Here is a 57,671-nt window from a genome sequence, read left to right as displayed (position 1 = left end):
GACTTTTCGAATGCGACTGAGCTGGCTGATTATTTGGCCGCACAAGGATTGCCGTTCCGCCAAGCCCATCAAGTGGTCGGCAAATTAGTCCACTATGGCATGGACCACGACTTGCCGTTACAAGAAATGAGCCTGGAACAGCTCCAGCAATTTGCACCGGAAATCAAGGCAGATGTGTATGAAGTTTTGGCACCAAAGCAGGCAGTGGCACGCCGGATGTCCTTAGGGGGAACCGGTTTTGAGCAGGTGCGTGAACAAATCAAGCGGGCACAGGCTAAGTTAAATGGAGAACATCGACAGTCTATTTCACGAAATAATATGAGTGATTGACTGAAAAAAGGGCTGACCAAGTTGGAGGTTAGTCCTTTTTGTGTGGGCGATGGGGAGGGTTGTAACAAGATAAAAAGCAGCCAAAAGCTTGTTATAGCAAACTTTTAACTGCTTTTTTATCCGATATTTCTGTCACCGTCAAAACGGTTTTTTTTGAGAAGTTATGTTAGTGCATAGTTTCTTTTCTACGCCTTGATTGTATCATTCTTTGTTAAAGATATCATTGATTAGTTGCCGAAAGATAAGTCTAATTAACCTAATAGGAATTTAAGTGAGAATAAGCTATTCTGAGAGTTATTTCTAACTGTTATTTTCTATTATGGTTAGTTATTTTTCAGCCTTTTTTATCCTTCAAAGTGTTTGTTGATGGTTCTTAACGTGATAAGCCAAGCCATTAGTAGAAATAAGAACCATAGGGCTGTAAGGGCCGGTTTTGTTATTGTTAAAACGGTAAAAATGACTAATAACAATATTAGTGTAAGAACTTGAACAGTTCGTTTTTTAGTGGGTGTCATAAAAATTATTACCTTCCATCTTTGGGTACGATTAACTTAGTTACTATGAATAGAAATGTTTAAATCTATACAGTAACCGTAACAAACTAAAAATATTTTGTAAAATTCTTTGTTTGCGGTAGAAAAAGTTTTGTTCAAATCTAGTTGCGATTCTGGTGATTATTCAGTCAAAATTATAATTTCAAAAGAGTAAGGTGAGCTATGTTGTGAAAGGGCACCTTGTTATTTTTTGTTTACAACTAGAACATTTGTTCGTATAATAGGAATTGAGGTGAGGAGCATGGTATATAAAAAACGCTTGAAATATAATCCAGCTGATTTTAATGAGGCAGAGCTGCAACATTTTTTTGACTACGAATATCAGGACCGGGGAATGCTCAAGTGGCAGGGCTTCTTTTTATCGGATCACACGAGTGCGCTCAAACAAGTTGGCCGCCAGACGCCGCCAGTCCGCCAACCGCAACAAGCTGACGACGAGATCTCTCGCTTGCTGATGCAGGCCTGGCAAACGAAAAAGCCGGTCACTTTGCAATTGGAAGAAGTCGATGATAATTTAGTGCCGGTCGAAGTGAGCGGGATCGTGGCCGGCTACCGTGAAAACGAAGTCGTGCTCCAACATTTGACTGACCAGCAGACGGCGATGGTTTTGTTAGAGTCCATCAGAAATGTCCGGGCAAAAGAAACTCAGTCGGCAAATGAAGCACCGCAGCCGTGGCAGGACTGGGATTAGAAAAAAATTTAAAAAAAGTTGCCAAATAAAAACTAAAATCGCGTTTTTTTGCGTATCTATTCAGTAGGGCACTAAAGCTCAAATGAATGCAGAAGTGAGGTAGATACAATGAGAAAAGCGATCACGGTGGGGACAACTTTGTTACTGTGCGGTTTGTTAGCGGCTTGTTCTTCTGAGAAACAAGCAGACAAGTCCACGTCGACGAGTCCCAAGACGGGGAAAATTTCTGGTCATCGGACGACGGCCAGTGAGAAAGGCACCGATAAAACGGCAGCAACACCGACCAAGAAAAGCAGTGGATCCAGCAAAGTCTTAGAAATTAACTACGAAGACTACCATTTGCAAGAACAAAAGAAGTATCCGGCTAAGATCACGGATACCAGTTGGGTCGGAACGAAAGTCGTCTTAGATGAGGTGGAAGTGGACCAAGTCAAACCGCAAGAATATGAATCCGCGAACGATGGTAAGTTTGACGTCCATGGTTTTGTGCGCTTGCATTTGTCAGTGACACCAACGCGTGACATTAATTTTTATCCTACTCAGGGAACGGCAATCTATAACGATGGTCAGCAACAAGAAGCAACCGGCAGTGAATCGTGGGATGGCGAAATTGCCAAGGATGCCACGAAAGACGGCTGGGTCTCATTTCCAGTCAAGGATTTAGATTCTGTGACAGACCTGACTAGTGTACGCCTGAAGTTTTCGGCTGACTATGATACGGATGATTACGAAGACGATGGAGCGTACCAGGACTATGATCTAACGTTGAATCTGCAATAAAACAGAGCGGAGCAAACTGGGAGGACTCGAGCACTAGCGGAGACCAGGGCTTAAAAAGACCGTAAAGTTTTCACAATTTTTTAAGAGCTAAAAACAGCTTTATATCCGTTTTTTTAGACGTTTCGCAATTCATTTTGCAAAGCGCCTTTTTTATACACTCGGTATGGGTAGTAACTAGGTGATGCGAGTCCGCTATGAGCTATAGTGGTCGATATTAAAAGTCAAAGACAAAGTTGTCTATCGCGAGGCAGAATATGAAGGAAGTTTTAGTCAAAGAATCAAATCGATGAATAAGAAGTGGCTATAAGTTTGAAAATGGTGGGATGAGGGCCAAAGTCCTTAATCACTCGAAACCTTCATAGTAAAGCCAACTTTTCTTTTGGTACGCTTAAATATGAAATTTTGACTAGCATAATATTTTTCTTTTTTAATATATGATAATTTATACGGAATTTTATACGAATGGTATAATTAAGAGATGACATTGGAAATGAAGCAATGTTTAGATTTTTACATCGGATAAAATGATAGTGGGCCAGTGAATTAAAGAAATCCACGATCAGTGCTTATGTTCAAAGCTATACATTAGTACCATCGAGTGTCATCAATCAATTATTCAGTATCAGTGGAGAAATAATGGGGACAGTTTTACTTCGGTAGTATTTCAGATTATTTGTGCTTGAAAGGACAAGGAGTGATTATTCGAAACCATCCGGAAGTAATACAGAGTTCTATACTAGCGAGTTCAAAAAGCCTGGTTGGGAGAATGCAGTTGGCTATCAAAAAGAAAATTTTATTGATAATTTTTTATGAAGTCCAACAAATATTCATCAAATGAAAATTACAGAAGTTTTTAGCCAATGAAATAGATAATTTGTCTTTTGTTGGTGAGTTTGTCGTAGTTGAAGAAGGATGAATCAATCTTAGTAATCGCCACTAACATAATTGAATTCAATGGATGTAGCCGGAGAATCTAATTATGGTGACAAAGATACTATGATAAAATTAGTCAAAGGAGAATTTGTCAGGTTTGATTTTTCTTTGGATAGTATACTTGAAAATCGGTATTTGGTTGGTAAATTGATTAATATAAATTGCGGCCAATCAGAAGATGATTCAGTTGATCAATGAGTTATCCGAAGAATTGACGAATAAATCATTTACGGGGATGTTAGGTGGGAAATTGGTTTGGAAAGTAGGGTTAATGAGTGCTAGTTTCCTATAAGGATTGACAATTAGTTGTATAAACATCAAAATTCAGCAATCTATAATGGAGGAATTCAGTGAACTTATGATAGAAATGAATGATTCGCAACAGAATATATATACTAAAATAATTAATGAGATTGAAGAATTACTGAATGCTCTTAAAAATGGAAATGAAGAAAATGAGTTTGAAGAATATAGTAAAAATGGAAATGAAGAAAATGAGTTTAAAGAATATAGTAAAGAGGCAATAAATAAATTAAGTGATGTTCGGAATGAAATAAATGAGAATATAAAATCCCTTGAAAAAGATTCAGAATGGGAAACTTTTACTATTGCCTTATATGGAGAAACTAACGCTGGTAAATCAACTTTAGTAGAGAGCTTAAGAATATTGCTGAATGAGAGCAGAAAAAATGAAGAACGACAAAACTTTGAACAAACCAAAATTTTGTTAGACAGTGCAGACAAACGTATTGATGAAAATAAAAAAGCAATAAGTAGAATATCTGAGGAACTTGAGCAAAAAATTTTAGTTAGTAAAAAATGTATTAATAATCGAAAAAATAGAATCAGAAAACTTAAAGCGATATCAGATAGCAATATTTTAAAAATTCAAGTTAAAGTGGATGATTTTAATTTAACGATTTCTGAGATAGACGAAGAAATTGCTAAATTAGGAAATGAAAAGAGTAATTTAAATCGAGTTATTTTAGATAAAATGCTTTCCAGCACATGGAGTATGCTGAGAAGTTGGTTTCACAAATTAGAAGAACAAAAGGAAATAAATTCTCTGACATGTGAAGTAGAACAATTAGAAAAAAAAGTGTATGAAACTAAATCTGAAAAAGAATCACTTGTTAATCAAATGGAAAATATGAAAGCTCAGTTAATTAATCAAGTTCAATCAATTACTAACGAGTGTGAGAGCTTTGAAAAAGAAATTAAATCTTACAAAATGAAGACAGCAGATCAGCAAAGTGTCATTAAAAGTGAATTAGATATTAACGAGCGTAAAAAAAATATGATGGTTGATGATTTGAAGAATTTTAGTGATGGAGCTATTGTGGGCGATGGAAAGTCGGATTTTACACAGACTGTTGGTAAATATTATTTTGAAATTAAGGGTAAAAGTTTTACGATACTTGACCTACCTGGTATTGAAGGAAAGGAAGAAGACGTCCAAAAAGCTATTGATAGTGCTGTTAATAAAGCGCACGTTATTTTTTACATAAGTAAGAATCCAACACCACCACAAAAGGGTGACGATGAGAGTCTGGGGACCATTGAAAAGATTTCTCGACAGCTTTCAAAAAATAGTGAAGTTTACTATATATACAACAAACCGATAACTAGCCCACGACCGTTGAAAGAAGGATTAATCAGTGGCGAGGAGTCGAAGAGTCTTAAGGACGTCGATACAGTTCTATCAGATTTATTTGGAGAAAATTATGCTTCACATAAATATTTAAGCGCATATCCAGCATTCATAGCGTTAGGTAATTATTATGGAGGGAAATTTGATAAATCTAAACAAAAATTTCGGGATAGATTTTTAGATTTGTCAAAAGTACTTGATTTGAGTCTAGTACCAAATTTTGCAAGCTGGATGACTGGTCAGCTAATTGTAAATGTAGAGGAGAAAATTGTAAATTCTAATTATAAAAAGATTTCTCTTACCTTGCAGAAAACGATAGAAGAAATTAATGAAATTCATTCTACATTTAAGAGATTACAAAATACATTGAGTGAAAACCTAGGAATCACTTCTGACAAACTTGATATAGCTGGAAGTATCTATGAACAGAGTTTAAAAAACGCCTCGCATCAATCTATTATAGCGATGAAAAATGAAATGCGTAAAAAGATATATGCGGATATTGATAAAGGAATTGATGATAAATCTTTTGAGCAAATTTTAAAGAAGCAAACTAAAGAGGGGGTAGTTTACTTCACTAAAACTTTAAAGTCACACATGGATAAAGCAGGCAAAGAATTTGTTCAAGAAATATCGGATATCGTCGCTACTTTTCAAAAACATGTTAGCGAGCTTGTCGATAAATACTCAAATTCTATGGACTTTAACTTTAAATTTAATCCAGAGATTAATATAAAGCCAAATATAAATGTTAAAGCTACTGTAGTTGGGATAGCTGAAGGTATAGTTGGTTTAGTTATAATTGCGGTAAATATTACTAATCCAATAGGATGGGTGGAGTTGGTTATGTCATCCTTAGCAATGATTTGGGGTGTTTATAAAAAGATTAAGGCTGCACTCAATGAGGATTTTCATAAAGCTCAGCAGCGAAAGAATGCAGATGAAAATATCGACAAAGTTGCAGCAGAAATGGAAAAAGAACTTAAAAAACAACAATCAGATATCAAAGAAGATATGATTGTTGGTATTGGAGAAATCAAAAAAGGACTTAATAAACCACAGATTCACGTAAAGACTATGACAGAAACGTTTCTGAGAGTAAAAAAAGACATTCAAAAACTCTCGTTTCAAATGAATAAAGAGATAGGAGAAAATCATAATGGAAACAATTGAGCAGTTTAAACAAGAACAAGCAAAAACAATTGAAATTTTGGAAAGACTGTTAGAGTTTGTAAAAGAAGGACAAAGATTTGATGTAACAGATAAGGAAGGCCTGCTTACAAAAATTTCAGCTGGTATCAATGATGTAAAGTCTAGTAAACTTAAAGTTGTTTTAGTAGGAGGCTTTTCTGAGGGGAAAACGTCAATTGCTGCTGCTTGGTCTGGTAATTATGATCCTGATACAATGAAAATCGATATCTCTGAGTCAAGTGATGAAGTTCAAGTATACCACCTGAGCGACTTTGACTTGATTGACACTCCAGGGTTATTTGGGTTTAAAGAAACTGAAAATCAGGTTAAATATAAAGAAATTACTCGTAGGTATGTAAGTGAAGCTAACTTGTTATTATATGTAATGAGCCCTAATAATCCAATTAAAAATAGCCATAAAGCTGAATTGAACTGGCTATTCAAGGATCTGAATTTGCTTTCTCGAGTAGTATTTGTTCTTAGTAGATTTGACGAAGAGGTTGATCTGGAAGATAAAGATGAGTATCAAGAACGATTAAAAATAAAGAAAGAAAATATTATGTCCCGACTCCGCGATTTTGGAATCATTAGTGAATCACAAGAAGTACCAATCGTTGCAGTTGCTGCAAATCCTTTCGGCGAAGGATTTGAATATTGGCTTTCAAACATAGAAGAATATAATGAGATATCGCACATCCCCGATCTGCAGATCGCTACGACAAACCAAATTAAAAATTCGGGTGGGGAAAATGCTTTAGTTTTAGCCACGAGTCAAAGTATTATAAAGGATGTAATTCAAAAACAGATGCCCATTGTGCAACAAAAAATGGTGACAGTAGTTGAAGAAATCAATAGATTTAAAGATGCTATGTCTGACATACAGAAAGAACAAAATAAATCGGAAAAAAGTATTAATGCTGCCAGACTTGATTTGAAAGATTACATTACAGAATTATTCACAGATTTGATACTTCAAGTTAAAGGGACAGACATGCAAACGATTGAAGATTTTTTTGAAAAGAATATAGGTGATGAAGGAATTGTACTTGAAACAAACATACAAAATGAATTTGAACGTCAATTAGGGAAAATATCTCATGAAATTTCCAAAACGGAGATTAATTTTGATTCCAGCTTAAGCCACTACAATAGCATGGTTGGTGACTTGACATTGAAAGGAATTAAAGCGGGTGGCGAATTTTTGAAAAATACTAAAGTTTCGAATAATACGGTCTTAGCAGCACGAAAATTCTTAATGCCAAGCTTTAAATTCAAACCTTGGGGGGCGATTAAACTTGCTAGTAACATCTCGAAAGGTGTTAATGTAGTTAGTTCGTTTATCGGAATAGGATTGGAATTGTGGGATAGCTATAGTGAGGTAAAAAAACAAGAAAAATTTAAAGAAATGAAAAATTCTATTAAAGAAAGCTTGAGTGAGCAACGGAAAGATTATATTGAATTTATCAATAATTCTGATCAATTCTTTGACGAATTTTTCCCTGAGTACAACAATTTGCTTAGTAGAATCAATGAGATGGAGATGGAAATGACTGAACGAGAAAGCTTTATAAATGAGTTCAGACATTGGGAACTAGAAGGTAAAAGTATAGAAGCTGATTTTGAGGTAATTTCTTAAAATTCGAAGGAAATCTTATTATAAATAATCTGATAGTAGATAAAATTTTTGCTGGCTATATAGCTTAAATCCAGTGACATTAAAGCTTCCAAGCTAATTCAAAAAACAGGGAGTCGAACCAGGAGTTAACGTGACTTTAACGTTGAATCTTGGATTTGGATGGGCGGAACTTTGTGTTTTATGGAAACTGAAAAGCGAGAGGGACAAACAGTGATTGTTTTAACTCCAATTAAGCCAGAAAATTTAACAGAAAAATACGCGCACTACCAGGGAACACCAGAGAGTTATCAACAGCCGGATGATTTGAAGGGCTGGCAAAGTACTCAGCCAGTGGGAAAAGAATTGTTGTAGCTAGTCATGGTCACATTTGAAACATAAATTATGAGACACTTTTGCTGTCGCTTTTAGGGGACAGGAAAGTGTCTTTTTTTGTGCAGAAATTAATGAATGGTAGTGTTTTCTTTTAACTTATGTGATAAAATTAACAAGTGAATTGGTTCCAAGAAGGAGGAAACCACATGTTAGAAAATCAATTGAAACAGTGGGATGCACAGTATGATGTTGTGGTAGTTGGCTTTGGTGGAGCGGGGGCTACGGCTGCCCGGTTTGCCGCAGATCGTGGGGCTAAAGTTCTGTTAGTTGATTCAGCACCGCAAGGACATGAGGGCGGAAATACCCGCTATTGTGGACAATTGATTATGGCAGGTTCTCAGGCTGATGAAATTAAAAAATATTATTTGGCATTGAACGGTCCAATGAACTTTGAACCAAAAATCACAAATATTTATACAGAAAATTTGGCGCAGATGCGCGAGTATGTTCAAAAGTATTTGGGTGTTGAACCAGTGAGTGTTCGGGAATTAATTAAAAAAGACCCTAGTCAGAAACCGATTTTGGGACCAATGACTCCGGAATATCCAGAACTGCCTGGTGCAGATGATTTTGATTTTCTCCTAGTTAACGAGCAATTTGGCGATGGTGCTTTGTGGAAAAACTTACGGCAACAAGTAGTCGACCGTGCTGACCACATTGATATCTGGTTTAGTACACCAGCTGAACATTTGATCATGGCAAATGATGGTCGTCAGGTTACCGGGGTTCAAGTTGAACGTGCTGGAGAAAAACTGAATATCAAGGCCCAAAATGGGGTTGTTTTAACCCTGGGCGGTTTTGAAAATAACCAAGATAAAGTCCAAAATTACATTGGTGAACCTTCGATCGGACCAATTGGCGGTTTATATAATCAAGGTAAAGGGATTGATTTGGCAATTGAAGCTGGCGCTGATTTATGGCACATGCAAGCCATCTCCGGTTTGTCAACGATGTTACGCGCCAAAGAAGGCGAACGGCCAACAATGGTCATGGGACCAGCCTTAACTAACGGTTCAGTTTTCCGAGTTGGGGATGACGGCAGCCGGTATCAAAATGAAAATGCACCGCAACGCCACGGCTATTTGGCTAATCATGGCTTATGGCGGACACCGTTGACACAAGCTGATCCATGGATGATTTTTGATCAAACTCAACATGAAGAACTGGCTGATAATCAGTTGTATCAAGCAGTTCTAGAAACTGAAGTTAAAGCTGCAACAATTGAAGAGTTAGCGAAATTGATCGACGTTCCAGCTGAAAATTTGGCAGAAGCAGTTGAGCAATTTAATGCAGGTTGTCAAAAAGAAGCTGATGAATTTGACCGTGCACCAGAAACGATGCGGCAGTTGGATCAAGGACCTTATTATGCAGCTCCGCTAGGAAATTATATGTTAAATACCCAAGGTGGGCCACGGAGAAACGAACGTGCCGAAGTACTTGACCCTGAGCACCAACCAATTCCAGGTTTGTACGCAGCCGGAGAATTAGGCTCGATTTGGGGCGGCCAATATCAAGGCGGCGGCGACATTGCTGACTGCTTGATTTTTGGTAAGATTGCCGGAGAAAATGCAGCGGCTGAAAAGAATTATCCAACAGAAGAAATGACGGGCCACTTAGAAGTTAAGCAAATGGAAGTTACTAGTGATATCCAGCAGGAAAAGAATTACTCAGTTGATGAAAACCAGTATCTTGGTAAAAGTAATGCTGGAATGGGTGATGAGGTGGTTGTGCGAGTCACAGTCACACCTGAAGATCATTCTTTACGCAAAGTAGAAATTTTGCAGCAAAGTGAAACTGGTGAAGTTGGAGACGTTGCTTTGGAACGGCTGAGTCAAGAAATGGTCGACCAAAATACTCCTGACGTAGCTGCAATTTCAGGGGCATCTGTCTCAAGTAACGCTATCAAAGAAGCAGTTAAGGATGCCTTGAAACAAATTTAAAAACAGCGCGAAGTGAAACGGGAGAAAGCAGGTTAAGTACAACCTTCTGGGTGAAACAGCTCGATAAAAAAAGAGCAAACCCGTCTGGATCAAAGTCAGAGGAAGTATGCTCCAGAGTGAGGGGGTGGCCCCAAGATTACTGAAGAAGGGGCCAAACGTAAGAGACTGGGTGTAAGTCAGGCAAAGTTCCCCCAGTCGGAGCGCAACTGGGTGTAAGTCAGGTAAAGTTCCCCCCAGTCGGAGCGCAACTGGGTGTAAGTCAGGCGAAGTTCCCCCCAGTCGGGGCCTAACTGGGTGTAAGTCGAGCCCAGACTAAAAATAGCGTCAAAAAAAGAGTTGGTCCTTGAAAAAAATCAGGGCACAGCTCTTTTTTGTTTATTTATTAAATTCTTTCATTGAATCTTGGTAGATCCGAATGGCATCTCTTTCAGTCACTGGGACATAAGCGTTAGTTGCCAAGCGGCCAGATTTAACGGCGGCTTTAGCCATCGCTGCGAAGTTACTGTCATCGGTAATACCAACGTCTGGCAAGGTCATTTCTGGATTAAGTGACTTGAGCCAATCATGGGTCCGGCGAATTGAGTTTTCAGCCAGTTCCATGTCGTCATAGCCGTATTGATCCCAGACACTCCGAGCAAAACGTGCAAAGAGTGGTTTGGTATTGGAATTTAACGCAAATTCCATCCAACGTGGCGTCAAAATTGCGAGGCCAATGCCGTGGGTGATGTCGTAGTAAGCGGAGAGTTCATGTTCTAGCGGATGAACTGTCCAGCTGTTTAACGTCCCAGCACCAACGATCCCGTTTAAGGCCATCGTAGCTGCCCACATTAAGTTAGCCCGAGCTTCATAATTTTCTGGTTCTTTGACAGCGACCGGTCCCCATTTGATAACCGTGCGCATCAAACCTTCGATCATACACTTGGAAACTTCATTATTATTGTTGTCGAAGTATTGTTCGCACAAGTGACTGAAGATATCGCTGGCTCCGGCGGCCGTTTGGCGAGCAGGAACTGTGTAAGTCAAAGTTGGATCCAAGAAAGAAACCGCTGGTGAATTAGGACCGCCAGTCCCTTTCTTTTGCGGAATATCTGGGTTGGAGATCACCGAACCAAAGTTCATTTCTGAACCGGTTGCTGCGAGTGTCAAAATATCCACAACAGGCAGCTGGTCGATGTCAAACCGCAATGAAGGGTGGAGTACTAAATCCCATGGATCACCGTCATAGTAAGCTGCCGAGGCGATCACTTTCGCTGCGTCGATGACGGAACCGCCACCCACTGCCAAGACAACATCGATCTGGTGTTCTTTGGCCAATTGTTGGCCCGCCCGAACTGAGGCGATCTTAGGATTAGGTTCGACCCCCGCTAATTCTGTAACATTAAGTCCTTTGAGCAGACCTAAAACTCGTTCGTATAAGCCGCTTTTTTTAATAGATTTTCCACCGTAAACTAACAGTACGTTTTGACCAAAGTCAGCTAGAACATCGTATAATTCATGGTCGATGTGGTCTTTGCCAAAACGAATGTCGGTGGCATTTTTAAAAGTAAAATCTAACACGTAATTATCCTCCCTTAAAAGAATTGAGGTGCTAATTTAAGCGTTGCCAGAGTACAGTATCAATTATAGGCAATTCGTATGCTAAAATTCAAGCCGTTCCATCAAATATTTTATAGTAACGTAATATTTTTGTAAGTGTTATCATGATGGTGGAAGAGGAAAGTTAGCCAAATAAAGGAGTCAGCAGAATGAAAGCAGTTATTTTTGATATGGATGGAGTACTAGTCGACAGTGAACGATATTTTTATCAGTTGAAAACTGATTTTTTGCGTCAGGCCGGAGAAGAGCCAGGAGTTGATAACATTACGGAGATCGTTGGACTCTCTGCGGATAACGGCTGGGAAAAACTCGTGCCGACTGCAGAGAAACGAGCAGTGTTACGCCCGCAGTTTGAAGACTACCGCCACAGCCATATGATCGACTATGCCGAATATTTAAATGATAATGTCGCGGAATTTTTGGCGGACTTAGTTAATGATGGTCGGCAAGTGGCCCTAGCTTCGGCGGGGTATTTGACCGGGATCAACCAGATGTTGCGCCAGTGTGAACTGGGTCAGTACTTTAACACGGTGATGAGCGGCGACCAGGTTGCCAATAATAAACCAGCACCAGATATTTATCAGGCTAGTTTGCAGCAGTTGGGTTTGACGGCGGCTGACTGTGTGGCAGTGGAGGATAGTCCGGTCGGGATCCAGGCCGCTAAAAGTGCGGGGCTGGAAACGTGGGCGGTCCGCTATCCGTATTATCAATTGGACCAAAGTCAGGCGGACCAGGTTTTGACGGGATTTGGCGAAATCCGAAAATATTACCGGAAGAATCACCGTAAAATGGGCTAATTTGTCAAAATGAAAGTAACTTTAGCCGAAAAAAGCTACTATTCGTTCGCATTTTGATAAAGACTGACTTGACTTAAACGGTCAGTAGTTTAAGATTGTGATAGTTAGTAACCATAATAGGAAGAAGGAATTTTGAATGAACGAAAAAAAGAGTAGTCGTGGACTGTCAGTCCAAGCGGTAGTCGCCACCGGAATTGGGATCGCCATTGTCTTTGTTTTGAAACGTTTTGTGCCCATTCCAACTGGAGTGCCGAACACGACGATTGACCTCGGCGAAGCCTTTTTGACCTTTTTGGCAGCCATCTTTGGCCCCGCAGTGGGCGGTTTGACGGCCTTTTTTGCCCATCTCTTTACTGACTTATCCTGGGGTGACCCGTGGTGGTCATGGATCATTGCCGATGCTTTATTTGGTTTTCTGATCGGGTATTCACGTAATTTATTGAAGATCAAGCAGGAAAAATTAACGACTGGAAAATTGGTGAAGTTTAACGTTTTACAAGTTGTTGCCAATATTTTGTGCTGGGGCGTGCTCGCTCCGTTAGGCGATATCTGGATCTACTCGCAACCGGCCGGCAAGGTCTTTTTGCAGGGTGTGACAGCGACTATTACGAACTCGCTGGCGATCGGGATCGTGGCTACCTTATTATTGATCGCATACGGCAAGACGCAAAATCAGGACCAAAAATTAACGAAGGAATAGCCCATGTCAACTCCAAATATTGTCTTTAAAAATGTTAGTTTTCAGTATCGCAATCAAACTGAGCCGACGCTGAAAAATGTGAACCTTGAAATTATGCCGGGTGAAAAAGTCTTACTGACAGGTCCGTCTGGTTCGGGTAAGTCGACTTTGGACAGTTTGTTAAATGGGGTGATCCCGGCCGAGTTTCCGGGTGAGCTGCACGGCCAGGTCCAAATCAACGGCCGCGAGATCACTGAGTTAGACATCACGGCCTTGTCTTTTGAAGTCGGGACCGTGTTGCAGGATTCGGATGCACAGTTTGTGGCGTTAACGGTGGCTGAAGATGTGGCTTTCGCCCTGGAAAACGACCAGCGACCAGTCCCTGAGTTACACGAGCGCGTCGCGCAATGGGCGGAGATCCTCGATTTACCTGAGCTGTTATCCCATAAACCGCAAGAACTGTCCGGCGGCCAAAAACAGCGGGTCGCCTTGGCAGGAGTGCTGATCGACAATGAACCGATCTTGTTGTTGGACGAACCGTTGGCTAACCTTGATCCAGCGGCTGGCAAAGCTTCGATGGAACTTTTGGCGCGTTTGGCAGACGAACGCGGTTTGACCGTGATCGTGATCGACCACCGGATCGAAGAAGCACTCCAAGTGGCCTTTGACCGCCTGATCATTTTAAAAGACGGTCAGATCATTGCCAACGACACCCCGGCTGAGGTCTTACAAACGGACGTCTTACTGAAAAACGGTTTGCGTGAACCATTATATGTCACGGCCTTAAAAGATGCCGGAATCGACGTGGCTCAACTCAGCGGTTTGGATGACTTGCCGCAACTAGAGCTGCCAGCTCAAATGGGTCAACAGTTGGCAACGTGGCAAGCAAGTTTACCGCAACCGCCAGTCGAAACTAAGCCGCAGCCGTTATTACGCGGGGAGGGCTTGAACTTTGGCTACGCGGGACAGCCGCCGCTCTTTACGAATTTCGACTTCACGATCAATGCGGGGGAAATGGTAGCTTTAGTCGGCCAAAATGGGACCGGCAAAACGACACTGATCAACCTGATCACAGGTTTCTTGACTCCGCGATCTGGTAGTTTAACCTTAGGTTCTCAGCCCCTAGAGCAGTTATCTGTCAAAGAGCGGGCCGAGCGGATCGGCTACGTTTTGCAAGACCCCAACCAGATGTTGTCGCAGACGATGGTGTTTGCGGAAGTTGCCTTAGGCTTGAAGTTACGCCACGTTCCCGCTGACGAACAGCAGACGCGTGTCGCCAAAATTTTAAAAGTTACCGGCTTATATCCATACCGTAATTGGCCACTGTCCGCGTTAAGTTTCGGGCAAAAAAAACGGGTCACGATCGCGGCAGTCTTAGTGTTAGAACCCGAGATCTTGATCTTGGACGAACCGACAGCAGGTCAGGACCTCGCGCATTATGCCCAGATGATGGACTTTTTGGCGGACTTGAACCGCGACCTTGGCGTGACGGTCGTCATGGTGACTCACGACATGAACCTGATGTTAAGTTACGCGGACCGGGCACTCGTCTTGGACCAGGGACGTTTCTTGGCCCAGGCCCCACCGGCAGAAGTTTTGACGGATCAAGCCGTGATCAAACAGGCTCACCTGTCGCATTTGAGCTTACAGACCTTGGCCCAAAAGGCGGGGATCGCCGACGCCATCAGCTTTGCCGAAAAATTTACCGCCTACGAAAGGAGCAAGCAGCATGCCTACCAAGTTGAAAACTGACCCGAAGCCAATCGCCGGGTCGCAGCAGCGGGCTCCGTGGATCAACCGGTTATCCGGGACCACCAAAATCGTGATCTTGTTGGGACTGTCGGCGATCGGGATGGTCAGTTATGACACGCGCTACTTAGTTTTATTGACAGCCTTTGCCTTCATTTTTTACGCTGCAGCCCGGTTGAAGTGGCGGCAGGTGCGCGGTTTAGTCTACGCCATTATTGGGTTTACCTTGTTAAACCTGGTCTTAGTTTATGTGTTCAGCCCACACTACGGCGCCGAAATTTACGGCAGCAGTCACGTCTTATTTGGCAGCGGCTTTTTTGTCGTTACGACTGAAGAATTATTTTATTTGTTAAACATGACGTTGAAATATATTTTTATCGTGCCGCTGATCTTGGCATTTTTGTACACTACGGATCCCTCTGAGCTGGCGGCGGGGATGAACCGCATCAAGATCCCTTACAAGATCTGTTACGCGGTCGAATTGTCGCTGCGCTACATTCCAGACTTTATGCGCGAGTTCAAACAGATCAGTTTGGCGCAACAGGCACGGGGCTTGGAAATTTCAAAGAAGGCAGGCATCTGGCAACGGGTGAAGGGCAGCTCGCAAATTTTATTGCCGCTGGTCTTTTCATCGCTTGACCGGATCGAAGTCACGACGCGGGCCATGCGCTTGCGCCGTTTTGGCACGCAAAAGAAACGGACCTGGTATATGTCACACCCGTTAGCAAAACTGGATTACGGGTTGATCTTTTTCACGGTCGTTTTGATCGTGTTGGGAATTGCGTTATTTCAGGTGAACGGCGGACGCTACTATAATCCGTTTAACTAACCAAGAGAAAAGCAAGGACAAAGTTGGTTAATTGACAGAATTAGCGGGACTACATTTGGCAAAATAGATGAAAAAGAGGCAACGGATGAAAATCATCATTATCGTGAATTCGGACACTGGAAAGAAACATAGTCAGTCATAGCTGGGTTTAAAGCGAAAGTGAGTTGATGTTTATGCGAGCGGGAGATGATGCAGTTTCACGAAAAAAGTTGCGTGAACTGCACGACTTCAAACGCCACACTTTTGTAGCGAATTATTCGTCGGCCACTGCTGAGCAAAAATATCTGATGGTCGAAAATGTCAGACTAAAATTTAAAGGAGAGCTAACTGAAGTGACGGACCATGTTTGGCTCCAAAGATATCCTGCATTTATTGAGGTCTGGCCGTTAGAAGTTGGCGACGAAGTGGAATTTAGTGCGCGGGTCAATGTTTATCGCAGAAATCCTACGCAAACGGGTGTGGTGACGGTGGACTACGGCTTAGAAGATATCCACCAGGTGAGACATTTTGATCCGGTTAAAAACGTAGCAGTTCAGCAAAAAAAGCAGCATGAGCGCACGCAACAAACTAAAATGAGCCTCTTACATGACCAGAAAAAACATCATTTTGTCGCTAATTACGTCCATGTTAGTCATAATAACAAGAAATATGTGGCCGTCGCTCACGTCAAAGCGGACGGCAAAAATGAAGTCGTAGCGGACCAAATTTGGATGGAACGTATTGCCGAGTTTTATCGGCTAGAACCGCTCCAACGTGGAGATGAAGTCGAGTTTGATGCTTTTGTTGCGCCTTATTTACGGGGATACCGCGGCAAACATCAAGATCAACGCGTGACTAATTCACGTGAGAACGTCACTGCCTATGGGTTCGAAAAGATTGCGCATTTGCAATACACTGCGATTCAAGACGCCATTAAGCAGGGGCAAAGAAAGACTTCCCATCCACAATAATTACTTGTGACAGAAAAAACTGTGGGTAAAGAAGTCAGAAATTTTGGAAGAAAAGCAAGGACAAAGTCGGTTAAGTGACCGGCTTTTTTTGTGAAATAAAAAACTTTTTGTAATATTTAGGGCTGAGAGACCGATTTTTGTTATAAAAGAAATCTAGGGCTGCAGACTGTTCTGACTGGATTTGTTAGCTGGATTTGGGCAAATTTATTTAGTAAATATTACTAAATGTTGCAAAATGATAGTTTTTTTGCAAAAACGGCGTAAATGGTAAATAGTTTGGTATTTAAATGTTACATTGATTAGCTATACTAGGTGACGTTGAATCAATTGAAGTTAGTTCGACGAAACTTGTTATCAAAATTTATCGTAATTATAGGAGTGTCCAACAGATCATGAAAAAGAATATCAAACAGACTTTACTTTCACTAACAGCTGCCGCAGGTTTGTTCGCTGCAGGATCAGTTGCTGCCAACGCCGATACAGTTACCGTTAAAGCTGGTGACACAGTTTCGGATATCGCCTTGGCACACCATACAACAGTCGCTGCCATCGAAAAAGCTAACAAATTAGCTGACGTGAACTTTATCTTGCCTGGCCAAAAGCTAGAAATCGACAAGAAAGGGAACGTGAAAGTGGTTGAACAACCACAACAAACACAGGCTGCAGTTCAGCAACAACAAGCACCAGCTGCTGCACAAACTCCAGCGGCTCAACCACAACAACAAGCGCAAGCTCCAGTTGCTCAGGCACAGCCGCAACAACGCGCTGCCCAACCACAACGTTCAACTGCTAACGTTTCTGGTTCAGAAGCAGCTGCTCGCCAATTTATCATGGCGCGCGAATCTAGCGGAGATTACAATGCAAGAAACGGGATCTACATCGGTGCTTACCAATTATCATCTGATAAGTTGAACGGTGATTACTCCCGCGCTAACCAGGACCGTGTTGCTCAGCAATATGTCACTGCTCGTTATGGCTCATGGCAAGCTGCTCAACAGTACTGGAATGCACATCATTCATACTAAGCAAATTTAAAATTAATGAAATTAAAGCAATGAAGCATGGCTCTCAAGTTGGGGGCTGTGCTTTTTTTTGCGTGAAGTAAGAGGGGGGAGTATTTTGGGAGGGGCGTATTTAAAATTTTGAATTAGGTGTGCAAATTGGAGCTGGGTCGGAGCGATGGTGGTAGTTTGGCCCTAAGAATGGGAAAAGAAGGGCCAGACTGAGTATGTTTGGCCCTAAAATCAGTAAAGGAGGGGCTAGACTCAGTACGTTTGGCCCCAAGATTAGCAAAAGGGGGTCCAGACTAAAAGCGTTTGGCCCCAAATTTGCAAAAGTAAGCTCCAGACTGAATCACTCTGGAGCAAAGTCAGGCAAAATATGAGCCAGAGCTTATGACTGGCTAAAAGAATGGCAGATTTGTCACCAGTTGCGTCGAGACTGGTTAAAAGAACAGCAAACTTGTCACCAGTTGGCTGGAGACTGGTTAAAAGAATGACAAACTTGCATCCAGTTGTACCTGGATCGCGCTTCTATTTGATAATCTCTGCAAAATAAAAAGCAACAGGAAAGACTAGCATTACCAGTCTCTCCTGTTGCTTTATAGCAGGTCAGAAATTATTCCGACTATTCTATTTTTTTCCAAATTAATTGAGCATCATTGACGTCCGCATGGATATTTAAGAGACCGTCTTTGTAGGTGGCAAAGCGTTTTTGTGTTTCTCCCAACCAAGTGGGGTTCATGCTAACGTCCATATGATGTTCGAGAGAAACTGTGTTTGTTTCTTTGTCAAAGCCTGTGATGGCAAATTTGCCGGCATAGGCTAAATAGCCCGCAGCAGCTTCAGCCATTTCTTCAGTTGAACCTAAGTGTAAGTTACCGCTTTGATAACTAGAGCGGCCTTGCTTCATCATTTGTGCGGAAACAAAACCGTCAGTAGTGTACATCAAAAATCCTTTAGGGTTGGGTCCTAGCGGTTCTGGATTGCCAGCTTCACTAAATTTGTAATCAACTAATTCCCAAGTTCCAATTAAATATTTCTCTAAATCCATGGTGATCCTCCTTAAAGTCATAAAATTATCTACTATTTTACAACTTTTTTGGAAGCGTTAATATAGGAAAATAGCGTCATTGAGCAGGAAGAAGCCCATAGTTTGTTGATGAACTGTGTGTAAGTCGGGGAAAGTAAGCCCCAGTTAACGTTCAACTGTGTGTAAGTCAGAGAGAGTAACCCCCAGTTAATGCTCAACTGTGTGTAAGTCAGGCAAAGTAACCCTCAGTTTTCCAGCAAAGCCGCCTCACTTAGATGGATTTATTTCTGATGCGGAAACCTACTGTAGATCCTAACAAAAATAATCAGAAATGCTTAAAGTTTAGCGAGTCACATTGTATAATTAAAGTAAAACAGAGTGGAGTGAAACGGGAAAAAGCGAGCATAATCGGCACTTTCTGTTTCATGGAGCTCGACTAGTTAAAACAAAGCGAGGTGAAGGCGATGGTTAACGCACAGCTGAAGGAAAAAATCATTCAGGCTAGCCAAGAAATTGGAATCGATCAAATCGGCTTTACGACGGCAGAAAATTTTGAACACTTGCGCCCGAGTTTGTTGGCCCAAAAAGCTGCCGGACATACTTCAGGGTTCGAGCACCAAAACTTGGACGAACGACTTAATCCTGATTTGATTTTTGACCAGCCGCGTTCGATTATTGCCATTGCGTTGGCGTATCCGACTAAGATGCGGACCCGCCCGCCGCGAACGAAACAAAAGCGGGGACACTTTGCCCGAGCCTCATGGGGAGCTGATTACCACCAGATCTTGCGGGACAAAATGACGCAGCTGATCGAGCAGATCACCGCGCTGGCAGATGAGTCCGTGACTTTTAAGCCGATGGTCGATACCGGCGAGCTCGTGGATGTAGCCGTGGCGCAACGGGCTGGCCTAGGTTTCATCGGCAAAAACGGTTTGCTGATCACGGAGAAATTTGGGTCGTTTGTATATTTGGGCGAAATTATTACTAACATTGAGTTTGAACCAGACGAGCCGCAAGAATCACAGTGCGGGGATTGCACCCGCTGTATCGATTATTGTCCACCGGGTGCGCTGCTCGGGGACGGGCGGTTGAACGCGCAACGCTGCTTGTCTTACCAAACGCAAACGAAGGGGTTAATGCCTGACGAGTTTCGGCCGCTGATCCATAACGTGATTTATGGGTGCGACATTTGCCAGCTAGTTTGTCCGTTTAACCGGGGCAAAGACTTTCACTTTCACCCGGAAATGGAACCAGATCCCGAGGTCGTTTCTCCAGAGCTCGTGCCCTTACTGACGATCACTAACCGGGATTTCAAAGACCGGTTTGGTCCGCTAGCCGGGTCCTGGCGTGGAAAAAAGCCGCTGCAGCGCAACGCACTGATCGCGCTCGCTAATTTGGGTGACCGCAGTGCGCTCCCACAAATTTTGGCAGTACTTGACCAAGATCCACGACCCGTTATTCGCGCGACTGCAGCTTATGCGGTGGGGCGGCTGGTCCGGGAATTTAACCCAGAGATCGTCGACTTTTTACAGAAAAAGTATCAGCAAGAACAAGCTGCCGGTACGCCCAGTGAATACTTGGATGAATACCAGCAAGCAGTGCTTAAAATTATGGCTTTAAAACAAAATAAGAGGGACTGAGCAAGATGAAAAAGAGTTTAATGATAATTGTGACGTTGTTGGCCACAGTAGTTTTAGCGAGTTGTGCGGGCGGTAATCAAACGCAACAGCCGCAGGAAAAAACACTCCGGGTCAGTTATCAGCTCAAGCATGAAAATAAAGCACTGGCTAAAAAGACGGTCACTGTTAAGCCAGGCTCCAACGTTTTACAAGGGCTAAAGAAAGCTTGGCACGTCAAGCTTGAGCAGCAGATGGTGACTGAGATTAAGGGACATGCCCAGAATCCAGACCTAGATGAGTATTGGGTGTATGAAGTGAACGGCAAAGAAGCCAAAAAAGGCGTGACTGAACAAAAGCTGCACAACAAAGACCACGTTGTCTTTATTTTGAAAGATATTTCCAAATAAGCAGTCAGCAGATAGTTCGCTAGCATTGGTGGACTATTTTTGATCTCAGCGACCAATAGCTCATTGGAGTGCAATCTGGGCCCATTTTCCAGGCGAAGCGGTCTTTTTCGGACATCTGAAGTCGTTTTCTTTGAAAAAAGCTGAAATTTAGCCTTTAATTAACCTATGGACTAAATGAATTTGAATTTATACTTACTATTTGTTAGAATTATTAACAAAGAAATAGAACGAGGAGGAATTTTGAATGGCAGTTAGTGTTAAAAAAGCAATCGGTGCCGGGATCGCCGCTGGGCTGATCTCTGGTTTAGTTAAAATGGGTTGGGAAAATGTCTTCCCACCTCGGACAGAAGAACGGGACGCAGAAAACCCACCATACAAGACCATGCGGATGTTAGGCCTGTCTGACCAAGTTCTTCGTCAGAAATACACATTTTCTGGTCATGAAATCGAATGGCCTGGTTTCATCATGCACTACGGCTTTTCCGTTTCCTGGGCAGTGATCTACGAACTATTACGCCACAAATTCCCCGCAATTACTAAAGGCCACGGAACTTGGTATGGAATCGGTGTTTGGGCAGTCTTCCACTTGGGTGTAATGCCAGCCTTGAACGTTGTCCCATCAGCTAAGGAACAACCTAAAGACGAACACCTCTCTGAATTAGTCGGCCATATGGTTTGGATGTGGACCAATGATTTGGTTGGCGGCAAAGTTTACGATGAACTCAGTAACAAGGACTAAGTTGTTGGTGGAATAGTAATAATGTTTGGCAAATCCGGGCAGGTTAGTGACCCGGATTTTTTCATACATAGAACGAAGAAAACAGAGCGGAGCAAAGCGGGAGGACTCGAGCACTAGTGGAGACTGGCCTTTAATGCGGGCTAGGCATTGAAGGCTGGTCTTGACTAGGCGGAAAGTCCTGCTTTGAGTAGCTCGACTAAGAAAACAGAGCGGAGTCACTCGGTTAGAAGGCGAGCATTAACAGAGTTTTTGGCCGAGGAAAGGCGCTAAAAGTTAGCGTTGAAATTAAGAAAGGATTTGTAGGGAAATGAATAGAAAGTACGAAACAGGTTGGGGTGAGCGGATCAGCTATGGTTTAAGCGATGCCGCCGATAACCTGATTTTTCAAATGATGGGTTCTTACCTGTTATTTTTCTACACGGATGTGTATGGTTTACGAGCGCGGGATGTCGGGATCTTATTTGCGATCGCGCGGGCGATGGATGTGATCGAAAGTGTTGTTTTAGGTCTAATGATCGACCGGACCCATTCCAAATGGGGGAAGAGTCGGCCGTTTTTCCTCTGGTATGCTTTACCGTATGTGCTGGTGGCAATTTTGACCTTTGTGACGCCTGATTTTTCTGGCGGCGGTAAACTTGCTTGGGCTTACGTGACTTACCTGGGCTTAGGTTTCCTGTATACGGCAGTTAATTTGCCAGTGACTTCGATTTTGCCAACAATGACCGAAAATGACCGGGAGATCACCATTTTAGGTGTGATCCGTCAATTCTTTGGCAGTTTGGTCCAAGTCGTAGTAGCGACCTTCACGATCCCGTTGGTTCAATTGATCGGGAAAGGCGACCAGCGTAAAGGTTTCTTGGGGACAGTGATTATTTTTGGGATCATCTCGTTGGTTTTGATCTTAAACACGTTCTTCCAAGTCCGTGAACGCCATACTAACGAAGAAATGAATCACCAGCCGTTGAGCAAAGTCTTAAACATGCTGCGGCACAACCAGCCGTGGATCATTTTGTCAGTGGTCGTTTTCTTGTACTGGTTATCAACGGCCATTAAGAACCAAACGACGATTTACTACTTCAAATACGTTTACAACAATGACCACCTGGTATCGATTGCCAACAGTTTCACCTTAGCGTCGATCATTGGGGTCCTGCTGATCTTGCGCTTTACTCAAGTTAGAAGTAAAAAAGCAACGATGTCACACGGAATCATGATCGAGTTAGTCGGGCAGCTGATTATTGGATTGGGTGCCTATACCAAAATTTTGGGGATCACCTTTGCCGGGATCTTCGTTAACTCGATCGGAAACGGGATCGTGATCGGCCTAGTTTCTATCATGATCGCCGATACGATCGCCTTCGGGACAACGATGGGGATCCAAGCTGAAGGTTTGTTAGCGTCAACTAGTGATTGGGGCGTTAACCTGGGCCTCGGAATCGGCGGTTTGATCACCGCGATGATGTTTGACGCTTCGGGCTATGTGGCCAACCAGGCGCAAAACGCAGCCACGATCAGAATGATCGATTTGAACTTCGTCTGGATCCCATTAGCGATTTATGTCGTGATGTACTTAGTATTAAGAAAATATGATGAAGGTGTCATGCAGCCTCAAAATTAACGTGAGATCGTGTGACAAATTAAAGCCTGTTAACGCAGATGCTGTTCTTTGGTTAAAAGAACACGGCTCGGTGTTGACAGGCTTTTTATTGTACTCCAACTGATTTGGCAGGTTCAGTTTGTTAAGCTAACTGCTTTGAATTTGACTGGATATCGGTGATAATGAAAGTATTAAACTGGCAAAGGAGAGGTGATATGTGTACTAGTATTTTACAACTTGCACAGGATGGCACCCACTTGTTTTCGCGGACGATGGACTGGCATGAGCTTGAGTCTGGACCGGTCTTTTCACCCAGAAACTATCAGTGGGTCCGGGATTTTGACGGGCAAACGGTGACTAACCGCTACGCGATCATTGGCGTTGGGCGCGGCAAGGAAGCGGCGATCGATATGAGCGATGGTGTCAATGAGTGGGGCTTGAGTGTCCAAAAACTGACCTTTAGAAACGGCACTCATTTGTATGACGACCCCCGCCCCGAAACTCAGCAGCTGGCTCCATATGAGTTGCCGTTTTATTTGATGGGCAACTTTAAGTCCGTGGCGGAGATTATTGAGCATTTGCCTGAAATTAGTTTAATGAGCGGCAAGCACGCCCAGATCCCCTATGGCTATCCGGAATTGCACTACGCCGCCACGGACCGGACCGGCCGGTGTGTGATCATTGAACCGACCGTGCAGCCGATGAATGTCATCGAAAATCCGTTGGGAGTTGTGACCAACGCCTTTGACTTCGCTCATCAGGTGGAACAATTGGGCGACTACATTAATTTGAGGGCAGACTTGCAAACGACGGCCCCATCCAAGGTCGCTGCTCAAAGCGGGACTGGTCGGTTTGCGGGTAAAAAGGTCCCGACTTCTGCTTACACGCCAACGGGCCGCTTCATCCGTGCTGCCTACTATCGGGATAAAACGGACCAGCCTAAAAACGAACAAGAAGCGGTGATCAGCAGCTGGCATTTGTTAAACAGTGTCACAGTTCCAAAGCTGAGCCGCTACCAACAGACATATTCGGTCTACCGCTCGGCGACTTGCCTGGAATCGCGCAGCTATTATTTTGAGCCGTATCATCGCTTGGGCATCACCAAGTATCAACTGACCGATGAGATGCTGAACTGGCAACACCCGCATTTTTACGATATTGACGATCAGCTGCATTTGACTGAAGTCATGCGTTAATTTTAACAAGCTGATTTTTTGCATTTCAGTTCGTGCCAGGTGTAAAGTGACCGTAATAGTTAGATATTTGAATTAATCAGAGAGGAAGTTAAATTCATGCCAGAAAATGGTTATCAATATGATGTTTTGTATCTAGGTGCAGGTCACGGTACGTTCGATGGGGCGATTCCTTTAGCCGCTAAGGGTTACAAAGTCGGTGTCATCGAAGCCGATAAAATCGGGGGCACTTGCCCGAACCGCGGTTGCAACGCCAAAATTACCTTAGACGCACCCGTTGAACTGGTCCGTTTCCAAGAACGGATGAAGGATATCGTGAGCGGCGACTTAACTTTTAACTGGGCCGAAAACGTCAAGCACGAACATGAAGTCATTGACGGCTTACCTGATTTTATCAGCGGTTTGCTGGCAGATGCAGGTGTTGAAATGATTCATGGGACTGGGAAACTAGCAGACGCGCACACCGTCGTGGTGGATGGCTCTGAAAAGACTGCAGCCAAGATCGTGCTCGCCACTGGTTTACGACCACATCGTTTGGACATTCCTGGTACAGATTTAGCTCACGACAGTGCCGACTTTATGGCGTTAACAGATTTGCCTGCTAACATTACTATTATTGGCAGTGGCTACATCGGAATGGAATTTGCCACGATCGCCAACGCAGCGGGGGCACAAGTTACAGTTTTAATGCACGCTGACAAGGCTTTACGTTCATTCCACCAGCCATATGTGGAACACGTGATTGCTGATTTGGAGAAACGTGGGGTGAAGTTTGTTCGCAGCGCCAAGGTGGCTGAATTTGCCCAAGCAGGTGACCAATATACAGTTAGCTACGGCGATGGCGCAAGCTTAACGACTGATTGGATCTTAGATGCTTCTGGCCGGATCCCGAACGTTGAAAACTTAGGCTTAGACGAAGTGGGTGTCAAATATAACGCACACGGCATCGAAGTCAACGACCATCTGCAAACTAGTGTCGACAGCATTTATGCTTCCGGGGATGTGCTGGACAAAAAGCAGCCAAAACTTACTCCGACAGCAATTTATGAGACAACTTATTTGATGAAATTATTCAGTGGCGTGACAGATGCAGCAATTGATTACCCAGCAATTCCATCAGTTGTCTTTACTTCACCACGGATCGCCCAAGTTGGTGTGAATGCCGCTGATGTGGCAGATTCCGCTGATCATAGTGTGCAAGAAAACGACTTGATGGGCGGCTGGTACCGTTTGGTCGACAATGAAGACTATGCGAAGTTAACCTTAGTTTATGATGCTGACCACAAAGTTGTGGGTGCCGCCGAAGTCAGCGAAAAAGCTGATGACGCGATCAACTCAATTTTACCAGCAGTTGAATTTGGCTGGGGTCCCGCTGAAATGGGTCGTCTAGTTTATCTGTTCCCATCGCTAGCTTCAGATACTTTAGACCAGCTATAAAATTACAATAGTTTGAAATGAAACCTTAGTGTTGTGCAAGTTAGTTGCTAGAACGCTAAGGTTTTTGTTTTAAGCGAGGAAGGAGGGGGCAAACGAAAGCAGTCTGGCCCCAAGAATGGGAAAGAAGGGGCCAGACTGCTCCCCTCTGGAGCAAAGTCGAGCAAAGTATGCACCAGAGCAAGAGTCTGGCCCCAAAAATTGTAAAAAGACGGGCCAAATATAAAATAAGACGGAAGTATTGCGGACGACTGGGTGTAAGTCGAGCAAAGTTGCCCCCAGTTGGCAGGAGACTGGGGGCAAGCCAGGCGAAGTTGCCCCCATGGCGGGCGACTGGTTAAAAGAACAGGAAGCAACCATAATTCAGAACCACACATTCACGCCAACCACTAGCTGCTTGTTTCAAAAAATTCTAAGTCATAGCAAAAACTGGCGTAAAGCCCGTGGTTACACCAAATTTGTGCAACCGGTTTTTAAAAGTTAAATCTTGGACAATATTAAATTACTTAGGTAATTGGTTTTTTGTGATTTTCGGTGTATAGTAAGAATGGTTAATTTATAAAAATTTTATAAAGGAGGAATTGTGAATGGATATTCTAAGTTTGGCGCGTTTTCAATTTGGGATGACGACCATCTTCCATTTTTTCTTCGTTCCCTTTACTATCGGAACAGGATTAGTAGTTGCAATTATGGAAACAATGTTTGTACGCACCAAAAATAAGATGTATCTACGCATGACTAAGTTCTGGGGCAACATTTTCCTGCTTAGTTTTGCTGTCGGTGTTGTGACAGGGATCATTCAGGAATTCCAGTTTGGAATGAACTGGTCGGATTACTCACGTTTTATGGGGGACATTTTTGGAGCCCCGCTTGCGATTGAAGCTTTGTTGGCTTTCTTTATGGAGTCAACTTTCTTGGGTCTCTGGATGTTTACCTGGAAGACTGTTAAACCAGGTTTGCACGTGGCCTTCATTTGGCTGGTGACAGCTGCTTCAATGCTGTCTGCTTTCTGGATCATTACTGCGAATGCCTTTATGCAACACCCAACTGGGTATGCAATCAAAGGCGGCCGTGCTGTGATGACGAGCTTCCCGGAATTAGTCACTAATACGCAGGCCTGGTATGAATTTGGCCACACGATCGCAGGTGCGATCACGATGGGTGGTTTCTTGATCGCCGGGATGTCTGCTTTCAAATTGTTGAATAAGAAGTTAAAGGAAACTGATTTCTTCAAACGTTCATTAAAACTTGGCTTAGTCGTTGGTTTAGTTGGGTCACTGGCAGTCTTCGCTGCTGGGGACTTGCAAATGCAAGCTCTGATTGAAGACCAACCAATGAAATTTGCTGCAACTGAAGGGGAAAAGCATACGACAGCTGACCCTGCTCCATGGAAATTAGTTGACTTTATGGATACTAAGACCCATGAAGATAAATTCAGCATCAAGATCCCTTACATGTTAAGTCTCTTGTCTTACCATAAGCCATCTGGCTCAATTCAAGGGATGGATGAAGCTAATAAGAAGTTACAGGCTAAATACGGGGATCAAAATAACTACTATCCACCAGTTAATACCCTCTTTTGGTCATTCCATATCATGGCATTATTCGGCATGGCAATGCTGGGTGTAGCGGTCATCGGACTGTTCTTTGCCCGCAAGAAGAGCCAGTTGCTGTTTAGACAAAAATGGATGCTGTGGATCGTAGGACTCTTTACCTTCGTGCCGTTTATTACTAATACTTGCGGCTGGTTAGTCACAGAATTAGGTCGTTATCCATGGACTGTTTACGGCTTGTTCACCATTAAAGATAGTGTGTCGCCTAACGTTTCAGTGGGTTCATTGCTAACTTCAAATATCGTGTACTTCTGCTTATTTAGTTTCTTGGCAATCGTGATGGTTGCTTTAGTTGTCAAAGAATTGAAGAAGGGCCCAGAAGACGATGATAGTGTAACTTTAAACGCACCGCTTAGCTCTGATGCAGACGTTGATCCATTTAGTAAGGAGGCATTTGAATAATGACAACATTACAATTAATTTGGTTTATTATTATTGGTGTCTTATTTGCAGGCTTCTTCTTCTTGGAAGGCTTCGACTATGGGGTCGGGATGTCTGTTGTCACTTTGGCTAAAGATGATGACGAACGTGACCAAGTGATTGCTTCGATCGGACCGGTTTGGGACGGAAATGAAGTTTGGCTGATCACAGCTGGTGGGGCAATGTTTGCTTCGTTCCCATACTGGTATTCAGCATTATTCTCTGGTTACTACCTAGTCTTGTTTATCATTTTGTTTGGCTTGATCATTCGTGGGGTTTCCTTTGAATTTCGCGAACGGACTTCTGCCGACAAAAAGCATATCTGGGACTGGACACTTGCCATTGGTAGTTTCATCGTGCCATTTATGTTTGGCATCATGTTTATTAGTTTAGTCCAAGGTATGCCGCTCGATGCTCACGGTAACGTGTGGGCCGGCTTTACAGACTACGTTAACCTCTTCTCGATCGTTGGCGGAGTTGCCTTGACACTTTTAGCTTACTTGCATGGGTTGAACTACATCGGTTTGAAGACAGAATGGCCATTACGTGGTCGCGTCAAAAAGTACGGTGAAGTTTTGTACCCAGTTTTGTATGTTGGCTTGGTTGCCTTTGCCGTTTTGATGTATTTCCAAACAGACTTCTTTGACCGTCATTTGGTCGCAACATTGAGTTTGTTAGTGGTGATCGTCTTATTGTCAGTCATCGCTCATATCGGAGTCCTCAAAAACAAAGAAGGCTTGGCCTTTACAGCGAGTGGTTTAACTTTAGTTTCCTTGGTTGCCTTGTTATTCCAAGGACTATTCCCTCGTTTGATGATCAGCTCAACGAACTCGAAGTTTGATTTGTTGATCAAAAACTCATCTTCTTCACCATATACGATGAAGGTCATGACGATCGTAGTTTGCACCATGCTGCCAATTGTTTTACTGTACATTGGCTGGACTTACTACATCTTCAGAAAACGTGTTTCTACTAAAAAAACAGCGACAAAAGTCCAAGAGACAAGTCACTAGTTGGCTCATTTAGAGATGGAGACAAAATAAAAAATGTTAGATAAAAAGATAATGGAGATCCCGGGGGCAAAACAAATTTTGTCCTTGCTAATGCTGTTGACATTGCTCCAGTCTGTCGCAATCATTGGTCAGACGATCACAATTTCACGAGCAATCGTGAGCTTGTGGAATGGGCATCCGTTATCTGCACAAATATCGTGGCTGGTATGGTTCGTCTTACTATACCTGCTGCGACACTTGTGTATATACATAAAACAGCAGCGGTTGGATAAGTTTGCGAGTCAAGCTTCCCAGGAGATCAGGAATAAATTATTAGAGAAAGTCTTTCGCGTTGGTCCAGAAATCACGCAAAAGCAGGGGACTGGGAATGTGACGACAATGGCTCTAGAAGGGATCGACCAAGTCGAAGACTACCTGAGTTTATCCTTGTCCAAAATGATCAATATGATACTGATCCCCTTTGTAATTTTGATTGCTATTGCCTGTTTTGATTGGAAAGCTGCAGCCTTTTTACTGGTGATCTTACCAGTGGATGTTATTTTTATGATTATTTTGGGTTATGCAGCCCAGGATAAAGCTGACAAACAGTACGCATCCTACCAAATTTTAGCGAACCACTTTGTTGATTCATTGCGGGGCATTGATACGCTGAAGTTCTTTGGCCTCAGTAAAAAGTATGGGCACAGTATTTTCAAAACCAGTGAAAAATTCCGGAAGGCTACGATCAGTACCTTAAAGATCGCGATCTTATCCACTTTCGCTTTGGACTTCTTTACGACTTTATCGATCGCGGTAGTGGCAGTCTTTTTAGGACTGGGTTTGATCAACGGAACGATGTTGTTGTACCCGGCTTTGGTGATTTTGACCCTGAGTCCAGAGTACTTTTTACCGATCCGTGATTTTTCTAATGACTATCACGCGACCTTAAACGGGAAGAATGCTTTTGGCGCCATCAATGAAATTTTGGATTACGACGAACAATTACCCGAGCCGCAGGAATTACCACAGTGGGACGCTGCTAGTCAATTAACGATTACAAACATGCAGCATTCTTATGACCAAGCCCAACAGGTCAACCAGTTTGACTTGCAGCTGCACGGCTTTCAAAAGGTCGGCATCGTGGGCTTGAGCGGGTCAGGCAAGTCGACTTTGATCAACTTGTTGAGCGGCTTTTTGCAGCCGGACCAAGCCGAGATCTCGTATAACGGAATCGCGCTGGACTCATTCAAACAAGCTGACTGGCAAAAGCAACTGATCTACATCCCACAAGTGCCCTATATTTTCCACCAAACTTTGCGAGAAAATATCGTTTTTTACCAGCAAGATGCTACTGATGAACAGGTGGCTGCAGCGGTTGAAACTGTCGGCTTGACGGACTTAGTCGCTGATTTGCCGGACGGCTTGGAGACCGTGATTGGTGAAGGCGCCCGGAGTTTGAGCGGGGGCCAGGCACAGCGGATCGCCTTAGCGCGGGCCTTTTTGGACCAGAGCCGACGAATCATCTTATTTGATGAACCGACTGCGCATTTGGACATTGAAACAGAAGTTGAATTGAAAGAAAAGATGCTGCCGCTAATGGAAAATCACCTGGTGATCTTTGCGACCCACCGTTTGCACTGGTTAAACGAGATGGACCAAGTAGTCGTGTTGGACCACGGGAAAGTAGCCGAGGCAGGTAGTTTGACCGAGCTGAAACAAGCAGACGGCGCCTTAGTGAAGTTAAGTCATGCGATGGGGAGGATCTAAATGAAAATTTTTAGCTTATTGAAAAATGATACTTGGATCAAGCCATATCTGACTAAATACGGTAAGACACTTGTGCTGGCCCTGTTTTTGGGCTTCATGACGTTCTTTTGCGGCGGAGCCTTGATGTTTAACTCAGGTTATTTGATCTCACGGTCAGCTTCATTGCCGGAAAACATTCTGGTCGTGTATGTGCCGATCGTGTTGACCCGAGCTTTCGGGATCGGCCGGCCGGTCTTTCGTTATATCGAACGGCTGACCAGTCATAACTGGGTCCTGAAATTAACGAGTGAGTTACGGTTGCGTTTGTACAACGTCTTGGAAAAAGATGCGGTCTTCTTTAAAGATAAGCATCAGACTGGCGATATTTTGGGCGTCTTTTCCGATGACATCGACCACATCCAAAACTTGTACTTGCGGACCGTTTTTCCCACGATCGTCGGCTGGTTGTTGTACGCCGTGATCGTGATCGCACTCGGCTTTTTCTCCTGGTTTTTCGCACTAGCGATGTTGTTATTGCTGGGAGTTTTGACGATCTTGATGCCGCTGGTGGCCTTATTGGTCAACGGTGCCAAGCAAGAGCAGCAAAAGCAGATCAAAAATAAGTTGTACGGTGGTTTGACCGATAACGTTTTGGGCGTGTCCGACTGGATCTTCAGTCAGCGCGGACAAGAATACGTTTCGCAGCATGACGCGCAAGAAGGGCAGCTGCGAGCTGTCAATCACGAGTTAAAGCAGCACGAAAACTTGCGAAACTTGCTGGTTCAGCTGGTCGTAGCGGTTGTGACGGTGGTCATCGTTTGTTGGGCAGCCTTCCAGTTTCCGGGCAACCACGGCGGGGCCGCGAACTGGATTGCAGCCTTTGTCTTGGTGATTTTCCCGATCAGTGACGCGTTCACTCAGATTCCAGGAGCAGCCGCAGAGACGGATATTTATCAGGACTCACTGAGTCGACTCAATGATCTGTCCACGGATGAAGCGCCGACGAAGCAAGAGACTGTGGCGGACCCTAAGCAGCTGGCAGCGGGGCTAAAGGCGCCGTTTAAACTAGCAGTGAACGACTTATGTTTTAGTTATCCGGACGGCCGCAGAAACGTCTTAGAAAATATTGACCTGTCGCTTGAACAAGGTCAAAAACTGGCAATTTTGGGCCGTAGCGGCTCGGGAAAGACAACCTTGATCCATTTGTTACGGGGCGACTTAAAGCCGGTCAGCGGCCAAATTACGCTAAATGGCGTGCCGGTCAGCGACTTAGGTGATGAGATCAGCCAGTTTGTCGGCGTGATCCACCAGGCGCCGTATTTGTTTAATACGACGGTGCGCAATAACCTGAAAATTGGTGACGAAAATGCCACAGACGAACAGCTGTGGCAAGTCTTAGAGCGTGTTGGACTTGCAGAAATGATCCGCCAGCTCCCAGCGGGCTTGGATACGCCGGTCGATGAGGCGGGCCAACGTTTTTCTGGCGGTGAACGTCATCGTTTGGCTTTGGCACGGATCTTACTGCAAGATGTTCCGCTGGTAATTTTGGACGAACCGACAGTGAGTCTAGATCCAGTTACGGAACAGGCTTTGATCGAAACTTTTGTCGAGGTACTCGCAGGCAAAACGCTGATCTGGGTCACTCATCATTTGCAGGGCTTATCTTTGATGGATCAAGTGATCTTTGTCGAAGATGGTGAATTGAAATTAAATGGCAGCCCGGCTCAACTAGCGGCTGAAAATGAGTACTACCAAAAGCTGTTAAGAATTGACCGGGGAAGTTTCTAGCAACAGGGCGAAAAGTTCTGGCTTGAGTTTTGATTAAAATTATAATGGCGACTGTTGTTCACTAAATCAGTGAGCGACAGTCGCTTTTTTGGTGTAGACAGAAGTTTGGGAAAGTAATGTGTACAGCGAGTTCTGTAGACAGAAGTTTGGAAAAGTAGTGTGTACAGCGAGTTCTGTAGACAGAAGTTTGGGAAAGTAGTGTGTACAGCGAGTTCTGTAGACAGAAGTCGCTCAAAGTTTGGTCCAGAAAAAGATTTGTTGACTGAATTCATTCAAAGTTTGGTCCAGAAAAAGATCTGTGGACCGAAGTCGCTCGAAGTTTGGTCCAGAAAAAGATTTGTGGACATAGCTCAATGAAAGGAATGACTACAGAGTTTATGTACCAAACTATTGGAAAGTTTAGTACGAAACCCAAGCTTATGTACATAACTATCGCAAACTTGAGCACGAAAAAAGGCCTAGCTGCAATAGCTAAGTCTTTTTTTGAGATGTTCTGATTAAGAGTTGCGCTTTAATAATTTGACTGCGACAGTCCGAATTTGACTGGCAACTTTTTGGTTCGTCAGTGAATCAATTTCAGCTAGGGCTAAATCAGTATAGTGTGCAGCTAATTTTTTAGCATCGCCAACACCATCGTATTTCTCGACAAGTTTGGCAACTTCTTGGATCTCAGCGAGTGAAATATTTTGTTTCTTGTCGAGTAATGGCTTGAATTCTGCCGGTGCCTTATGGAAGGCGTAAAGCAGTGGTGAAGAGTAGACACCTTCGGCAACATCTTCTAGGACCGGCTTTTTCAGGTCAGTCGTGTTGCTAGTGTAATCTAAGATATCGTCGTAAATTTGAAAGGCAATCCCGATATTTAAGCCGATTTGACCAGCGAGTTCTTCAGTAGCTTCGTCTGGTTTGCTAAAGTGAATCCCTTCCATACAAGCTAATTTGAAGAGTGCGGCCGTTTTGCCCTGGATGTTTTCCAAATAATCATCGATCGATTGAGTTTGGGAATAGCGCAGGTGCATTTGACTTAGTTCACCAACTAATAAATGATACATTGCTTGAGAGTTGTAACTTAAATATTTCGAACCGTTCATTGCTTCTGTCAACAAACTAAAGAAGACAGTGAACAACAAGTCGCCGGCATAGACCGCAACGTCTTTACCGTACTTAGCTTGAACAGTGATCTTGCCACGTCGTAATGGTGAATCATCGATGATGTCATCATGGATCAAAGTTGCTTTGTGTAAAATTTCAACTGAAGCAGCGATTTTGATCAAAGTTTCTTCACTATGTAGTTGTTGTCCTCCGAGTTGACTGAAGAGTAAGAATAATCCAGGACGCAATTGTTTGCCTTTATCATCTGTCAAAGAAGTTAGTAGTTCTTCGACGTTTGGATTATTAGTGTGGATCCTTTCATCGATCAATTGATCGACACGTTTTAATTGTTTAAAGATTTGCGGAAACTTATTCCATAATGTAAACATGTGATTATTCCTTCCTGCCCCTGATTAATAACAAGTCTATACCTTATATTAAACCATATTTTTATGAAATGTGAAAAATATTTAATTGAAATTTGGACCACTTTGCTAGTAAAATATAAGTAAGAAAGGTTTTTGACGACCTTTTTTGAGTCATAATTAACTTTAGCATTTTTTTGTTAATTTTACTCGTGTTTTTTTCAGAGTGCTGCAAGAAAAGCTCGTGGCAAAAATTTGCTGAATCCTGGCGTCAGTGTCGCTATGATTGTGAGAATTGTCATTTGTTTTTGACGCTGGGCCTTAGTCGAGCTCCGCAAACTAGGACTTTCCGCCTAGCTAAGACCAGCCTTCAATGCTAAAAGCGCATTAAAGGTTAGTCTTTACTAGTGCTCGAGTCCTCCCAGTTTGCTCCGCTCTGTAATTTGAAAGGAGGTGTTACTTTGCCCATTCCTGTTTTTTTGGAATTAGTTGAGATCAAAGCTAAAACAGCTAGTATCTTGCCTTTTATCTTGGGCGCATGTTATAGTTGGTACAATTTTCATTCAATTCATCCTGGATTGTTAGTTGCCTTTTTCCTTGCCATGTTTATTTTTAACATGTCTGTTGATATTTTAGATAATGTCAATGACTACTACCATGCCGTGGATGAAAAAGATTATAAGCAAAATACTAACATTATTGGCCGAGAACATTTATCATTAAAGTTAGTACTTGGACTTATGATATCGATGATTCTTGTTTCAGTTGTGATTGGTGTAGCAATTGCTTATGTTACCGGATGGCCGGTACTAGTAATGGGAATTCTTTGTTATTTGGTCGGGATCTTTTATTCTTCAGGTCCACGTCCGCTATCCAGTTTGCCTCTAGGTGAGTTATTCTCTGGTCCAACGATGGGATTTATGATTACGTTGCTGTGTGTATACATTAATACATACCAAGATTTTACCTGGAATTGGTCCACTGTTTTGGGAGTGTTGTTGATTGCTTTGCCTGATACTTTGTGGATTTCTAACTTAATGTTAGCCAACAATACCTGCGATTTAGAAGAAGACGAAAAAAATCAGCGATATACACTATCTCATTACCTCGGAAAAGAGAGTTCTGTCAGATTATTTGTTATAATGAATGTTATGGCAGTGCTTTCATTGATCTTGGCCGTTGTGGTCGGCATCGCACCATGGACAGTCTTGTTGTCCTTAGTGGTTTTACCAGTCATTATTAAAAACGTGCGCATGTTTAGCCGCAAACAGGTCAAAAAAGAAACTTTTCTTTGTGCAGTTAAGATTCTTGCGATTGGTGCAGCTGCTCAAGCTTTATCTTATCTAGTCTATATTTTATTTACACTATAAGGAGAGATTTACCATGAAAGAAATCGTAATTTTAGGTGGCGGGTACGCAGGTTTGCGTGCATTGAAGTTTTTGCAAGGCAGTAAGGGTGGTTTCCATGTTACATTGGTAGACCGTAACGACTATCACTATGAAGCAACTGATTTGCATGAAGTTGCTGCAGGTACACAACCAGCAGAAAAAATCTTATTCCCAATCGAAGACGTTGTGGACACAGATGTAACCACATTTGTTCAAGCAACTGTTGAAAAAATTGACCGTGACAAACGTGAAGTTAGTTTGGACAACGGCGAAACACTTTCATACGATTACATCATCATTGGTTTAGGCTTCCGCTCTGAATCATTTGGAATCGCTGGTGTTGACGAAAACTCATTGCCAATGGTTGACGTAAATACAGCACTTGATGTTTATGATCACATCGTTGCTCAATTAGAAGATTACAAACAAACTCATAATCCTGACGACTTGAAGATCGTTGTCTGTGGTGCCGGCTTTACCGGGATCGAATTGTTGGGTGCTTTGAATGATAACCGTGCTCACTTTGCTGAAATCGCTGATGTCGCTCCAGAACGAATCGAAATCTACGTGGTTGAAGCAGTTACTCGCCTATTGCCAATGATGCCAGAAGAATTGGCTGATTATGGGATCGCTAAGCTTGAAAGCTGGGGCATTAAGTTCTTGACTGGTAAACCAATCAAAGAAATCAAGCCTTCAACTGTTGTTTACCAAACAAACGCTGAAACAGGCGAAACTGATGAATTAACAGCTAACACGATCATCTGGACAACAGGTGTTTCTGGCAGCAAAGTTATTGATGCATCAGGCTTCTCAGCACGTCGTGGCCGCATGACAGTTGACAGTGACTTACGTGACCCAGAATACCGGAATGTTTACCTTGTTGGTGACTGTTCAGCAGTGATGGACCCTGAATCAAATCGTCCATACCCAACAACAGCACAAATTTCACTTGTAATGGGTGAATTGGCAGCTAAGAACATTTTGAACCAATTGGCTGGTCGTGAAACTGGTGACTTTACTTATGAATCACAAGGAACTGTTGCTTCAATCGGTAACACACATGCCTTTGGTGTTCTTGGTAATGGTAAGTCAGTTAAAGGCTACGCAGCTTCAGCTTTGAAGAAAGTTATCATGAATAAATCATTGATTGAAACTGGTGGCACAAAGACACTCTTTGCTAAGGGTCGTTTCGACTTATATCACTAGAAAGATTAAAAGAGGGATTGCTTCTAATTATAGGGGCGAGCCCTTTTTTTATACCCTGATTTTGGGAAATGGGAGCAGGCTGGAGTTTGGCGAGCAAGACAGCAGGTCAATTCAGCGGACTGCACGAATGCGGCTGCGCTATTTGTGAGTGGGTGAAGGCAGCTGTTGCACTTGCAGTCGTCGTTTGGCAGAAACAACGATCGCAAATGAGGATGCGACCGCTGTTTGACCGGAACAACGACCGCAATCAGCAACCTGTTCCCATGACTCACAGCCACTAAAGCAAAAGGGAAGAGAATTTTGGCAACTTGTACTATACTTGAGAATTATAGGAACCAACAGCAGCAAAAGGAGGATATTTGTAATGAAAATCATTTGGCACGGACATGCTTTTATTGAGATCCAAACGCAGGGACAGCAAATTTTGATCGACCCGTTTATCGACGGTAATCCATTCACTAAAACGACAGCCGCTGATTACTCGCCGGACTATATTTTGCTGACACATGCTCACCATGATCACGTGGGCAGCACGGCAGAAATTGCTGAGCGCTCTGGGGCTACTATCGTTGCGATTGCTGATTTAGCCACGTATTTTGCCCAACAGGGCTTTCAGACTGAAGGCCCCAATATCGGCGGGACCGTGCATTTGACATTTGGCGACGTCAAATTAACGCCAGCTTGGCACACCTCAGCGACAGAGGTCAACGGCATTAATTTGCCGCTTGGAGTTGCGACAGGAATTGCGCTAAAAATTGAGGACAAACTACTGTATATTTCAGGTGATACCGGTCTGTTTTCAGATATGCAGCTAGTGGCGCGCAAACAACCAGTGGACGTCGCCTTTTTGCCAATTGGCGATCATTTTACGATGGGCAGCGATGATGCAGCCTATGCGGCCTCGTTAGTACACGCTAAGACGGTAGTACCAATTCACTACAATACTTTTCCGGCGATCCAAGCCGATCCGGAAGAATTCCTTAAAATGTTAGCACCCGGTCAAGGGAAGATCCCGGTCGTGGACCAGGCGTGGACTGTGTAACACAGATTTTTGGAACTCGACTTGCAAAAAAATGCGGTGACTGGCGTTTCACTTCCTTTGGGCTTACAATAAGAGAGATACAATTTTGTACGAATCTTTGAGCGACAGACTTTCGTTCTCGATTGTTTTAGAAGTGAAAGGAGGTCAATTATGTCAGAAAAATATACTGCACAGGATTTAATTGATTTAAAAAGTGATACGATGCGAGGATACGCTGCCCAATTTGAGCGGCACTACGCCTCTGGTTTAGCTAAAATTTTAGGTGTTTCTGAACTCCATGCTGCCTTAGCCCAGGATTTTGAAGCAGAATTATTAGAGGAATTACGTGAGGCTCACGGCGAAGCTGGTGTCGCCTTGCAAACGAACGGCAATGTGGCACCATACACTTTGTTGCTATATTTGGGTGAGAACGTCTTGGATGCTTTTTCGCAGGGCAAATATGCCTTTGTGGCCGAATCAGGGCTGGAAAGTATTGTTAAGCAGCTGATTGAACGCGATGACGCGCACAGTGCGCAAGAAAAGGGCATTTTGGAAGAAAACTTGTTGTTAGGATTAGCGACAACTTTTCTATTGACTAGTGTGTATATGACTGAAGATCCAGTCGTTAGCAAATATTTGCAGCAGCCAGCCACACCGCAAGTTGAAAATAACGTTTTGGAATATGCGCCAAATGGCCGAAATATTGTCAAGATCAACACGACCCACGATTTGGATGAAGAAGAACAAAAAAGTTTGCGCTTCATCTTGAAATTACGACCGGAAATTGATGAAACGACGATTGATATTTCGCCTAAGCAGGCCCGTTATGGTGTGTTTGACCTATAAAACTGAGGCTTCCCAGTGATTTTTAAGTTGCTGGGAAGTTTTTTTGGATTAATACTAGCTTAGAAAAATAATAAAAGATGTAGATAATAGCATTTTTAAAAGGGATTTAGCTTGAAATTTACGGCGCACACCACTAGAATATGTAGTGTAATTAAAATCAAAGTGCACTGGTTGATCACTATTAACCATGCCAAACTTGCAGGAGGTTCCATCATGAGTGTTAATCCTAATTTAGCCCAAGATGTTTGGAAAGACGTGGGCGAACATGTCCAATTTACGGTTTTGAGATTAAAGCGAGCAGACCAGCAGGCCGACCGGGAAGCAATCCAAGAATTTGCCGACCGTTACACTGCGATCTTGCGCTCTTTGAAAATCAGAGACGCTGACCCCAAAACGGGCGAATCGTCATTAAAGGCTAGTTTTGGCTTTAGCTATGGCGCTTTTGACTACTTATTTCCAGATGCCCCTAAGCCGCATGAATTAGAAGAATTCACTGGCTTAAAGGGACCAAAATACGAGATGCCTGCGACTGGCGGCGACTTATTCTTCCATTTGCGTGCGAACAACGAAGCAGTCGTTTACGAAGCACAAACGCAATTTATGCGTTTCTTAGGCGATATTGCCGAAGTCGTGGATGAAACAAAGGGTTTCCGTTATTTTGAAGGCCGAGCAATTATTGGCTTTGTTGATGGGACCGAAGCACCACAAATCGAAGACGCTGCTGATTATGCCTTGATTGGTGATGAAGATCCTGATTACATCAACGGTTCTTATGCTTTTGCCCAAAAGTGGCTGCATGACATGGACTTTTGGAACAAAATGAAGACGGAGCACCAAGAAAGAGCAGTTGGTCGTGAAAAGTTTACTGACTTAGAACTGGAAGATGAAGATAAGTTGCCAAACGCCCACAATTTGAGTTCTAATGTGGAGATCGATGGCGAAGAACAAAAAATCGTCCGGATGAATGTTCCGTTCTCTGAACCAGCTTCAGGTAAAACTGGCACGTACTTTATTGGCTATGCCCGCCACTGGGAAGTTACGAAAACGATGTGCCAGCAAATGCTTGACATGTCAGACTTCTTGTTGACGTTCTCGACACTTTTGACGGGACAACTCTTCTTTATTCCATCGCGGCCAACCTTAGAGGCCATCGCTGACGGTGAGCTATAAGCATTATACTTGCATACTTACAAATAATTAGTAAAATAGAAACTAAGAGTTAGTTGAGCAGTGAAACTCAGCCAGAAACTTAAAGATTGACTTTTTAACTGAGTTTTATTGTTCCGTAAGATGAAAGGGGAATTGACGATGGAGTTAACTGTTGAACCACAGGCACAAGAAAAGTTACAAAAATATGTAGATGAAGGTAAGGATCTCTTGTTAGATTTTGACGATGGGGTCGGTGCCTTATCCAATGTCGGAACATGTACTTTAGCTTCAGTTTTTAGAATTATCGCAGTTTCTAAGGGTGCTGAACAAAAGGATTACAATAAGAGTTTAAGCTCTAATATGGGTGACTTTAGATACAAGGGTTACAGTGAAATGTATATGGACCCTAAGATGCGGTTAGTGATCAACCCTACCAACAAAATGTTAAGTCTTCGCGGCAGTAACAGTGGTGAATTAACTGGTATGGTTACGGTCGAGGACCTTTCTACCGAAGCTTAAAAATAATATTGAAGACCGTTCGTCAACACATAGCTAGCAGGCTGGTGGAGACGGGCGGTTTTTGTGTGGGAAAAATGTGAATACGGTCGTTGTTTTGGGGGAACAAGGTTAGCAAATGGGAATGCGGCCGTTGTTTTGGGGAAACAGGGTTAGCAAATGGGAATGCGGCCGTTGTTTTGGGGAAACAGGGTTAGCAAATGGGAATGCGGCCGTTGTTTTGGGGGAATAGGGTTAGCAAATGAGAAAGCTCCCCCAAGTTTGGCAAAACAGGGTTCGCAATCGAAATAGCTCCCCTAAGTTTGACAAAACAGGGTTAGCAATCGAAATAGCTCCCCCAAGTTAGACGAAACAGGGTTAGCAATTGGGAAAGCTCCCCCAAGTTTGACAAAACAGGGTTAGCAATCGAAATAGCTCCCCCAAGTTTGGGAAAACAGGGTTAGCAATCGAGAAAGCTCCCCTAAGTTTGGGAAAACAGGGTTAGCAAATGAGAAAGTTCCCCCAAGTTTGACAAAACAGGGTTCGCAATTGAAATAGCTCCCCCAAGTTTGACAAAACAGGGTTAGCAATCGAGAAAGCTCCCCTAAGTTTGGGAAAACAGGGTTAGCAAATGGAAAAGCTCCCCTAAGATTGGCAAAGTAGGGTTAGCAATGAGGATAGCCGGTTCTGTTTTGCCAGAGTAGGACCATCAATAAGGATAGCCGGTTCTGTTTTGCTAGAGTAGGACCAGCAATTGGGATAGCCGGTTCTATTTTTGCAAAGTACGGCATCAATCAGAAAACACTACTCCATCTTGGCCAAAGTTGTCCCTAAGGAACCATAATTAACAACGGAGTGGCGCCTTTTACGACTTAAAGTGAATTTAATTCATCTTAAACTGAAAAAGTTGAATTTTACTAAACGATAATTAAATAGTATTCTTAATCTAACTTAATTGATGAAGGGAAATTTACGCAAGGAGGAGAAGCAGATGTTACCACAGATCTCACAACGAATCTCACAAGATTCTTCAGCCATGGACGAATTATTAGCACTAAGCAATCAACAACAGGTGATCTCATTTGCCGCGGGTTATCCAGCTAAGGAATTATTCCCACGAGAAGAGTTGGAAAAAGCGTTTGTACATAGATCGCAAGCTAGCGACTTGAATTTGTATCAATACGCCTCAGTCGAAGGGTACGCTCCTTTACGCCAAAAAATTGCCGACTTTGTTCGTCACACAGGTGTCAGCGATGTGACCGTAGACCAATTATTTTTAACGCAGGGTGCCCAACAGGGAATTAGTTTGTTGGCAGATCTATTTTTAGATATTGGCGATGGTGTGGTAGTTGAGGGTCCAAGTTACATTGGAGCCTTGCAGGCCTTTGAAAGCCGGCAGCCGACCTTTTATGAAATGCAGATGCAAAATGATGGTCCTGATTTAGACCAATTAGAAGCTATTGTTAAAAAACACCCAGTTAAGCTCGTGTATACCATTCCGACTTTCCAGAATCCGACAGGGGTTTGCATGTCGTTAGAAAAACGGCAACGTATGGCACAATTAGCCGCTCAATATAATTTCTTAGTGATCGAAGACGATCCTTACCGTGAATTACGTTATTCTGGTGAAAGTTTGCCGCCAATCAAGTCGTTTGATCGCAGCGGTAATGTCGTTTTACTGGGCAGCTTTTCTAAAATTTTATCCCCAGCCTTGCGAGTAGGGTGGATGGTTGCTGACCAGAATATATTAGCGCTAGTGAATGGTTTACGCTCAGCGAGTGATTTCCAGTCATCGAATGTCGTCTTACAAATGATCGATCAGTATCTAGAAGAAAATCAGCTGGCGGAACACATTGCAGAGATCTGTTCCGTTTATAGCAAACGAAATACGGCGATGCAAGAAGCTTTAACCCGTTATTTACCGCAAAATTGTAGTTTTTCTAAACCAGAAGGCGGCTTTTTCATTTGGCTGACCCTACCAGAAAATTTGACAGCCAAGAGCTTATTGACCGCAGATTGTCCAGTATCCTTTATCGAGAGCTCGCAATTATATGAAACTTCAAGACAGGCTAATCAAATGCGCTTGAATTTCACGGGCGTAACTGAAGAAGAAATTGACAAGGGTTGCCGCTTATTGGCTCAGCGAATTAGAAATGCAAGTTCAGAATTATGCCTGAAAGTGGGATAAGCGGAATCTCCTGTTTCACGGAACCCAACTAAATAACCAACAACAAGCAGGGGAAAAATTCCCTTGCTTTTTTTATCACAAATTTTTAGGCTGATTTAAGCCGCAATGATGACTGTCTAACCAATCAAATGTAAGCGGTTAATCAGTTTTAATTGATGGACTTTTGCGATGATGAAATTCATATCATTTAAAAAAATTGCTTTTTTGTGCTAAAGTTTTAGTGAGAGTTGTTACAAAGTTAGGAGGAAAACAGGATGGAAGAACCTATTCTAGCTTTTAAAGATGTTAAAAAGGTTTATCACGGGGGAACCGTTGGTGTAGAAGACGTCAATTTAACCATTAACAAGGGTGAATTTGTCTGTATGATCGGGACTTCCGGGTCGGGGAAAACGACCTTAATGCGGATGGTCAATCGGATGCATGATGCTACTTCTGGGGAGATCTTATTTAATGGTAAGAATATTAAAAAGATCGACCCCGTGGCCTTACGTCGCCAAATTGGGTATGTGATCCAAAACATTGGGCTGATGCCGCATATGACGATTTACGATAACATTACGCTAGTTCCACGGCTGCTGAAATGGTCCGATGAAAAGAAGCGGGCGCAAGCTAAAAAGCTCTGCCAAGAAGTGGAGTTGCCGGAAGAATTTTTGACACGCTATCCTTCCCAATTGTCTGGGGGGCAGCAACAGCGGGTCGGCGTTATTCGGGCTTTGGCCGCTAACCAAGATTTGATTTTGATGGATGAACCATTTGGTGCGCTAGATCCAATTACTCGTGAGTCGCTCCAAGATTTGGTCAGCGATTTGCAGAAACGTTTGAACAAAACGATCATCTTCGTGACCCATGATATTGATGAGGCTTTGCGCTTGGCGACTCAGGTCGTGATTTTAGATAATGGTCATATTGTGCAGCACGGGGCGCCAGAAGAAATTTTGCAGCACCCGGCCAATGATTTTGTGCGTAATTTCTTAGGTGAAGAGCGGCTCAGTCAGGCTCGGGCAGAGTTATCAACAGTTGACCAGATCATGTTGACGGATCCAGTCACGATCACGATGGAACGTTCGATCCCTGAAGCTATCAAATTGATGCGGCAACGGCGGGTCGATACCTTGCTGGTCGTCGATGGTCACGGCTTCTTTAAAGGCTACGTTGATATTGATACGATCACCAGTCATTACAAACGGGCAACGAGTGTCTCTGACTTATTGAGCACGGATATGCCGACGCTGCAAAAAGATACTCTAGTGCGCAAAACTGTGCGGAAGATGTTAAACCGTGACTTCAAGTATTTGCCGGTCGTAGATGATAAGCAAAAATTACTGGGGATCGTGACCCGGACTACCATGGTCGATGTTGTCTATGACACGATCTGGGGCGAAGGTACTGCTGACGAAACAGCCGCAGATCAAGAAGGAGAAACTACCGCACCTGCCGCTGTCCATGAAGGGAAGTGAGCGAAATGTTAGCTTTCTTACATCAATATGGCAGTGAACTGGTGACTAAGACTTGGGAACAGCTCTACATTTCCGCCATTGCCTTATTCTTAGGTGTCTTAGTGGCGGTACCGCTGGGGATCTTGTTGACTCGTTTTCCAAAAACCGCCAAAGTGATCGTTGGGCTTGCCAGCATGTTGCAAACTGTCCCATCGCTCGCTTTACTCGCCTTGATGATCCCCATCTTTGGCATTGGTAAAGTACCGGCGATCGTTGCTTTGTTTATCTACTCGCTCCTGCCGATCTTACGGAATACCTATATCGGGATGAACGAGGTTGACCCCGTGTTAAAAGATAGTGCACAAGGGATGGGCATGACGACTTTCCAGTCGATCTGGCAAGTCGAGTTGCCAATGGCGATGCAAGTTATCATGGCCGGGATCCGGTTGTCAGCCGTCTACGTCGTGGCGTGGGCTACCTTGGCTTCTTACATCGGGGCCGGTGGTTTAGGGGACTTTATCTTTAATGGTTTGAACCTCTATCAGCCGGACTTGATCATTGGCGGGACTATCCCTGTCACGATCTTGGCTTTGATCGTTGATTACCTCTTAGGCAAATTGGAGTATCACTTGACTCCGATTTCACAGCGATAGGAGGGACGCAAAATGTTACAAAATTCATGGAAACACTACAGAAAAATAATGTTGTTGAGTTTGTGTGCGTTACTGGTCTTTGTTGGCGGCTGTTCCTTTCCTGGTTTAAGCGGGACGGGTAAGTCGGACAAGACAGTCCGGATCGCATCGGTAACTTCAACCGAATCGCAAATTATTGCCAATATTATTTCAGAATTGATCACACACGAAACCGACTACAACACTTCACTTGTGAACAACTTAGGGTCCTCGTCAGTGTCACAAGCAGCGCTGCAACGCGATGATGCTGATATTATGGCGACAAGCTATACCGGAACTGATTTGACTGGGACCTTACAATTACCGCCAGAAAAAAATCCGCAAAAAGCAACCCGGATCGTTAACTCGGAACTCAAAAAACGGTACGGTCAAGTTCGCTACCCTACGATGGGTTTTGCTGACACCTATGCTTTTATGGTCACTCAAGAAACCGCGAAAAAATATCATTTGAATAAAGTTTCGGATATGCAGGCACATGCCAAGGAAATGAAGGCCGGAGTCGATAGTTCCTGGATGAACCGCAAAGGCGATGGCTATAAAGAATTTGCCAGTGCGTATGGATTTAATTTTCAGCGGGTCTATCCGATGCAGCTAGGACTAGTTTATAGTGCTGTTGAACAAGGTAAGATGAAAGCAGTCTTAGGCTATTCAACTGACGGACGGATCAAGAGTTATCACCTGAAAGTTTTGGAAGATGACAAACATTTCTTCCCACCATATGATTGTTCGTTAGTCGTGAACGGCAAGTATTTGAAACAACATCCGGATCTGGCAAAATTATTGCACCGTTTAGACGGTAAAATTGATCTGCAGGCCATGCAGACGTTGAACTATCAGGTTGATAACAACTTGCTGGAACCGTCTGTGGCTGCGCGCCAATTTTTGGAGAAGCATAATTACTTTAGAGGAGGGAATTGATGATGAGTGAAATGGGCTTATGGCAACAATTTTGGTACTATATGACGCATAACGGTTCCTATGTCCTCGAACAATTTAGCCGCCACTTTTTAATTGCAATTTACGGCGTCTTATTGGCTGCGGTGGTTGGGATCCCACTGGGAATCTTGATTGCCCGTTATAAAAAGTTGAGCGCAACGACGATCGGAATCGCCAACGTGATTCAAACCATACCATCACTAGCGATGTTGTCGATCTTAATGCTGGCATTGGGCTTGGGTGTGAATACTGTGATCGTGACAGTCTTCTTGTATTCGATCTTACCCATCGTCAAAAACACTTATACTGGGATGAATAATGTCAATCGCGCCGTGATCGATACTGCCCAGGGGATGGGCATGACCAGGATGCAGCAGCTCTTTTTAGTTGAGTTGCCCTTATCTGTTTCAGTGATCATGGCTGGGGTCAGAAATGCCCTGGTTGTTGCAATCGGGAACGTTGCGATTGGGGCCTTTGTCGGTGCCGGCGGTCTCGGTGACATTATTATCCGGGGAACGAATGCGACAGACGGCGGTGCCATTATTTTAGCGGGTGCCTTGCCAACGGCGTTAATGGCCATTATCGCTGACTTACTGTTAGGTTGGGCCGAACGCAAACTCCAGCCGCATGGGATGTAGCACGAGCTTTGACTGCCAGTTAAATAGAACGTGATATTTTTAAAAACATCAACGCCCAATTCCTGAATTTAGAGGGGATTGGGCGTTTTTTAATTTATTAGCTGTGAGCAGCCAGTTCCATGTGTGTAAGCAAATTGTTATTAAAAGATAATCTTTTACGGTATGCTAGTTGTATAAAAGTGGAGCTACATCTATTTGAAAGAAGATGATCAAGTGGCTAAAATTGCCTCTAATTTAGAGATTGCACAAAAACATGTCCAACAATTTATGCGTAAAGATACAATAAAAAAACAAAAAATAACTAAGAATGTAATGATGCAAAGTAGCTGGCTGAATTAAACAAGTATGTAGAAGAACGGAAAAATCCTGAGATGAAGAAACTGGAATATCCGGCTGGTTTGTCACCAGAACAACGAAAACAATATCGGCAGCAGGTTCAACAACAGATTGATGCGTTAAAGAAGCGTGGTTGGTCCGAGGAAAGCTTGCTAAGCTATATCAAGTATCTAAATGCTCATCCGCAAGCTAAGCATAAGCATCTAACTCAAATTTATGCGCAGACTAAAGTTGCTGGCAGCAAAGTTTTTGATGGGATGTGGCAAGCTTGGAAAACAGAAAATAATCCGAAGGCTGCACGAGCTAAAGTAACGCTACTCTTAAATCTGATTCAAGTGATGGGTAAGCTTCCTGAAAGTATGCACCGAGATAAAAAAGAAGTTCAAAAAATGTTAGGCCGGTTTGACAAACATTTAGCCCCAGATGATGATTTCTGGGATAGTTTAGCACAAACTGTTCAAACGGCTTATCCAGAACAGACAACATTAGGCGATGATCAGTTAGGGGAACGAATTCATAATTTCCGCTACGTGATTTCTGCACAGCAAGCCCAATATATTAGGGATAACTATCAGGGAAAGACAGATCAGGAAAAATTAGCCCAGTACTTGGCGGGTAAGACCGAGGGCATAGATTATAGTTTACGAGAATCGGATCGGTTACATCAGAAAAAAGCATCGGAAGGCGCTGGCCCGTATCCTGAAGGGTATGCGGATGGTAATTTTAAAGTAGTAATAGGATTTCATACGGAATTTATTATCAACAGTGAGGGTAGATTTCAAAATGAAATTGACCCCGAGGGTGTGACTAAAAATGGTGTTATTAACGGAGCTAGTTTCAACTATGCTAATCAAAACGATGATAAACATGCTAGGTTGGATGTTAATTATGGGGATAGTGATCCAAAGTGGCGCAAGCAAATTATTGCAGTTAGTAAATACGCTGCACCTTCAAAAGAAAAATATAAGAAAAATTATCAATATGGAATTAAAGGTATATCTTCCAAAGAAAATGCAGATAGACTGAAACAAAAATTTTACAAAGGTATACCACAACGTAGAACATTGCCGTCCTTAGACAACTTTTTAATTACTTGGGGAGTAGGTGGCCGCTATTAAGAAGAGAAAACGAGTAACAATCATGATAATTTTTTTGCTACTCTCTTTGGCATTTTTTGTAGTATATAAAGCAAGGAGTATTCCCAGAATACATTACAATCAAACCTATACCTATAATGTACACAGCGTTAGTCCTGATCCACCTTCATACATTAAAATAATCGACGATACTCACTATATAGCGATTCCTAACTTAGAACTCAAAGATGATTATAATCAAGGATTTAGTATTATCCTTATTCAAGGTAGATATAGGGAGTCCCATAATATTTTCGTTCTAGGAAAGAATATAACCAAAACTAATTTATGGTTTAATAGCTATGACGATTTTAAAGCAGGAAAATACTCTAAGACAAGCAATACTAAGAGGACTATAACTAAAGTTGAATTACCATTTGAAGAAGGTTTGTTAAAAAAAAGAAAGGGGACGTTTTATTATAAAAGTTGGAAAATTAATACGTATCTGAGAAAGAAAAGACCTGTTTTAATGAAACTTAAAAAGTCTAAGATCAATCTTCCCACCACCGAAGCAGAATTTATTCAACGCTACCACAAAAAGCAAGCACATCAACAAGAATAATTTTGTGTAATAATTTAGAGAGTTGGTGATCAATATCAAAAAAAGAAAGTGGATCGTTTTGACACTAACTTTCTTGGGATTATTGGTAGCTGTTGGTAGCTTTTTAGTTTGGAAGGCAAATGGTGTTTCAAAAATTGACTACAACCAAACGTACACTTATAAGGCAAAGAAAATAAATACAGGGCCGCCATCATATTTTAGAATAGTGGATAGTTCACATTATGTTGCCATCCCACAATTAAATCTTGAAGATGATTATAATCAAGGTTTTGAAATTGATTTTATTTAGGGCAACTACACTCGATCGAAAAATACTATTATTCTTGGAAAAAATGTTACTAGAACCCGTCTATGGTTTAATAGATACGAATATTTTGAAGATGGGGTGTATTCAAAAAAGAAGGTTAAAATTCCTTTAGCTAAGACTATGGTGCCTTTTGAAGAAGGACAACTAATTAAAAAACATGGCCTTTATTATTATAAAAGTAAAAGGCTAAATACGTACGATTCTATTAAAAAAAGTATGTTTCTATCCGTCTGAAACCAGCAAAAATCAATCTTCCAACTACTGAAAAAGAATTTATTCAGCGCTACCATAAAAAGCAAGGTCAGCAACAAGAATGACTTTATGAGATCAAAGAGTAAGGTTTAATAACTTGGGGAGTAGGTGGCCGCTATTAAGAAGAGAAAACGAGTAACGATCATGATAACTTTTTTTGCTAGCACTAGTGGCTATGGTAGGCTTTATATCTTGGAAGCAAAATAGTGTTACAGAAATTAATTATAATCAAACCTATACTTTTAATGCTAAACGTACTACGGGAGCTCCGCCATCATATATTGTGTTTCTGGATGAAAGTCATTATTTGGCAATTCCAGAATTAAATTTAGAAAATGATTGCAATCAGGCATTCGGGGTTGACTTTATTCAAGGAACATACCGTAAGCGTGAAGATGTTTATAAATTTGAAAAAAAAGGAAAAGTAACTAATTTATGGTTTGATAATTATGAGAACTTTGAAGCAGGTAAATACACGATACAACGCGGTAAAATAAACGCTGAAAATAAATATCTAACTTTTGCGAGTGGTACCATTAGCAAAGAACGTCTGTCCTTTGTTTATAAACATATAATTAGAATTTATAATTCTGGTAAAACAGATCGTTATAAAAGGAATAATTTCAAATTGAAAAGAACTAAATTTAACATTCCAACTACTGAAAAAGAATTTATTCAACGTTATCATAAAAAGCAAGGGCACCAACAAGAATGACTTTATGAGATCAAAGGGTAAGATTTAATAACTTGGGGAAGTAGGTGGTCGTGATCAAAAAAAGAAAGTGGCTTGTTTTGATAATAACTTTCTTGGGATTATTGGTAGCTGTTGGTAGCTTTTTAGTTTGGAAGGCAAATGATGTTTCAAAAATTGACTACAACCAAACGTACACTTATAAGGCAAAGAAAATAAATACAGGGCCGCCATCGTATCTTAGAGTAGTGGATAGTTCACATTATGTTGCTATACCGCGGTTAAATCTTGATGATGATTACAACCAAGCTTTTGGAGTTGAATTTGTTCAGGGTAGATATACTTACTCAAAAGGTGTTCTTGTTCTGGGCAAGCATATTACTAGTACTCGCTTGTGGTTTGATAACTATCAAGCGTTTGAGAAGGGCATGTATTCAAAAGAGAAGGTTAAAATTCCTTTAACTAGAGCAATGGCACCCTTTGAAGAAGGCGAACTGATTAAAAAGCATGGTCTTTATTACTATAAAAGTAAAAGGTTAAATACGTACGATTCAATTAAGAAAAAGTATGTTTCTATCCGTCTGAAACCAGCAAAAATCAATCTTCCAACCACTAAGAAAGAATTTATTCAACGTTATCATAAAAAGCAAGGGCACCAACAAGAATAATTTTGTGTAATAATTTAGAGAGTTGGTGATCAATATCAAAAAGAGAAAATGGCTCGTTTTGACAATAACTTTCTTGGGATTATTGGTAGCTGTAGGTAGCTTTTTACTTTGGCAAGCAAATGGTGTTACAAAAATTAACTACAACCAGACCTACACTTATGAAAACAAAAGAATTTCTCCAGACCCACCATCATATTTTAGAATAGTAGATGGTTCACATTATGTTACCATTCCGCAATTAAATCTTGAAGATGATTACAATCAGGGTTTTAAAATTGATTTTATTCAGGGTAGCTATACTCGCTCACAAGGTGTTCTTATTCTAGGAAAAAATATTACTAGAACCCGATTGTGGTTTGATAACTACCAAGCGTTTGAGAAGGGCATGTATTCAAAAAAGAATGCTAAAATTCCTTTAAATCAGGCTACGTCACCATTTGAAGAAGGTCAGATGTTTAAAAAACATGGCCTTTATTACTATAAAAGCAAACGGCTGGATACGTACTTGTCGATTAAGAAAAAATATGTTTCTATTCGTCTGAAACCAGCAAAAATAAACATTCCAACTACCGAAAAGGAATTTATTCAACGCTACCATAAAAAGCAGTCACACCAACAAGAATAGTAGTAGAAGCAGACTAAATCAGTTTGAATTGTTGAACCAATACTTGCTGCTGGAAATAGTCGTGGGAAAGAATAAATTAATTGTCACCCTCCACCCAGTGTCTAGCCGGGCTTGGAGGGTGTTTGCTGACTGAACGTTTCACTCCGCCCTGTGTTATAATGTTGGCAAAGATTGCAACAAAAATACTGATGAATAGGTGAGGTCTTTTTCATGAATTTATTGTTTGCGGTCAACGACGGTTTTGTTGACCAAATGTTAACAGTGGTTTATTCTATTTTGCAAAATTCTCAGCCTGACTGGGTGCGAGTTTATGTGATCCAAGAACAACCCTTAGAACAAACGGAAAAAATTGAACAATTTTGTCAAAACAAGCAAGTCGAATATGTCCCCCTGGTTGTCACTGGTAATGAGTTTGCCGACGCGAAAGTTACTGGCCGGTATCCGCAAACAATTTATTACCGCTTGTTGGCGCATAAGTACTTGCCGGAAACGTTGGACAAGATTTTGTACCTCGATGCAGATCTATTATGCATCAATGACATCACACCACTTTATGAGACCAACCTTGACGGGTATTTGTATGCCGCTTGCAGCCATAGCGGTTTGACCAACGTGACGGATGTGGTCAATAAAGTCCGTTTAGGCAATGAAGAGGCCGACGCTTATTATAATTCCGGTGTTTTATTGATGAATTTAACTGAAATTCGACGCAGGGTCGACCCGAAAGATATTTTCGCGTTCATCGAAAACAATAAGTTTAACCTCTTGTTGCCGGACCAAGATATTTTGAACGGTTTATATGGACACGAAATTTTGGCGCTGCCAGACGAGCTGTGGAACTTTGATGCCCGTAAAAACCACCTCTATGAAGCGCGGAGTATGGGTGAATGGGATTTGAACTGGATCATTAGCCATACGGGAATCTTACATTTCTGTGGGCGTGACAAACCGTGGAAAACAGGCTACTTTGGCCGATATGCTGCCTTATACCGCCACTATGCACACCAGGCTTTGAAATTCTGGGAAGAACCAGTTGTTGAAGCTGCGAGTCTAAGTGAAGAAGGACAGTCCTAATGGACGAACAATTAACTAGCGCGAACTATTTGGCGAGTTTAACTGCTGCCCTGACTGAATACCAGGATTTTCCACAGATCACGGCTAAAATCCAGGCGGTCAAAGAAACAGTCTTGGCTTATCAACACCGCCAGCTTCCAGCTCAACCGTTGCCGCCGTTGGAATTTCCCGTCGATTTGACCTTTGATCTACTGGAAAGTCACCCAGATATTTTGACGGTCGAAAGCCGCTTGAATGACTTACGAGAATGTGTGATCGAAAACTTTGGAGTCTGGCATCTCTTTTCTCAGCCGTGGGTAGAAGACCTCGCGACGTATTTAGGTGACCGGCCAACAGTTCAATTGATGGCAGGCAATGGCTTATTGGCTAGTCAAATTCAAACAGTGCATGCGACGGATAATCTGGATTGGCAGGGACAAGATATTACCCAGCCGCAGCCATGGACTACTATTGAACAGTTAGATGCCTTAGCGGCAGTCAAAAAGTACTATCAAACAACTGCCGTCTTTATTTTAGAATGGTCTCCCGATGGGGTAGAGCTCGATGCAGAAATTTTGCAGTTTCTACGGGACCAGCAGTGGTCCGGCGAATTTTTGGTGATTGGTGAAGCAAATGGTGCTACGAATTCAGCCCGCTTTTGGCACATGGCTGATTATCAAGTAATCCCCGTCCTAAATCGCCAGCACCAACAATTTGATTTTATCAATGATCAAGTTTTTATCGTTCACTAACAGAAAGCTGACCCAAAATCGGGGTGAGCTTTTTTTCTACAGCAAGTTGATTTAAAAGAGCCAAACTGCTTGTTTAAAAAAAGCCTGGCTGAAAATTAAGAAAGCGTTTGAATTGAATTTAAAGAATTCTTTAGGTACGATGGAAGTAGAATTTGGTACAATTAACTATAAATAATAGCTTGCAAAATAATAATATTATAAGCACACTAAAAACGTTCGGTGTTAGTGCAGGATCGTTGAATTAGTACAAAGGTTAAGAACCGGTGAACTGCTGGAAGTTCGATGCTTTCTTAAATAGGCAGTTTACGGAGAAAAAAGCTATTATGCATGCAGCGATGGTTTGATCAAGCACACACGCGGACATGAAATATGAGGAGAAAAAAACATGAAAATTTTAGTAGTTGATGATGATAAGGATATCGTTGAGTTGTTAAGTATTTACATTCAAAATGAAGGTTACGAAGTTGAAAAAGCCTATAACGGCAAGGAAGCCTTGACTAAATTAAATACCAACCCCAACATTGATCTCATGATCTTGGATATTATGATGCCGCAAGTCGATGGTCTGGAAGTTGTCAAGGAAGTCCGGCGCGACTCACAGATCCCGATCTTAATGTTATCGGCTAAGACAGATGATATCGATAAGATCCACGGCCTAATTCAAGGTGCAGATGATTATGTGACTAAGCCATTTAATCCCTTGGAAGTTATGGCACGGGTCAAGTCATTGTTACGCCGTTCCCAGCATCAGGTCCAAAATGAAGAACCTGACCAATTAGAGGTCGGACCATTGATCATCAAAAAAGATTCGCATGAGGTGTTGACTGTCGATGGCAGCTCAGTTTCACTGACTGCACTCGAGTTTGGCATCCTGTACTTGTTGGCTAGTCACCCGAACCGCGTCTTTTCTGCGGATGAGATCTTTGAACGGGTCTGGAAACAAGAATCAGTGGTCTCAGCTAAAACGGTAATGGTTCATGTGAGCCATTTGCGGGATAAAATTGAAGAAGCAACCGGCGGTGAAAAAGTTGTGCAAACTGTCTGGGGCGTGGGCTACAAGGTTGAAACCCACTAGAATTGTACTAGGAGAGTGACAACATTTGAAATTTCAGTTAACTGGTCGGGAAAAAAGTGAACTTTTTGGTGAGGGGATCGTCACAGTGATCCTCTTACTATTATTAAATATGTCCATTTTTCTGATCATGGATCAATTGATCGATACTAACCCTGGCATCGAAAATGGAATCTTTCAAATTAAAATGTCACTCTCATTTGGACCACAACATCTCCAATTATGGAGTTGGGGCTGGGTCTTTACTGTTTTAATGTTGTTGGCGGACGCTTTTGTGTTGTACTGGCGCTTGATCCGTCGTTACCGCCAAATGCAGTTACGGCACGTCATCGTAGAACTGCACTACATTGCTTCTGGTCACTTCGACCACCGGATTCCCTTTACTTTAACGGGACAAATGCAGCGGGTCGTTGAAAGTGTCAATGCCTTAGTGGAAAGTACGATCAATTCGCTGGAAGAAGAACGGGCGATCGAACGCTCAAAAGATGAACTGATCACGAACGTCAGTCATGACATTCGGACACCGTTGACTTCGATCATCGGTTATTTAGGCTTGATCGAAGACAAACAGTATCAAAGCGAAGCTGACCTGTTAAAGTACACGCACACGGCCTTTTTAAAGTCGAAGCAAATGAAATCGTTAGTTGATGATTTATTTGAATATACCAAGGTCCGGCAAACAGATGCCAAACTGCAGACGGTTCAAATTGATCTAAACGCGATGTTAGAACAACTGGGTGCCAGCTTTGAGTTGGAAGCATCTAAAAAAGGGATGCAGATCCAAGTAGATGTTGGAGCAGAGCCATTAATGTTTGACGCTGACCCGGAAAAGCTGGCGCGCGTTTTCAATAATTTAGTGTCCAACGCCTTGAAATACGGCCAGGGCGGTAAGCATATCTATTTATCGTCGACACAGCTGTCTAACCGTGAAGTCCAAGTCGTGATCGCGAACGACGGCGAACCAATTCCGCAGAGTTCACTGACGCAGATTTTTGAACGTTTCTACCGGGTGGAAAGGTCACGGTCCAAAGAAACTGGGGGAACTGGCTTAGGTTTGGCGATTGCTTTAGGGATCGTGGAGCTCCACCATGGCTATATTTATGCCACGTCAGATGAAAAGCTGACCCAATTTATTATGCATTTTCCGTTAAAACACAGTGAAACGTTAAAGATCCCAGAAAAGTTAGCGCGACAAATGAAACGAGCAACGCAGGCGGCTGACCAAGAAGCCAAATAGGCACGGTCCGCCCGTTTTTTTGGCAGATCAAGTGTTAAGGTGGTTAGTGCGGCCAAAAATTGCGCCAAATTGGTGCGAAAAAATGACGAAGTCCATGGCAGAAAGACGTGGATCTGCTTGCAATTGCAAGGGCTTTGTGCCAAAGTTAATAAGGATCAATTTTCTTAAAAATAAAGTATGCGAGAGGGACCATTGAAATCATGAAAATTTTTAGTCAAGTTAAGAAAAGTTTAGTGGGGTTGTTGGCGGGAACAGCGCTGTTTGTTGGGGGTGCAGCTGCATTGCAGACACCAACGCAGGCGAGTGCGGCCACCATCAATGATTTGAAAACGAATGATGTTAATTTAGATGTTAAAGCAGCGATTGCGATCGATGCCAAAACTGGCCAGGTATTGTATGCCAAAAACGCCAGTGCGGTACGCCCAACGGCTTCAATGAGCAAAATGATGACCATTTATTTGGTATTGAAAGCCATTGATGAAAATAAGTTGAGCTGGAATCAAAAAATTACTCCATCTGAAGGTGCAGTTAAGGTCAGTCAAAACACTAACTATTCTAATGTGCCGTTAAAAACTGATCATGAATACACGGTCAAATCTTTGTATCAAGCGATGGTCATTTATTCAGCGAATGGGGCAGCGATGGCCTTGGGTGACCAAATTGGGGGCACACAAACCAAGTTTGTCGACCTAATGCGGGCACAAGCCAAGAAAATGGGCATCAAGGATGCTGAGTTTTATACCGCCAATGGTTTAGATAACGGTGATGTTGGTCAGGATCGCTATCCTGGTGCTCCTAATTCAGCGACAAATAAAATGTCAGCTGCTGATGTCGCAATTTTATCCCAACGTTTGTTAAAAGATTACCCAGAAGTTTTGGACACGACCAGCGTGAAAGAAGCTAAGTTTGACAATGGCGACACTAAAACTGACATGCCAAACTGGAACTGGATGTTAAAGGGCTTAACCAAAGCTTACACTGCTTTACCAGTTGACGGACTGAAAACTGGGACTTCTGATGCAGCCGGTGCGAACTTCGCCGCCACTGTCCATAAAGACGGGCACCGTTTGATCACAGTTGTGATGGGTGCACGTCATGACAGCGACCAGGATACTTCTCGTTTTGAACAGACACAAAAATTAATGTCATATGTTTACAATAACTATAACTACACTCCAGTCAAAACTGGGTTGAACTTCAAGAAGAATTCTGAATTACCAGTCTTCCATGGTAAGAAACAGACAGTCGCTACTCAGACGGCTGGAACCACTAATTTATGGTTAGAAAAGGGCATCGAAGCGGATGCGATTACTGGCAAGGTCAGTGGTAACAAGAAACTTTACAAGAAGTCCGGCTTACAGGCTCCAATCAAAAAAGGCCAAAAAGTGGGGACTTACCGCTTGATGATCAAAGGTCAGGACAATACCTTCGTTGATGGCAGCCAAGGCTTTGAGGTTCCGGCCGTTGCTAGTCAAGCAGATAAGAAAGCCAACATTTTTGTGATTGGCTGGCGTGCCTTTAAGGGTTTATTCTAATTTAAATAGAACATAAATAACTGTCGACTTTCATCAGCTGGAAGCCGGCAGTTTTTTTGCGTCTTTTGTTAGTTGCTGGTGGTGGAGTGAAATTTGCTGGAATTTTGGGAGTAAGGGGAAAGCCGGTCCAAGTTTGGGAAAGTAGGACCATGAATTGAGATAGCCGGTCCAAGATTGGGAAAGTAGGGCCATGAATTGAGATAGCCGGTCCAAGTTTGGGAAAGTAGGACCATGAATCGAGAAAGCCGGTCCAAGATTGGGAAAGTAGGACCATGAATCGGGATAGCTGGTCCTGTTTTGGAAAAGTAGGACCATGAATCGAGAAAGCTGGTCCAAGTTTGACAAAGTACGGCCAGCAAATGAAATACTCGACTCAGTTTTTGCAAAGCTGATGTGAGCGTTCCAGGTTATCAAACTAATTTGATGAGGTTTTCAGGACTAATTACAAGATTAAAAATGAAAGCGCATGCTATAATGAAAACAATAAAATAGCTTTGAATAACCAACGTATCAGTCGTGATTTTCCCCAACTGTTTCCTTAAAATGAAAGGGTGGAAGAAGATGCATCATAAAAAATTATTCGCTTTTTTGTTGACGGCGTTGAGTGTTTTTTTGTTGGTTGGATGTGGTGGACAAAAGAAAGCTAAAGAGAATCCTGCGGCGCCTAAAAATGGGACGGCTGTGAAAGTTCTCAAAGGTGAGTACATTATTTCTGACAACAAGGACGAACCAAGCAGCGGTAAAGGGTACTTGGCGTTGAAATTGCGCTTGAAAAACAATGGTTCGCCTGTGCGTTTGTCCAGTATTTCTAACTTTAAATTGAAGTCTAAATCAGATGATGAGCTAAATCCAGTGTCGATCTATGGGACTGGCGATGAGTTTTCTACTATTAGTTCAATGGAATTAGATGAAGATGATGACTCAACGGGCTATGTCCTCTTTTTAGTGGATAAGAAGAGCAAGTATACATTAGAAGTTAAACCGACCTCAAAGAAAGCTAAAGAGGTTCCTAAGTCGAAAGTTAAAATTGATGCCAGCAAGTATAAGGACAATACAAGCCAAGCGAAAGACGCAGTCAGTGCTTATGTTGATAGTGTTTTTTTGAATCAGTCTGACAAAGACGATCAATATGAAAAACTATTAACGAATGAATTACTGACCGAAAAGAATTCTTACCGCCGGACAATGCGCTCCTATCTTGAAAATACTGTTTTCCACAGCCCAATCGTGGATAAAGCTGCTAACAAGATGATGGACCAGTTCCAGACTGCAAATGCAGAACAAGCATCAGTCAGCTATCAAATTAAAGAAGCCACACCAACTGCAGCGACAGTCGAAGTCACACCGACCGTGATGGATCTGTCAAATGTCAGCAATGTGATCTCACAGACCTCAAGTAATTTGCTGAAATCAGACAAACTCCCAGAAGGGACGACCTATACCCAGGTGCAGCGAGCCGCTAAAGAAATGGTCGTTGCTAAATTTGCGGATGTTTTAAAGCAAATTCCAGCCAGAGAACGAACCTCAGCTGAGATCCGCCTTGTGAAAAATGGTAAGAAATGGCGGATCAGCACGAGTGACTATGGTTTCAAATCTGTACGAGATAAATTTATGGGGCAGGCTTATTAGACATGTGGTTTTAAGTCAAGCGAAGGTGATAAATAAATTTTAAAAACTTTCTAGAAAAGACTTGATTTTTGGCGCACTTTAACAAGCCCCAAAGTTTCAATTTTTTAAA

Annotated in this window: 50 protein-coding genes (1 of these 50 running past the window's edge); 47 read left to right on the top strand and 3 right to left on the bottom strand. The window is 42.6% G+C overall.

What is annotated here, in order from left to right; translation table 11 throughout:
• From argH to LPAF129_RS07075, 7 genes are all read left to right on the top strand, one after another.
• Nucleotides 1–330, top strand: the final stretch of a protein-coding gene (argH, locus tag LPAF129_RS07105) for an argininosuccinate lyase (protein WP_244055484.1). Its footprint begins 1,092 nt before the window's first position; the window shows 330 of its 1,422 coding nt (coding positions 1,093–1,422); its start codon lies off the left edge, out of view; the stop codon is at nucleotides 328–330.
• 795 nt (nucleotides 331–1,125) lie between these two features.
• Nucleotides 1,126–1,575: a hypothetical protein gene (locus tag LPAF129_RS07100; RefSeq protein ID WP_244055483.1), complete on the top strand. Its 450-nt coding sequence runs from the start codon at nucleotides 1,126–1,128 to the stop codon at nucleotides 1,573–1,575.
• Between the two features lie 108 nt (nucleotides 1,576–1,683).
• On the top strand, nucleotides 1,684–2,355 hold the full coding sequence (locus tag LPAF129_RS07095; protein WP_244055482.1) for a hypothetical protein: 672 nt from the start codon (nucleotides 1,684–1,686) through the stop codon (nucleotides 2,353–2,355).
• 1,291 nt (nucleotides 2,356–3,646) lie between these two features.
• On the top strand, nucleotides 3,647–6,112 hold the full coding sequence (locus LPAF129_RS07090) for a coiled-coil domain-containing protein (RefSeq protein WP_244055481.1): 2,466 nt from the start codon (nucleotides 3,647–3,649) through the stop codon (nucleotides 6,110–6,112).
• The gene (locus LPAF129_RS07085; protein WP_244055480.1) at nucleotides 6,099–7,766 is read left to right on the top strand and encodes a LeoA/HP0731 family dynamin-like GTPase; all 1,668 of its coding nucleotides are present in this window, start codon (nucleotides 6,099–6,101) and stop codon (nucleotides 7,764–7,766) included. The genes LPAF129_RS07090 and LPAF129_RS07085 overlap by 14 nt, the downstream gene beginning before the upstream one ends.
• Before the next feature lie 180 nt (nucleotides 7,767–7,946).
• The gene (locus LPAF129_RS07080) at nucleotides 7,947–8,117 is read left to right on the top strand and encodes a hypothetical protein (RefSeq protein ID WP_244055479.1); all 171 of its coding nucleotides are present in this window, start codon (nucleotides 7,947–7,949) and stop codon (nucleotides 8,115–8,117) included.
• Nucleotides 8,118–8,284: 167 nt separating this feature from the next.
• A complete protein-coding gene (locus tag LPAF129_RS07075; RefSeq protein WP_244055478.1) occupies nucleotides 8,285–10,078 on the top strand; it encodes an FAD-dependent oxidoreductase in 1,794 nt (597 codons plus the stop codon).
• A 375-nt stretch (nucleotides 10,079–10,453) separates the two neighbouring features.
• Here LPAF129_RS07075 and LPAF129_RS07070 read toward each other — a convergent pair whose 3' ends face one another.
• Nucleotides 10,454–11,635 (bottom strand): iron-containing alcohol dehydrogenase, encoded by a 1,182-nt coding sequence (locus tag LPAF129_RS07070; protein ID WP_244055477.1) that lies wholly within the window; start codon nucleotides 11,633–11,635, stop codon nucleotides 10,454–10,456.
• Between the two features lie 188 nt (nucleotides 11,636–11,823).
• Between LPAF129_RS07070 and LPAF129_RS07065 the strand changes: the two genes are divergently transcribed.
• The 6 genes from LPAF129_RS07065 (at nucleotide 11,824) to apf (ending at nucleotide 17,703) form a co-directional block, all read left to right on the top strand.
• Nucleotides 11,824–12,471, top strand: a complete 648-nt coding sequence (locus tag LPAF129_RS07065; protein ID WP_244055476.1) for an HAD family hydrolase — start codon at nucleotides 11,824–11,826, stop codon at nucleotides 12,469–12,471.
• 136 nt (nucleotides 12,472–12,607) lie between these two features.
• Entirely contained in the window at nucleotides 12,608–13,171 is a 564-nt protein-coding gene (locus tag LPAF129_RS07060) for an ECF-type riboflavin transporter substrate-binding protein (RefSeq protein WP_244055475.1), read from the top strand.
• 3 nt (nucleotides 13,172–13,174) lie between these two features.
• Nucleotides 13,175–14,902, top strand: a complete 1,728-nt coding sequence (locus LPAF129_RS07055) for an ABC transporter ATP-binding protein (protein WP_244055474.1) — start codon at nucleotides 13,175–13,177, stop codon at nucleotides 14,900–14,902.
• On the top strand, nucleotides 14,880–15,728 hold the full coding sequence (locus LPAF129_RS07050) for an energy-coupling factor transporter transmembrane component T family protein (protein ID WP_244055473.1): 849 nt from the start codon (nucleotides 14,880–14,882) through the stop codon (nucleotides 15,726–15,728). Before LPAF129_RS07055 ends, LPAF129_RS07050 begins: the two co-directional genes overlap by 23 nt.
• Before the next feature lie 173 nt (nucleotides 15,729–15,901).
• Entirely contained in the window at nucleotides 15,902–16,678 is a 777-nt protein-coding gene (locus tag LPAF129_RS07045; RefSeq protein WP_244055472.1) for a hypothetical protein, read from the top strand.
• A gap of 392 nt (nucleotides 16,679–17,070) precedes the next feature.
• Nucleotides 17,071–17,703, top strand: a complete 633-nt coding sequence (gene apf / locus LPAF129_RS07040; protein WP_244055471.1) for an aggregation-promoting factor — start codon at nucleotides 17,071–17,073, stop codon at nucleotides 17,701–17,703.
• A gap of 601 nt (nucleotides 17,704–18,304) precedes the next feature.
• Here the strand turns inward: apf and LPAF129_RS07035 are convergent.
• Nucleotides 18,305–18,730 (bottom strand): lipocalin-like domain-containing protein, encoded by a 426-nt coding sequence (locus tag LPAF129_RS07035; protein WP_244055470.1) that lies wholly within the window; start codon nucleotides 18,728–18,730, stop codon nucleotides 18,305–18,307.
• Nucleotides 18,731–19,173: 443 nt separating this feature from the next.
• Here LPAF129_RS07035 and queG point away from each other — a divergent pair, with 443 nt between their 5' ends.
• The 10 genes from queG to cydC all read left to right on the top strand — a co-directional run bounded on the left by queG (nucleotide 19,174) and on the right by cydC (nucleotide 32,257).
• Nucleotides 19,174–20,349, top strand: coding sequence for a tRNA epoxyqueuosine(34) reductase QueG (queG, locus tag LPAF129_RS07030; protein ID WP_244055469.1), 1,176 nt, complete (start codon nucleotides 19,174–19,176; stop codon nucleotides 20,347–20,349).
• A 5-nt stretch (nucleotides 20,350–20,354) separates the two neighbouring features.
• The gene (locus LPAF129_RS07025; protein ID WP_244055468.1) at nucleotides 20,355–20,735 is read left to right on the top strand and encodes a DUF4430 domain-containing protein; all 381 of its coding nucleotides are present in this window, start codon (nucleotides 20,355–20,357) and stop codon (nucleotides 20,733–20,735) included.
• A 244-nt stretch (nucleotides 20,736–20,979) separates the two neighbouring features.
• Nucleotides 20,980–21,474 carry a DUF1440 domain-containing protein gene (locus tag LPAF129_RS07020; protein WP_244055467.1) on the top strand — a complete coding sequence of 165 codons (495 nt, stop codon included), beginning with the start codon at nucleotides 20,980–20,982 and terminating at the stop codon, nucleotides 21,472–21,474.
• Between the two features lie 307 nt (nucleotides 21,475–21,781).
• Nucleotides 21,782–23,092: an MFS transporter gene (locus tag LPAF129_RS07015; protein ID WP_244055466.1), complete on the top strand. Its 1,311-nt coding sequence runs from the start codon at nucleotides 21,782–21,784 to the stop codon at nucleotides 23,090–23,092.
• Nucleotides 23,093–23,286: 194 nt separating this feature from the next.
• On the top strand, nucleotides 23,287–24,267 hold the full coding sequence (locus tag LPAF129_RS07010) for a linear amide C-N hydrolase (protein WP_244055465.1): 981 nt from the start codon (nucleotides 23,287–23,289) through the stop codon (nucleotides 24,265–24,267).
• A 96-nt stretch (nucleotides 24,268–24,363) separates the two neighbouring features.
• Nucleotides 24,364–25,701, top strand: a complete 1,338-nt coding sequence (locus LPAF129_RS07005; protein ID WP_244055464.1) for a dihydrolipoyl dehydrogenase family protein — start codon at nucleotides 24,364–24,366, stop codon at nucleotides 25,699–25,701.
• A gap of 584 nt (nucleotides 25,702–26,285) precedes the next feature.
• Nucleotides 26,286–27,713: a cytochrome ubiquinol oxidase subunit I gene (locus LPAF129_RS07000; RefSeq protein ID WP_244055463.1), complete on the top strand. Its 1,428-nt coding sequence runs from the start codon at nucleotides 26,286–26,288 to the stop codon at nucleotides 27,711–27,713.
• Nucleotides 27,713–28,744, top strand: coding sequence for a cytochrome d ubiquinol oxidase subunit II (gene cydB, locus LPAF129_RS06995; protein ID WP_244055462.1), 1,032 nt, complete (start codon nucleotides 27,713–27,715; stop codon nucleotides 28,742–28,744). Before LPAF129_RS07000 ends, cydB begins: the two co-directional genes overlap by 1 nt.
• Nucleotides 28,745–28,777: 33 nt before the next feature.
• Entirely contained in the window at nucleotides 28,778–30,490 is a 1,713-nt protein-coding gene (cydD, locus tag LPAF129_RS06990) for a thiol reductant ABC exporter subunit CydD (protein WP_244055461.1), read from the top strand.
• Complete coding sequence (gene cydC / locus LPAF129_RS06985; RefSeq protein WP_244055460.1) at nucleotides 30,491–32,257, top strand: thiol reductant ABC exporter subunit CydC; 1,767 nt, start codon at nucleotides 30,491–30,493, stop codon at nucleotides 32,255–32,257. It abuts the gene before it with no gap.
• A gap of 497 nt (nucleotides 32,258–32,754) precedes the next feature.
• Here the strand turns inward: cydC and LPAF129_RS06980 are convergent, their stop codons facing one another.
• A complete protein-coding gene (locus LPAF129_RS06980) occupies nucleotides 32,755–33,735 on the bottom strand; it encodes a polyprenyl synthetase family protein (protein WP_244055459.1) in 981 nt (326 codons plus the stop codon).
• 437 nt (nucleotides 33,736–34,172) lie between these two features.
• On the opposite strand from LPAF129_RS06980, the gene LPAF129_RS06975 reads away from it, so the two are divergent.
• From LPAF129_RS06975 to LPAF129_RS06860, 24 genes are all read left to right on the top strand, one after another.
• On the top strand, nucleotides 34,173–35,081 hold the full coding sequence (locus LPAF129_RS06975) for a prenyltransferase (RefSeq protein WP_244055458.1): 909 nt from the start codon (nucleotides 34,173–34,175) through the stop codon (nucleotides 35,079–35,081).
• Between the two features lie 13 nt (nucleotides 35,082–35,094).
• On the top strand, nucleotides 35,095–36,306 hold the full coding sequence (locus LPAF129_RS06970) for an NAD(P)/FAD-dependent oxidoreductase (protein WP_244055457.1): 1,212 nt from the start codon (nucleotides 35,095–35,097) through the stop codon (nucleotides 36,304–36,306).
• 364 nt (nucleotides 36,307–36,670) lie between these two features.
• Nucleotides 36,671–37,348, top strand: coding sequence for a metal-dependent hydrolase (locus LPAF129_RS06965; protein WP_244055456.1), 678 nt, complete (start codon nucleotides 36,671–36,673; stop codon nucleotides 37,346–37,348).
• Nucleotides 37,349–37,498: 150 nt separating this feature from the next.
• Nucleotides 37,499–38,173 carry a hypothetical protein gene (locus LPAF129_RS06960; protein ID WP_244055455.1) on the top strand — a complete coding sequence of 225 codons (675 nt, stop codon included), beginning with the start codon at nucleotides 37,499–37,501 and terminating at the stop codon, nucleotides 38,171–38,173.
• A 213-nt stretch (nucleotides 38,174–38,386) separates the two neighbouring features.
• Nucleotides 38,387–39,343, top strand: coding sequence for a Dyp-type peroxidase (locus LPAF129_RS06955; RefSeq protein WP_244055454.1), 957 nt, complete (start codon nucleotides 38,387–38,389; stop codon nucleotides 39,341–39,343).
• Between the two features lie 138 nt (nucleotides 39,344–39,481).
• Complete coding sequence (locus LPAF129_RS06950) at nucleotides 39,482–39,841, top strand: iron-sulfur cluster biosynthesis family protein (protein ID WP_244055453.1); 360 nt, start codon at nucleotides 39,482–39,484, stop codon at nucleotides 39,839–39,841.
• A 967-nt stretch (nucleotides 39,842–40,808) separates the two neighbouring features.
• On the top strand, nucleotides 40,809–42,005 hold the full coding sequence (locus tag LPAF129_RS06945; RefSeq protein ID WP_244055452.1) for an aminotransferase-like domain-containing protein: 1,197 nt from the start codon (nucleotides 40,809–40,811) through the stop codon (nucleotides 42,003–42,005).
• 254 nt (nucleotides 42,006–42,259) lie between these two features.
• On the top strand, nucleotides 42,260–43,462 hold the full coding sequence (locus LPAF129_RS06940; protein WP_309296504.1) for a betaine/proline/choline family ABC transporter ATP-binding protein: 1,203 nt from the start codon (nucleotides 42,260–42,262) through the stop codon (nucleotides 43,460–43,462).
• 5 nt (nucleotides 43,463–43,467) lie between these two features.
• Nucleotides 43,468–44,094, top strand: coding sequence for an ABC transporter permease (locus tag LPAF129_RS06935; RefSeq protein WP_244055451.1), 627 nt, complete (start codon nucleotides 43,468–43,470; stop codon nucleotides 44,092–44,094).
• 12 nt (nucleotides 44,095–44,106) lie between these two features.
• The gene (locus LPAF129_RS06930; protein ID WP_244055450.1) at nucleotides 44,107–45,051 is read left to right on the top strand and encodes an osmoprotectant ABC transporter substrate-binding protein; all 945 of its coding nucleotides are present in this window, start codon (nucleotides 44,107–44,109) and stop codon (nucleotides 45,049–45,051) included.
• A 2-nt stretch (nucleotides 45,052–45,053) separates the two neighbouring features.
• Nucleotides 45,054–45,707 (top strand): ABC transporter permease, encoded by a 654-nt coding sequence (locus LPAF129_RS06925; RefSeq protein WP_244055502.1) that lies wholly within the window; start codon nucleotides 45,054–45,056, stop codon nucleotides 45,705–45,707.
• Nucleotides 45,708–45,902: 195 nt separating this feature from the next.
• Nucleotides 45,903–46,046 carry a hypothetical protein gene (locus LPAF129_RS06920; protein ID WP_244055449.1) on the top strand — a complete coding sequence of 48 codons (144 nt, stop codon included), beginning with the start codon at nucleotides 45,903–45,905 and terminating at the stop codon, nucleotides 46,044–46,046.
• A 32-nt stretch (nucleotides 46,047–46,078) separates the two neighbouring features.
• Nucleotides 46,079–47,161, top strand: coding sequence for a DUF3114 domain-containing protein (locus tag LPAF129_RS06915; protein WP_244055448.1), 1,083 nt, complete (start codon nucleotides 46,079–46,081; stop codon nucleotides 47,159–47,161).
• 46 nt (nucleotides 47,162–47,207) lie between these two features.
• The gene (locus LPAF129_RS06910; RefSeq protein WP_244055447.1) at nucleotides 47,208–47,741 is read left to right on the top strand and encodes a hypothetical protein; all 534 of its coding nucleotides are present in this window, start codon (nucleotides 47,208–47,210) and stop codon (nucleotides 47,739–47,741) included.
• A gap of 25 nt (nucleotides 47,742–47,766) precedes the next feature.
• Nucleotides 47,767–48,030, top strand: coding sequence for a YveK family protein (locus tag LPAF129_RS06905; protein WP_244055446.1), 264 nt, complete (start codon nucleotides 47,767–47,769; stop codon nucleotides 48,028–48,030).
• 439 nt (nucleotides 48,031–48,469) lie between these two features.
• The gene (locus tag LPAF129_RS06900; RefSeq protein WP_244055445.1) at nucleotides 48,470–49,015 is read left to right on the top strand and encodes a hypothetical protein; all 546 of its coding nucleotides are present in this window, start codon (nucleotides 48,470–48,472) and stop codon (nucleotides 49,013–49,015) included.
• 50 nt (nucleotides 49,016–49,065) lie between these two features.
• On the top strand, nucleotides 49,066–49,659 hold the full coding sequence (locus LPAF129_RS06895; protein ID WP_244055444.1) for a YveK family protein: 594 nt from the start codon (nucleotides 49,066–49,068) through the stop codon (nucleotides 49,657–49,659).
• Between the two features lie 25 nt (nucleotides 49,660–49,684).
• Nucleotides 49,685–50,284, top strand: coding sequence for a YveK family protein (locus LPAF129_RS06890; RefSeq protein ID WP_244055443.1), 600 nt, complete (start codon nucleotides 49,685–49,687; stop codon nucleotides 50,282–50,284).
• A 210-nt stretch (nucleotides 50,285–50,494) separates the two neighbouring features.
• Nucleotides 50,495–51,358, top strand: a complete 864-nt coding sequence (locus LPAF129_RS06885; RefSeq protein WP_244055442.1) for a glycosyltransferase family 8 protein — start codon at nucleotides 50,495–50,497, stop codon at nucleotides 51,356–51,358.
• Nucleotides 51,358–52,089 carry an SAM-dependent methyltransferase gene (locus tag LPAF129_RS06880; protein ID WP_244055441.1) on the top strand — a complete coding sequence of 244 codons (732 nt, stop codon included), beginning with the start codon at nucleotides 51,358–51,360 and terminating at the stop codon, nucleotides 52,087–52,089. Before LPAF129_RS06885 ends, LPAF129_RS06880 begins: the two co-directional genes overlap by 1 nt.
• A gap of 385 nt (nucleotides 52,090–52,474) precedes the next feature.
• Entirely contained in the window at nucleotides 52,475–53,164 is a 690-nt protein-coding gene (croR, locus tag LPAF129_RS06875; RefSeq protein ID WP_244055440.1) for a response regulator transcription factor CroR, read from the top strand.
• Nucleotides 53,165–53,189: 25 nt separating this feature from the next.
• On the top strand, nucleotides 53,190–54,398 hold the full coding sequence (locus LPAF129_RS06870) for a sensor histidine kinase (protein ID WP_244055439.1): 1,209 nt from the start codon (nucleotides 53,190–53,192) through the stop codon (nucleotides 54,396–54,398).
• A 200-nt stretch (nucleotides 54,399–54,598) separates the two neighbouring features.
• Entirely contained in the window at nucleotides 54,599–55,933 is a 1,335-nt protein-coding gene (locus LPAF129_RS06865) for a serine hydrolase (RefSeq protein WP_244055438.1), read from the top strand.
• Nucleotides 55,934–56,494: 561 nt separating this feature from the next.
• Nucleotides 56,495–57,562, top strand: a complete 1,068-nt coding sequence (locus LPAF129_RS06860) for a DUF5105 domain-containing protein (RefSeq protein WP_244055437.1) — start codon at nucleotides 56,495–56,497, stop codon at nucleotides 57,560–57,562.
• Nucleotides 57,563–57,671 lie beyond the last annotated feature (109 nt).

This window comes from Ligilactobacillus pabuli, assembly GCF_022836475.1.
GTDB lineage: Bacteria > Bacillota > Bacilli > Lactobacillales > Lactobacillaceae > Ligilactobacillus > Ligilactobacillus pabuli.
Note: the sequence above shows the minus strand (reverse complement) of the source record. Positions and strands in the feature narration are given on the sequence as shown.

Coding starts and splice junctions, on each gene's coding strand:
- LPAF129_RS07100 (WP_244055483.1), top strand. CDS start 1,126: ATGGTATATAAAAAACGCTTGAAATATAATCCAGCTGATTTTAATGAG.
- LPAF129_RS07095 (WP_244055482.1), top strand. CDS start 1,684: ATGAGAAAAGCGATCACGGTGGGGACAACTTTGTTACTGTGCGGTTTG.
- LPAF129_RS07090 (WP_244055481.1), top strand. CDS start 3,647: ATGATAGAAATGAATGATTCGCAACAGAATATATATACTAAAATAATT.
- LPAF129_RS07085 (WP_244055480.1), top strand. CDS start 6,099: ATGGAAACAATTGAGCAGTTTAAACAAGAACAAGCAAAAACAATTGAA.
- LPAF129_RS07080 (WP_244055479.1), top strand. CDS start 7,947: ATGGAAACTGAAAAGCGAGAGGGACAAACAGTGATTGTTTTAACTCCA.
- LPAF129_RS07075 (WP_244055478.1), top strand. CDS start 8,285: ATGTTAGAAAATCAATTGAAACAGTGGGATGCACAGTATGATGTTGTG.
- LPAF129_RS07065 (WP_244055476.1), top strand. CDS start 11,824: ATGAAAGCAGTTATTTTTGATATGGATGGAGTACTAGTCGACAGTGAA.
- LPAF129_RS07060 (WP_244055475.1), top strand. CDS start 12,608: ATGAACGAAAAAAAGAGTAGTCGTGGACTGTCAGTCCAAGCGGTAGTC.
- LPAF129_RS07055 (WP_244055474.1), top strand. CDS start 13,175: ATGTCAACTCCAAATATTGTCTTTAAAAATGTTAGTTTTCAGTATCGC.
- LPAF129_RS07050 (WP_244055473.1), top strand. CDS start 14,880: ATGCCTACCAAGTTGAAAACTGACCCGAAGCCAATCGCCGGGTCGCAG.
- LPAF129_RS07045 (WP_244055472.1), top strand. CDS start 15,902: ATGCGAGCGGGAGATGATGCAGTTTCACGAAAAAAGTTGCGTGAACTG.
- apf (WP_244055471.1), top strand. CDS start 17,071: ATGAAAAAGAATATCAAACAGACTTTACTTTCACTAACAGCTGCCGCA.
- LPAF129_RS07035 (WP_244055470.1), bottom strand. CDS start 18,730: ATGGATTTAGAGAAATATTTAATTGGAACTTGGGAATTAGTTGATTAC.
- queG (WP_244055469.1), top strand. CDS start 19,174: ATGGTTAACGCACAGCTGAAGGAAAAAATCATTCAGGCTAGCCAAGAA.
- LPAF129_RS07025 (WP_244055468.1), top strand. CDS start 20,355: ATGAAAAAGAGTTTAATGATAATTGTGACGTTGTTGGCCACAGTAGTT.
- LPAF129_RS07020 (WP_244055467.1), top strand. CDS start 20,980: ATGGCAGTTAGTGTTAAAAAAGCAATCGGTGCCGGGATCGCCGCTGGG.
- LPAF129_RS07015 (WP_244055466.1), top strand. CDS start 21,782: ATGAATAGAAAGTACGAAACAGGTTGGGGTGAGCGGATCAGCTATGGT.
- LPAF129_RS07010 (WP_244055465.1), top strand. CDS start 23,287: ATGTGTACTAGTATTTTACAACTTGCACAGGATGGCACCCACTTGTTT.
- LPAF129_RS07005 (WP_244055464.1), top strand. CDS start 24,364: ATGCCAGAAAATGGTTATCAATATGATGTTTTGTATCTAGGTGCAGGT.
- LPAF129_RS07000 (WP_244055463.1), top strand. CDS start 26,286: ATGGATATTCTAAGTTTGGCGCGTTTTCAATTTGGGATGACGACCATC.
- cydB (WP_244055462.1), top strand. CDS start 27,713: ATGACAACATTACAATTAATTTGGTTTATTATTATTGGTGTCTTATTT.
- cydD (WP_244055461.1), top strand. CDS start 28,778: ATGTTAGATAAAAAGATAATGGAGATCCCGGGGGCAAAACAAATTTTG.
- cydC (WP_244055460.1), top strand. CDS start 30,491: ATGAAAATTTTTAGCTTATTGAAAAATGATACTTGGATCAAGCCATAT.
- LPAF129_RS06980 (WP_244055459.1), bottom strand. CDS start 33,735: ATGTTTACATTATGGAATAAGTTTCCGCAAATCTTTAAACAATTAAAA.
- LPAF129_RS06970 (WP_244055457.1), top strand. CDS start 35,095: ATGAAAGAAATCGTAATTTTAGGTGGCGGGTACGCAGGTTTGCGTGCA.
- LPAF129_RS06965 (WP_244055456.1), top strand. CDS start 36,671: ATGAAAATCATTTGGCACGGACATGCTTTTATTGAGATCCAAACGCAG.
- LPAF129_RS06960 (WP_244055455.1), top strand. CDS start 37,499: ATGTCAGAAAAATATACTGCACAGGATTTAATTGATTTAAAAAGTGAT.
- LPAF129_RS06955 (WP_244055454.1), top strand. CDS start 38,387: ATGAGTGTTAATCCTAATTTAGCCCAAGATGTTTGGAAAGACGTGGGC.
- LPAF129_RS06950 (WP_244055453.1), top strand. CDS start 39,482: ATGGAGTTAACTGTTGAACCACAGGCACAAGAAAAGTTACAAAAATAT.
- LPAF129_RS06945 (WP_244055452.1), top strand. CDS start 40,809: ATGTTACCACAGATCTCACAACGAATCTCACAAGATTCTTCAGCCATG.
- LPAF129_RS06940 (WP_309296504.1), top strand. CDS start 42,260: ATGGAAGAACCTATTCTAGCTTTTAAAGATGTTAAAAAGGTTTATCAC.
- LPAF129_RS06935 (WP_244055451.1), top strand. CDS start 43,468: ATGTTAGCTTTCTTACATCAATATGGCAGTGAACTGGTGACTAAGACT.
- LPAF129_RS06930 (WP_244055450.1), top strand. CDS start 44,107: ATGTTACAAAATTCATGGAAACACTACAGAAAAATAATGTTGTTGAGT.
- LPAF129_RS06925 (WP_244055502.1), top strand. CDS start 45,054: ATGAGTGAAATGGGCTTATGGCAACAATTTTGGTACTATATGACGCAT.
- LPAF129_RS06915 (WP_244055448.1), top strand. CDS start 46,079: ATGAAGAAACTGGAATATCCGGCTGGTTTGTCACCAGAACAACGAAAA.
- LPAF129_RS06885 (WP_244055442.1), top strand. CDS start 50,495: ATGAATTTATTGTTTGCGGTCAACGACGGTTTTGTTGACCAAATGTTA.
- LPAF129_RS06880 (WP_244055441.1), top strand. CDS start 51,358: ATGGACGAACAATTAACTAGCGCGAACTATTTGGCGAGTTTAACTGCT.
- croR (WP_244055440.1), top strand. CDS start 52,475: ATGAAAATTTTAGTAGTTGATGATGATAAGGATATCGTTGAGTTGTTA.
- LPAF129_RS06865 (WP_244055438.1), top strand. CDS start 54,599: ATGAAAATTTTTAGTCAAGTTAAGAAAAGTTTAGTGGGGTTGTTGGCG.
- LPAF129_RS06860 (WP_244055437.1), top strand. CDS start 56,495: ATGCATCATAAAAAATTATTCGCTTTTTTGTTGACGGCGTTGAGTGTT.